At 55.4% G+C, this 57,671-nt stretch carries 48 protein-coding genes and 1 pseudogene (1 of these 49 running past the window's edge); 37 read left to right on the top strand and 12 right to left on the bottom strand.

Annotated elements, in window-relative coordinates; genetic code table 11:
* From WNY61_RS13220 to WNY61_RS13200, 5 genes are all read right to left on the bottom strand, one after another.
* Positions 1 to 210, bottom strand: the 5' end (the start) of a protein-coding gene (locus tag WNY61_RS13220) for a hypothetical protein (protein ID WP_342851893.1). Its footprint begins 1,200 nt before the window's first position; the window shows 210 of its 1,410 coding nt (coding positions 1-210); its start codon is at positions 208 to 210; the stop codon falls past the left edge of the window.
* A gap of 231 nt (positions 211 to 441) precedes the next feature.
* On the bottom strand, positions 442 to 1,926 hold the full coding sequence (locus WNY61_RS13215) for a hypothetical protein (RefSeq protein ID WP_342851892.1): 1,485 nt from the start codon (positions 1,924 to 1,926) through the stop codon (positions 442 to 444).
* A complete protein-coding gene (locus tag WNY61_RS13210; protein WP_342851891.1) occupies positions 1,923 to 3,668 on the bottom strand; it encodes a restriction endonuclease subunit S in 1,746 nt (581 codons plus the stop codon). The genes WNY61_RS13215 and WNY61_RS13210 overlap by 4 nt, the downstream gene beginning before the upstream one ends.
* Positions 3,665 to 5,113 (bottom strand): class I SAM-dependent DNA methyltransferase, encoded by a 1,449-nt coding sequence (locus WNY61_RS13205; protein WP_342851890.1) that lies wholly within the window; start codon positions 5,111 to 5,113, stop codon positions 3,665 to 3,667. Before WNY61_RS13205 ends, WNY61_RS13210 begins: the two co-directional genes overlap by 4 nt.
* A gap of 3 nt (positions 5,114 to 5,116) precedes the next feature.
* On the bottom strand, positions 5,117 to 7,579 hold the full coding sequence (locus WNY61_RS13200) for a DEAD/DEAH box helicase family protein (RefSeq protein ID WP_342851889.1): 2,463 nt from the start codon (positions 7,577 to 7,579) through the stop codon (positions 5,117 to 5,119).
* A gap of 520 nt (positions 7,580 to 8,099) precedes the next feature.
* Between WNY61_RS13200 and WNY61_RS13195 the strand changes: the two genes are divergently transcribed.
* Positions 8,100 to 9,485 (top strand): IS1182 family transposase, encoded by a 1,386-nt coding sequence (locus WNY61_RS13195; protein WP_342851888.1) that lies wholly within the window; start codon positions 8,100 to 8,102, stop codon positions 9,483 to 9,485.
* A 232-nt stretch (positions 9,486 to 9,717) separates the two neighbouring features.
* Here the strand turns inward: WNY61_RS13195 and WNY61_RS13190 are convergent, their stop codons facing one another.
* The gene (locus WNY61_RS13190; RefSeq protein WP_342851887.1) at positions 9,718 to 10,611 is read right to left on the bottom strand and encodes a LysR family transcriptional regulator; all 894 of its coding nucleotides are present in this window, start codon (positions 10,609 to 10,611) and stop codon (positions 9,718 to 9,720) included.
* Between the two features lie 115 nt (positions 10,612 to 10,726).
* Here WNY61_RS13190 and WNY61_RS13185 point away from each other — a divergent pair, with 115 nt between their 5' ends.
* From WNY61_RS13185 to WNY61_RS13140, 10 genes are all read left to right on the top strand, one after another.
* Positions 10,727 to 11,521, top strand: a complete 795-nt coding sequence (locus WNY61_RS13185; RefSeq protein WP_342851886.1) for an ATP-binding cassette domain-containing protein — start codon at positions 10,727 to 10,729, stop codon at positions 11,519 to 11,521.
* Between the two features lie 57 nt (positions 11,522 to 11,578).
* Positions 11,579 to 12,349 (top strand): transporter substrate-binding domain-containing protein, encoded by a 771-nt coding sequence (locus WNY61_RS13180; protein WP_323804486.1) that lies wholly within the window; start codon positions 11,579 to 11,581, stop codon positions 12,347 to 12,349.
* A gap of 75 nt (positions 12,350 to 12,424) precedes the next feature.
* Positions 12,425 to 13,114, top strand: coding sequence for an ABC transporter permease subunit (locus WNY61_RS13175; protein WP_323804487.1), 690 nt, complete (start codon positions 12,425 to 12,427; stop codon positions 13,112 to 13,114).
* A gap of 4 nt (positions 13,115 to 13,118) precedes the next feature.
* Positions 13,119 to 13,904, top strand: coding sequence for an ABC transporter permease (locus tag WNY61_RS13170; protein WP_342851885.1), 786 nt, complete (start codon positions 13,119 to 13,121; stop codon positions 13,902 to 13,904).
* Between the two features lie 60 nt (positions 13,905 to 13,964).
* The gene (locus tag WNY61_RS13165; protein WP_342851884.1) at positions 13,965 to 14,600 is read left to right on the top strand and encodes a cysteine hydrolase; all 636 of its coding nucleotides are present in this window, start codon (positions 13,965 to 13,967) and stop codon (positions 14,598 to 14,600) included.
* Positions 14,590 to 15,498 (top strand): DMT family transporter, encoded by a 909-nt coding sequence (locus WNY61_RS13160; protein WP_342851883.1) that lies wholly within the window; start codon positions 14,590 to 14,592, stop codon positions 15,496 to 15,498. The genes WNY61_RS13165 and WNY61_RS13160 overlap by 11 nt, the downstream gene beginning before the upstream one ends.
* Positions 15,479 to 16,528, top strand: coding sequence for an ornithine cyclodeaminase (locus WNY61_RS13155; RefSeq protein WP_342851882.1), 1,050 nt, complete (start codon positions 15,479 to 15,481; stop codon positions 16,526 to 16,528). Before WNY61_RS13160 ends, WNY61_RS13155 begins: the two co-directional genes overlap by 20 nt.
* Before the next feature lie 283 nt (positions 16,529 to 16,811).
* Positions 16,812 to 17,126, top strand: coding sequence for a RidA family protein (locus WNY61_RS13150; RefSeq protein WP_342852016.1), 315 nt, complete (start codon positions 16,812 to 16,814; stop codon positions 17,124 to 17,126).
* 146 nt (positions 17,127 to 17,272) lie between these two features.
* Positions 17,273 to 18,061, top strand: coding sequence for an ornithine cyclodeaminase (locus tag WNY61_RS13145; RefSeq protein ID WP_342851881.1), 789 nt, complete (start codon positions 17,273 to 17,275; stop codon positions 18,059 to 18,061).
* 168 nt (positions 18,062 to 18,229) lie between these two features.
* A complete protein-coding gene (locus WNY61_RS13140; RefSeq protein ID WP_342851880.1) occupies positions 18,230 to 19,117 on the top strand; it encodes a DMT family transporter in 888 nt (295 codons plus the stop codon).
* A 273-nt stretch (positions 19,118 to 19,390) separates the two neighbouring features.
* Here the strand turns inward: WNY61_RS13140 and WNY61_RS13135 are convergent, their stop codons facing one another.
* Positions 19,391 to 20,329, bottom strand: coding sequence for an arginine deiminase-related protein (locus WNY61_RS13135; protein ID WP_342851879.1), 939 nt, complete (start codon positions 20,327 to 20,329; stop codon positions 19,391 to 19,393).
* Positions 20,330 to 20,457: 128 nt separating this feature from the next.
* Here WNY61_RS13135 and WNY61_RS13130 point away from each other — a divergent pair, with 128 nt between their 5' ends.
* Together WNY61_RS13130 and WNY61_RS13125 are read left to right on the top strand one after the other, a co-directional pair.
* Complete coding sequence (locus WNY61_RS13130) at positions 20,458 to 20,883, top strand: Lrp/AsnC family transcriptional regulator (RefSeq protein WP_300058234.1); 426 nt, start codon at positions 20,458 to 20,460, stop codon at positions 20,881 to 20,883.
* A 423-nt stretch (positions 20,884 to 21,306) separates the two neighbouring features.
* Complete coding sequence (locus tag WNY61_RS13125; RefSeq protein ID WP_342851878.1) at positions 21,307 to 22,053, top strand: hypothetical protein; 747 nt, start codon at positions 21,307 to 21,309, stop codon at positions 22,051 to 22,053.
* Between the two features lie 111 nt (positions 22,054 to 22,164).
* On the opposite strand, the gene WNY61_RS13120 is transcribed toward WNY61_RS13125, so the two are convergent.
* Positions 22,165 to 23,439, bottom strand: coding sequence for a tetratricopeptide repeat protein (locus WNY61_RS13120; RefSeq protein WP_342851877.1), 1,275 nt, complete (start codon positions 23,437 to 23,439; stop codon positions 22,165 to 22,167).
* A gap of 188 nt (positions 23,440 to 23,627) precedes the next feature.
* Entirely contained in the window at positions 23,628 to 23,921 is a 294-nt protein-coding gene (locus tag WNY61_RS13115) for a hypothetical protein (RefSeq protein ID WP_342851876.1), read from the bottom strand.
* A gap of 415 nt (positions 23,922 to 24,336) precedes the next feature.
* On the opposite strand from WNY61_RS13115, the gene WNY61_RS13110 reads away from it, so the two are divergent.
* From WNY61_RS13110 to WNY61_RS13055, 12 genes and pseudogenes are all read left to right on the top strand, one after another.
* Entirely contained in the window at positions 24,337 to 25,584 is a 1,248-nt protein-coding gene (locus WNY61_RS13110) for a flavin-dependent oxidoreductase (protein ID WP_342851875.1), read from the top strand.
* Positions 25,585 to 26,625: 1,041 nt separating this feature from the next.
* Positions 26,626 to 27,300: a hypothetical protein gene (locus tag WNY61_RS13105; RefSeq protein WP_342851874.1), complete on the top strand. Its 675-nt coding sequence runs from the start codon at positions 26,626 to 26,628 to the stop codon at positions 27,298 to 27,300.
* Positions 27,297 to 29,516: a Mu transposase C-terminal domain-containing protein gene (locus WNY61_RS13100; RefSeq protein WP_342851873.1), complete on the top strand. Its 2,220-nt coding sequence runs from the start codon at positions 27,297 to 27,299 to the stop codon at positions 29,514 to 29,516. Before WNY61_RS13105 ends, WNY61_RS13100 begins: the two co-directional genes overlap by 4 nt.
* A gap of 2 nt (positions 29,517 to 29,518) precedes the next feature.
* A complete protein-coding gene (locus WNY61_RS13095; RefSeq protein WP_342851872.1) occupies positions 29,519 to 30,487 on the top strand; it encodes a TniB family NTP-binding protein in 969 nt (322 codons plus the stop codon).
* A pseudogene (locus WNY61_RS13090) lies at positions 30,487 to 30,876 on the top strand (TniQ family protein); the annotation flags it as partial. The gene WNY61_RS13095 and the pseudogene WNY61_RS13090, both read left to right, overlap by 1 nt.
* Positions 30,877 to 30,888: 12 nt before the next feature.
* Positions 30,889 to 32,313 (top strand): hypothetical protein, encoded by a 1,425-nt coding sequence (locus WNY61_RS13085; RefSeq protein WP_342852019.1) that lies wholly within the window; start codon positions 30,889 to 30,891, stop codon positions 32,311 to 32,313.
* An 80-nt stretch (positions 32,314 to 32,393) separates the two neighbouring features.
* A complete protein-coding gene (locus tag WNY61_RS13080) occupies positions 32,394 to 33,215 on the top strand; it encodes a hypothetical protein (RefSeq protein ID WP_342851871.1) in 822 nt (273 codons plus the stop codon).
* A gap of 542 nt (positions 33,216 to 33,757) precedes the next feature.
* A complete protein-coding gene (locus WNY61_RS13075; RefSeq protein ID WP_342851870.1) occupies positions 33,758 to 34,807 on the top strand; it encodes an AAA family ATPase in 1,050 nt (349 codons plus the stop codon).
* 933 nt (positions 34,808 to 35,740) lie between these two features.
* On the top strand, positions 35,741 to 36,922 hold the full coding sequence (locus tag WNY61_RS13070; RefSeq protein WP_342851869.1) for a GAF domain-containing sensor histidine kinase: 1,182 nt from the start codon (positions 35,741 to 35,743) through the stop codon (positions 36,920 to 36,922).
* A 510-nt stretch (positions 36,923 to 37,432) separates the two neighbouring features.
* Positions 37,433 to 38,074: a PEBP family protein gene (locus WNY61_RS13065; protein WP_342851868.1), complete on the top strand. Its 642-nt coding sequence runs from the start codon at positions 37,433 to 37,435 to the stop codon at positions 38,072 to 38,074.
* Positions 38,075 to 38,097: 23 nt separating this feature from the next.
* Positions 38,098 to 39,060 (top strand): YHYH protein, encoded by a 963-nt coding sequence (locus WNY61_RS13060; protein WP_342851867.1) that lies wholly within the window; start codon positions 38,098 to 38,100, stop codon positions 39,058 to 39,060.
* Entirely contained in the window at positions 39,057 to 39,608 is a 552-nt protein-coding gene (locus WNY61_RS13055; RefSeq protein ID WP_342851866.1) for a YbhB/YbcL family Raf kinase inhibitor-like protein, read from the top strand. The genes WNY61_RS13060 and WNY61_RS13055 overlap by 4 nt, the downstream gene beginning before the upstream one ends.
* A gap of 287 nt (positions 39,609 to 39,895) precedes the next feature.
* Here the strand turns inward: WNY61_RS13055 and WNY61_RS13050 are convergent, their stop codons facing one another.
* Complete coding sequence (locus WNY61_RS13050; protein WP_342851865.1) at positions 39,896 to 40,669, bottom strand: amidohydrolase family protein; 774 nt, start codon at positions 40,667 to 40,669, stop codon at positions 39,896 to 39,898.
* A gap of 83 nt (positions 40,670 to 40,752) precedes the next feature.
* On the opposite strand from WNY61_RS13050, the gene WNY61_RS13045 reads away from it, so the two are divergent.
* From WNY61_RS13045 to WNY61_RS13005, 9 genes are all read left to right on the top strand, one after another.
* The gene (locus WNY61_RS13045; RefSeq protein ID WP_342851864.1) at positions 40,753 to 41,484 is read left to right on the top strand and encodes a GntR family transcriptional regulator; all 732 of its coding nucleotides are present in this window, start codon (positions 40,753 to 40,755) and stop codon (positions 41,482 to 41,484) included.
* A gap of 27 nt (positions 41,485 to 41,511) precedes the next feature.
* On the top strand, positions 41,512 to 42,462 hold the full coding sequence (locus tag WNY61_RS13040; RefSeq protein WP_342851863.1) for a tripartite tricarboxylate transporter substrate binding protein: 951 nt from the start codon (positions 41,512 to 41,514) through the stop codon (positions 42,460 to 42,462).
* Between the two features lie 3 nt (positions 42,463 to 42,465).
* Positions 42,466 to 42,915 (top strand): tripartite tricarboxylate transporter TctB family protein, encoded by a 450-nt coding sequence (locus tag WNY61_RS13035; RefSeq protein WP_342851862.1) that lies wholly within the window; start codon positions 42,466 to 42,468, stop codon positions 42,913 to 42,915.
* 1 nt (position 42,916) lies between these two features.
* Positions 42,917 to 44,413: a tripartite tricarboxylate transporter permease gene (locus tag WNY61_RS13030; protein WP_342851861.1), complete on the top strand. Its 1,497-nt coding sequence runs from the start codon at positions 42,917 to 42,919 to the stop codon at positions 44,411 to 44,413.
* A gap of 1,058 nt (positions 44,414 to 45,471) precedes the next feature.
* On the top strand, positions 45,472 to 46,161 hold the full coding sequence (locus tag WNY61_RS13025) for a hypothetical protein (RefSeq protein WP_342851860.1): 690 nt from the start codon (positions 45,472 to 45,474) through the stop codon (positions 46,159 to 46,161).
* On the top strand, positions 46,148 to 48,304 hold the full coding sequence (locus tag WNY61_RS13020; protein ID WP_342851859.1) for a hypothetical protein: 2,157 nt from the start codon (positions 46,148 to 46,150) through the stop codon (positions 48,302 to 48,304). The genes WNY61_RS13025 and WNY61_RS13020 overlap by 14 nt, the downstream gene beginning before the upstream one ends.
* A 3-nt stretch (positions 48,305 to 48,307) precedes the next feature.
* Positions 48,308 to 49,291 (top strand): TniB family NTP-binding protein, encoded by a 984-nt coding sequence (locus WNY61_RS13015; protein WP_342851858.1) that lies wholly within the window; start codon positions 48,308 to 48,310, stop codon positions 49,289 to 49,291.
* Positions 49,288 to 50,535: a TniQ family protein gene (locus tag WNY61_RS13010; RefSeq protein ID WP_342851857.1), complete on the top strand. Its 1,248-nt coding sequence runs from the start codon at positions 49,288 to 49,290 to the stop codon at positions 50,533 to 50,535. Before WNY61_RS13015 ends, WNY61_RS13010 begins: the two co-directional genes overlap by 4 nt.
* Before the next feature lie 144 nt (positions 50,536 to 50,679).
* Positions 50,680 to 51,132 (top strand): hypothetical protein, encoded by a 453-nt coding sequence (locus WNY61_RS13005; protein ID WP_342851856.1) that lies wholly within the window; start codon positions 50,680 to 50,682, stop codon positions 51,130 to 51,132.
* Positions 51,133 to 51,841: 709 nt separating this feature from the next.
* Here the strand turns inward: WNY61_RS13005 and WNY61_RS13000 are convergent.
* Entirely contained in the window at positions 51,842 to 53,683 is a 1,842-nt protein-coding gene (locus tag WNY61_RS13000) for a TniQ family protein (RefSeq protein WP_342851855.1), read from the bottom strand.
* Between the two features lie 571 nt (positions 53,684 to 54,254).
* On the opposite strand from WNY61_RS13000, the gene WNY61_RS12995 reads away from it, so the two are divergent.
* Positions 54,255 to 54,902, top strand: a complete 648-nt coding sequence (locus WNY61_RS12995) for a glutathione S-transferase family protein (protein ID WP_342851854.1) — start codon at positions 54,255 to 54,257, stop codon at positions 54,900 to 54,902.
* Positions 54,903 to 55,075: 173 nt separating this feature from the next.
* On the opposite strand, the gene WNY61_RS12990 is transcribed toward WNY61_RS12995, so the two are convergent.
* On the bottom strand, positions 55,076 to 55,702 hold the full coding sequence (locus WNY61_RS12990; RefSeq protein WP_342851853.1) for a LysE family translocator: 627 nt from the start codon (positions 55,700 to 55,702) through the stop codon (positions 55,076 to 55,078).
* A 364-nt stretch (positions 55,703 to 56,066) separates the two neighbouring features.
* Here WNY61_RS12990 and WNY61_RS12985 point away from each other — a divergent pair, with 364 nt between their 5' ends.
* Together WNY61_RS12985 and WNY61_RS12980 are read left to right on the top strand one after the other, a co-directional pair.
* Positions 56,067 to 56,471 carry a MerR family transcriptional regulator gene (locus WNY61_RS12985; protein WP_342851852.1) on the top strand — a complete coding sequence of 135 codons (405 nt, stop codon included), beginning with the start codon at positions 56,067 to 56,069 and terminating at the stop codon, positions 56,469 to 56,471.
* A gap of 64 nt (positions 56,472 to 56,535) precedes the next feature.
* The coding region (locus WNY61_RS12980) for an MFS transporter (RefSeq protein WP_342851851.1) at positions 56,536 to 57,671 on the top strand (1,136 nt) is incomplete at its 3' end.

Genomic DNA, 57,671 nt, shown 5'->3' with positions numbered 1-57,671 from the left:
AAGGCCTTTTGGGGGCAGAAGATTTTCCCCCAGGTTGCCGAGAAGTAACTCTCTTAGAAACGATCCGCGAACGACAAGCTGGCGTATTTCAGTTGGATGCTCCAAGTGATCGCTTTCGGTCGTTCCATCGCACAAGGTATCCAGAAACTTAATTTCAGATGGTAAGAGAGTATCTATTTTCTTGTTCCTAAGCTTATAGTCGACGCACATCCGTCATGCTGCCTTAAGTAGCCTACTTTATCGATTCCAGTCGAAGCAAACTGCGTGGTCGACTTTAGTTGGAGTGTGTCTGTATTTGCGTGGCTTGATGCTGGTTATGTCAGCGCAGAAAATGTCTTCTATCCTCCCTTCGAGTTGGGAATGCTGCTGCCTGGGGCACGCCGAAATTGTGTTTGCGAGGCCATTCACATTGTGCATCCGATGACCAGAATTATCCTTTCCTCATCGCGCTTCAGGTTCTCCCACTTCTCGGACCAATTCGACAAGCCGTCGAAACTCAGTGTCGTCAGATGCCTGCTTCCAGAAATTGATGAAGCGGCACACGATCTGCAGATTATCTCGGGCGTAGTGGCCGTTGCTGTCGATCCGGTCGAGGGAGGGCAGCATGTTGTCGTCTGTTTGGGTGCCTCGAAACTGGAAGAGTAGCCCGGTGATGGCGCAGCGGTCTTCCTGGATCTTAAGCAGGTCTCGGATCAGCTTGTCCAACTCGGCGTCGGTCATCTGAAGTTCCTTGTTCTTTACCGTCGTAGGAACAACCTGGCCGTTCGAATTGAAGACCGTACGGCCGACCGAGTACTTGATGTCGGCGATTGATTTTTCACGTGCACCAAGATGTCTTTCGCTGGCCTTGGCGCCATTGGCGAGTTCGCCCTTTGCCTCCTTGCGCAGCAAGGTAGAAAACACCCAAAGCAGGGAATGCGCGTCGATCAGGCGGACCTCGTCCAGGCCAGCCAGGTTGGCGATCGGGGTGCGAAGATCATCCAAGATCGCGTTGAACTGCAAATAGTTGTCCGAAGTGCAGTGACGCAGTGTGCGGAACTCCAAACCGATTTCCCCGAATACCCTATCAAATCCTGTTGGCTGGATCGGCATGAAACGATCCATGTCCTTCAAGAAGAACAGGTAGGCGATTAGGGGGTATTTCGTGCCAACGGCCTTGCTCAGTTCCTCAAAGATAGCCCCCTCGTCGCGGTCCGTGCGGTAAAGTTGAAACAGCAGGCGTTCGAGAGTTTGCAGCCCGGTTCCGGTCGCCGCAGCTTCGATCAGGGCGCGGTGCTCGCGGTTGGCGTGACCGAAACGGTTCTGCCAGAACACCATGTTGTTGGTCAGATCGCCGTGGGTGGCCTGGATCTCGATGGCGTCGATTGCCTTGGCGACGATCTCACCGGAGCCGATCTGATCTTCTGTCCAGCTGTCTGCGTTGAGACGGCTCAGCGCAACGTCGCGCACGCGGGGTTTGTAGCTTTCCCAAGCGGCGATGAGGCCTTCGTCGAACCGGGTGAAGGGCTGGTCATAGCCTGTGATCAGGGACTGGAAACGGGCGAAGGCGCTGGCGAAGTCGATGCCTTCCAGCAGGTCCGGAGCAGGCGCGGCTGCGACGGAGCCGCCGTCATACCAATCAACGAAGCGCTGCAACGCGGTGGGGCTGTCGATTAAGGCGCGCTGTGTGTCTGCGGACCGCAATGGGGCGAGCGGGCCGTTGATGTTGGAATTGCCGTTGTTTGGCTCGGCCTGCAGCTCGACGCCATCAATTCGGGGCGGCGCGGGTGGTTGAAACCAGATGCTGGTTTCCTGAGTGGTACGATGGATCGCCAGCACACGCCCCACGGGATTTCGGAAGCCGACTACGTATTTCGAGGCGGGTTTCGCGGGATCACCGTAGCGGGCAAAAAGGAGGCGTTCAGCCTCGGCAGGGGCAAGTGTCATTCAGCGGCTTCCATGGTCTCGGATACAGGCTCCAGCGCTTCCTGGAGGAGCGCTTCGAGGAGGCGGGTGCGGGTGGTGTCGGCGGTGATCAGGGCGGCCTCCAGCCGGTCGCAGAGGGCCTTGAGGGCGTCGACCTTGGCCACGATGCGGTGTTGTTCGGCGAGAGGCGGAATTGGAATTGGGAGCGCTCTTAATGTCCCGAGATTCACACCTTTATACGCGATACCCCTCAGGTTGCCCTGAATATGATCCCAGAAGAACGGTGAAAGCATCAAGTAGACAATATACTGAGCCAAAATGTTATCAGACACCGGGATGACTGCTACCTCGCGCGCAATATTGTAGCCGGCCAAAGACTTCGGAACTTCGGCTACGCCACCTAAGGTGCCACGGATGTTGATCAACACCTCGCCGCCTTCCAGTCGAGTTCGGATATATTGCTCTTCTATGGATTCTTGCACAGTTCGGACTGTTCTTGTTTCGATATAGCCGGGTCGCACATCGCTACAGCGCAGCGTGGGAATGCCGCCGGTCTTTGGTTCGTTTCCAAGCTTAATGACGCCGTAAGATATTTCTCGGTTTGGCAGGAGAGTGTCCTGTACAGATGCACGCGCCCAGCCCAAAGGTACTGGGAATGGAAGGTCATAGCCTACTGAGTTCCCTGTTTTCTTAGGTTCCCTGACAGAGTTGATCTTTGCCAATAGTGCTGACGCCGGTTCATCCGCCGGGTCCTGTTCCACCAGTTTGCCGCGGACGGCGAGGTTGAGGATGGTTTGGCGGAGGATCTTGATCTGGTTGGGGCGCGTGGTGAGGGCGGGGAGCGCCTCGAGGGCGAAGGCGGCGTGGGTGGGGAAGTCGTCTTCGCTGGTCGCGGAGCCGGACGCAAAACCGGTGCCCACTTTTGCTGGCTCCGCTTGTGCCGTGGTATCCGGTGCGGTCAGGCGGGCGAGGCTGGCGGCGGTGAGCTTGTCGCGCAGCTCCTCCCGCGTCTTGCGGGCCTTCTCAAGCCGATCACAAAGCGCCATGAGCTCATCGACCTTGGCGACGATCCGGTGCTGCTCGGCGAGAGGGGGGAGTGGGATAGGGATTGTCAACGCTCGAGCTTGGTTCAGCTTTGCTCGAGTAGCCCCAACGACGCGGCCAGAATAGTCAAAGACGTTCAAATAATGGGCAACGAAATCAATCGAAGTAAGGATACACTTAAAAACGTGGGCGTGGTTGTTCACCCACGTCTTGCCACTGATTTTGTAAGCCTTGTTGCGCAAGGGATCATGGAACGGCACCCCGTCCTCTCCCAGCAGGACCAAGTCATCGTCGAAGATGAAATCGTCTATCCATCCTTGCTGCTGTGTTGCGCCAAAGTATGGATACAGCTTGTCTTGCGGCAAACCATCAATTCTCTTGTCACGCTCTGTGCCGTTAATCGGCTTTCGCATGAAGTCCAGACACGCAGCCACCGTTCCCAGGCTCGTCCAAACCCAACCCGATGGAATGGCAAACTCGGCTTCGATAGCTGACTTGGTCTTTTGAGGTTTAGGTGCTTTTATATGGCCACTGCTGACCAGCTTGGCTTTTTCTACCGCGATCTGCTCCAGCAGTTGCGATGCAGGCTCATCCGCCGCATCCTGCTCCACCAGCTTCCCACGCACCGCCAAATCCAGCACAAACCGCCGCAACCTTGCGATGGCATCCGGCGCTTCGCTGATCTGCTCGTAAACCTCCAGCAACCGTTCCGCGTTCATCGCGCCAGCGCCTCGGTCAGGATGGCTTTCAGCTCGGCCCGCAGGCTGTCGACCGAGGCCTCGGCCTTGGTCAGGTCGTTCAACAGGGTCTCGGGGTCGCCCCAGTCCTCTTCGACGACATGCGGGTTCTTGATGTCGAGGTTGAAGCCGCGCTCGCGGATCTCGTCGATCGACACTTTCCAGGCGCGCTCGCTTTCCTGCCGCCCCTCGCGGTTCGGCCCGCCCCACCATGCGGCGCAGTCGTCCAGATGCTCCAGCCGGATCGGCTTGGTCATGGAATAGGCCTTCTGCGTCTCGGGGACGCGGTGTTCCCAATACCAGATATCCTGCGTGGGCTGGCCCTTTTCAAAGAACAGCAGGTTGGTGCCGATGGAGGCGTAGGGTTTGAAGACCGAGTTCGGCAGCCGCACGATGGTGTGCAGGTTGCATTCCTCAAGCAGGTGTTCCTTCAGCCGGGTTTTGATGCCTTCGCCAAAGAGCGAGCCATCGGGCAGAACCACGGCGGCGCGGCCGGTGTCTTTGAGCAGGCGGATGATGAGGGCGAGGAACAGATCAGCCGTTTCGCGGGTGCGGAAGGTGGGGAAGTTGTTCTCGATCCCGTCCTCTTCCTTGCCGCCGAAGGGCGGGTTGGACAGGACGATGTCGACCTTGTCCGCCTGTCCCCAGCTGACCAGCGGGCGGGCGAGCGTGTTGTCGTGGCGCACCCAGGACGGCTCCTCCACCCCATGCAGCAGCATGTTGGTGACGCAGAGCATGTGGGGCAGGGGCTTTTTCTCGACTGCGCGCAGGGAGGTCTGCATCAGCGTCTCGTCCTCGGGGCGCTTGATGTGCTTGTCGCGCATGTGGCGCATGGCGCAGGTCAGGAAGCCGCCGGTGCCGCAGGCGGGGTCAAACAGCACCTCGCCCGGCGTCGGGTCGATCTGCTGTACCATGAAGGCGGTGACGGCGCGGGGCGTGTAGTATTCGCCGGCGTTGCCCGCGTTCTGAAGGTCGTTCAACAGCTGTTCGTAGATGTCGCCAAAGTGCTGGCGCTCGGTGAGGTTGTTAAAATCGACTTCGTTGATCTTGTTGATCACCTGCCGCAGAAGCTGGCCGGATTTCATGTAGTTGTAGGCGTCCTCAAAGACATCGCGCACAACCTTGGCACGGGGGCCTTTTTGCGGGGAGAGTTGTTTGAGGCGCGGGAACAGCTCGTCATTGAGAAAATCCAGCAGCGTGTCGCCGGTAATCCCCTCGGGATCCGCCGCCCAGGTCCGCCATTGCAGATCTTCGGGGATGGGCGATGTGTAGTCATCTTGCGTGATTTCCAGTGCCTCGTCCTGGTCGTCCATGATCTTGAGGAAGAACATCCAGACCAGCTGGGACATTCGCTGCGCGTCACCGTCGACGCCGGTGTCCTTGCGCATGATGTCTTGGATGGATTTGACGAGATTACGGACGGACATGGGTTAAGCACTTTCTTCGTAGAGCGCTGTTTGCATCTCATGCACGGCGCGAATGTAGTCGTTCTTTTTGCCGAAGGCGCGGATCAGTTCGACCTCGGTGCCCATGCCGGAGAATGGATTGATCTTAAGGATCTTTGGGTCGTCGATACTGATTACGCCGTCGTCGGAGTATTTCTCAAGCAAAGCTTCAAGAACAGCGCGAGCCTGCGGGCCGTATTTGGTGAATACATCTCGCTTGAGCACATTGTCGGCACGCTCTTTTCGGGTCAGCGGCTTGGCGTCAAATGCGATATGGCAGATCAGGTCAAACGGGTCGAGGTCAAACCCCAGTTCGTCGGCGATCACGTCGAGGGGCAAACCCTCTTCGGCCAGCTCTTCGACAAGCGCGTGTTTCCGCTCTGTCTGTTTCCAACTTCTCAGGAAGTCATCAAGGCTGGTGAAGCGTTGGCGCATGGCCTTCCGAGTGTAGTCGCGGAGTGACTCGGTCACGAGCTTGCCGTTCTCATCAAGGTATTCGACGCGCTCAGCGACGATGTCAGCGCCTACGCCATCGATATAGACCTTGGGGCGCGGTCCGGTCTTGGTATTGCTGGTGAGGTTCTGGTTGTTCGGATCGATTAGTACGGTCTCGTTCTCCGCAGGACTCTCACTGCCCGATACGCCACCGCCATGCGCCGTCTCGGCTGGCGTTTCGTCCGGCGGGGTAACAGGGTCATCCGGACCGGGCTGATAGATTTGGACGGGTTCACCATCGAAGTCTGGATCAGCAAAATGGCTTGAGGCGCCGCGGAAATCCATCAGTGTGAAGAACAGCTTGCGCGTATCTTCATGCACCCGTGTGCCGCGCCCAACGATCTGCTTGAACTCCGTCATGGACCCGACTTCGCGGTCAAGCACGATCAGGCGGCAGGTCTGAGCGTCGACACCGGTAGAGAGAAGTTTGGATGTGGTCACGATCACGGGGTATGCAGCCTCCGGATCGATGAAATTCCCCAGCTGATCAATCCCGTCTTTGTCATTCCCAGTGATCCGCATCACGTATCGCGCATTCTTTGCGACCAGGTCAGCATTTTCGTTGATAAGCGCTTGGCGCATACGCGCTGCATGCTCTTGATCCACGCAGAACACGATGGTCTTGGCCATCGGGTCGCCGCTTTCGTGTAGGAACTCGGTTATCTTCCGCGCGACGAGCTTGGTGCGGTCGTCCAGAACCAGCGTGCGGTCGAAATCCTTCGCATTGTAGATGCGGTCCTCGACCTCTTCGCCATCCCGATCCAGCTGGCCTTTTTCCGGGCGATACCCCTGGACGTCACGGTCGACGTGAACTTTGATGACTTTGTAGGGCGCAAGGAAACCGTCGCGGATGCCTTGCTTTAGGGTGTAGCTGAAGACCGGAGGCCCGAAGTAGTCGATGTTCGACGCGTATTCCGTTTCCTTGGGCGTCGCCGTTAGGCCGATCTGCACCGCCGAAGAGAAGTGGTCGAGGATTTCCCGCCAAGCTGAGTCCGCCGATGCGCTACCCCGGTGACATTCGTCGATGATGATCAGATCGAAGAAGTCTTTGGAGAACTCACGGAAGATTTTCTGGCTTTCGTTCGGCCCGGTGATCGCTTGGTAGAGCCCAAGGTAAATTTCATAGGAGGAGTCGATGCGACGCTTCTTGTCCATCGCAAGCGTGACGCTCTCCTTGGTTCCGTCTGGCCGCTCGATGGTCTTTGACTGGGTCGACAGTTTCGCCATCTTGCCACTGAAGGGACGGAAATCGTTGACCATGGTTTGGTCGATAAGGACATTTCGATCTGCCAAGAACAGAACGCGTTTTCCGGGAAACGCCTGCCGAAAGCGCCAGATGATCTGAAAAGCCGTATAAGTTTTGCCGGTGCCCGTCGCCATGACCAGAAGGACGCGATCCTGCCCCTTGGCTATCGCCTCCATGGTTTTGTTAATGGCATTCACCTGATAGTAGCGCGGTTCCTTGCCCGACCCGTCATCGTGGTAGTCCTCAAGAGCGATCTTTTCCTCAGTATCGGACAGCCCTTTCCATGTTTTGTAGCGTTGCCAAAGATCTTGGGGGCTGGGAAATTCATCTAAGCTCAACGACTGTTCGATATCAGATGATGATCCAGTCCGATCGTGAAAGACGAAGCCATCGCCGTTCGATGAAAACACGAACGGGATATCCAGCGTTTCCGCATAGCCGAGTGCCTGCTGCATGCCCCCGCCGACGGGCTGCTTGTTGTCTTTCGCTTCGATAATGGCGATGGGGATGTTGGGCTTTGCTGAAAGGATGTAATCAGCACGCTTGCCTTCTCCGCGGCTGACCATCTTCCCGCGGACGATGATCCGTCCTTTGGTAAAACTCACCTCTTCGCGGATCTGGCTATTTACATCCCAGCCTGCTTTAACAAGGGATGGTGTAATGAACTTAGTGCAAATATCGCGCTCGCTTAGGCCCCGCTTGTTCATATTATCCTGCCAAAATCAAAAACGAAAAAACTATCTTCTGACGCTACTTCGGAAAACGCGAACATGACAAGCGTGCGCTATCGCAAAGATTGAAACGCACTCCTGCGCTTTTAACCTGACACGCCGAGCCACGCCGATTAACTTCGCCCTATGACAACGGCAGATTGGTCAGATACTGAGAACGATACTATTGTTCGGGGTATTTTTCGATGCTCAGCGACGAGCTATCGGGCCGTCGATACAACAAGGTCGCCCAGAACCCAGCCCTTTGCAGTAAGTGGTGCAAATCGCGTGGTGCGGTCATGTTGCAAGGGTTACAGACAACGTGAAGCTCCCGAAGCAATTTTCGTGAGCTTGTCTATGTCAGCTATGCGGACCTTCCTGCCGTTCGCTGCAATCGCTCGATCTGTTCCGCAGGAGCGAGAGGTCTTGTTGTAAGGGCGAATTCTGTTGAAAAACTCTTCTTGATTTGGGGGTCTGCCACTGATTCAATTTGCTTGTGAATGCAAGGGGATTGACGATGTTGGGACCAAAGCAAGAGGCGCAAGGCGCGCTTTTTTATGAGTTTTCCATCGACGATCATGTGCCTCAAGACCACTTGCTGCGGTCGATTGACCGGTTTGTGGATCTAAGTGGCATCCGTCCACATCTTGCAGAATCTTACAGCCACACTGGCCGTCCCTCAATCGATCCAGAGCTGCTGATCCGTATGCTGTTGGTTGGATATTGCCTTGGTATCCGTTCTGAACGCAGGCTCTGCGAGGAGGTTCATCTGAACCTCGCTTATCGCTGGTTCTGCCGCCTTGATCTTGCGGACCCAGTGCCGAACCATTCGACCTTTTCGAAGAACCGACATGGGCGTTTCCGCGACAGTGATCTGTTGCGCCACTTGTTCGAGACGACCGTGGCGCGCTGTATCGCAGACGGTCTCGTGAGTGGCCAAAGATTTGCGGCAGACGCCAGTTTGATTGAGGCCGACGCCAACAAACAGAACTCAACACCGAAGAAAGATTGGGACTTATCAGCAATTACGCCACAGGATGCTCCGCGTGCGGTGCGAGAGTATCTCGACGTTCTTGATGATGCCGCCTTCGGCGCAGCATCCGAGGTGGAACCTAAGTTCACATCCCACTCTGACCCTGCAAGCCAGTGGACTGCTGCGCGCAAAGGCCCAGCGTTCTTTGCCTATTCGACGAATTACCTGATCGATACCGACCACGCCGTGATCGTAGATGTGGAGGCGACACGGTCAATCCGGCAAGCAGAAGTTGGGTCTGTGCGTTCAATGCTGGATCGGGTTAAAGACAGGTTCGACTTGCACCCCGAACGGATCATCGCGGACACCGCCTATGGATCGGGCCCGATGCTCGGCTGGCTTGTCGACCGCAAGATCGCACCGCACATCCCGGTGATTGATAAAGCGGGTCGCACCGACGGCACGTGGAGCCGCGCTGACTTCGAATGGGACGCCGAGAACAACCAATACATTTGCCCAGAGGGTGAGCCACTGAAGCAGTTCCGACGGAATTATTCCGATCCAAACCGAGGCCCCAGCGGCAAGGGCGTCGCCAAGTATCAGGCGCTAAAACACACCTGCCAAGCCTGTCCATCAAAAATGAAATGCTGCCCCAAAGCCGATGCGCGCAAAATTACCCGCGAAGAACATGAAGACGCTCGCCAGGTTGCACGCGACATTTCCAAGACCAAACAATATGCAATCTCAATGCGGTTGCGAAAGAAGGTTGAGATGCTCTTTGCGCACCTCAAACGCATTCTTGGTCTGGGGCGGCTCCGATTACGTGGACCATGCGGTGCAAATGACGAATTCCTGCTCGCTGCAACCGCCCAAAACCTCCGTAAACTGGCCAAGATCTTTCCTGCACCGCAGCAAATGAGCAAAGCCTGATGAGAAAGGCGCTCGCGCTTGGTTTGAAGCCCGGCTTTCTGCGCCTGCAACACGCTGTTTTTCCACAGAATCGGCGGGTTCCGGACTTTAGCTGCAACCGCACGGTGCTGCTGTTTGAACCGGCCATCAAAAGGTTTTGGTCACTATTGTGGATGGGACCGCCCCTACCTTCGCGCGTGATCGAGGTCAGGTAGACGTTAAAAATTTGTAACCGAGGGCGGCCGGCTCTAAATCAGGTCCGCAGCTGTTTGGTCTGTTCCAACAGCCAATTCTTGAAGAATGCCGGAGCGGATGATCCAGATGTGTTTTTGTCCAGACAAATTTCATACCAGATACATCTTATCGTCCGCTGATCCATAGCGACAAGTTGGCCTGAAGATAGTTCACGCTCGCATAGGATATTATCGGCGAGTATAACGCCCTCACCATCTATCGCGGCATCAATTGCGAGCGAGAGGTCCGAATATACCTTGCCGGATTTCCAGCCAAGGCTTTGCGGTTCATGGGTCGCATACCATTTGTGCCACGTCTCTTTGCCGTTGTCGTGAATAAGAATTGGTCTGTTCCAGTCCACACTGGCATTTTGGGGCCTAAGTTGGGCATTAAGTTGTGGGGACGTTGCGGGATAACCATCTATTGGAAATAGACGGTCTTTGGTGATTCCGCTTCCAGGCATTCTGGTTTCGAAGTGAATAGCAATATCTGCATGTCCTTCGCCAATCTTTGAAGGGCTCCACGCTGGTCTCAGGTCCACTTCGATCCGCGGAAACAGGCTGCAAAACTCAGTAATACGTTTGCGCAGCCACAGGGACGCAATCGCAGGCTCTGCGCTGACTACGACGGCACCTGAGCGGGTCTTGCGCAAAAGTGCTTCACTGGCGTCGGTAAGCGTTTGAAGTCCGCTCGCAATTTGCGGCAATAAGTCTCGCCCGTTTTCGCTAAGCTCGACGCGGTTGCGATGCCTGATGAAAAGATCGGTCCCGAACCAGGCCTCAAGATTCTTGATATGTTGGCTGACGACGCTGTGGCTGACATTCAACTCACTTGCCGCCTTAGCAAAGTTGCAATGTCTTGCAGCAGCTTCAAAAACCCTGAGCGCGTTGAGATGACGGAGCGTGTTCTTCATTGAGCCACCGTAGTTAAAACCTTCGCTGAGGGCAAGTTAATCGCGCTTTAGGTTTGGAGATGATGACGGATAGGCTTCCTTAACGAATTGCTCCCTAACGCAGAACGGAAATCCTATGGTCGCTGTCTCGTCCGCAAATAATACAAGTGTTTCGTTAAGCGTGACAGATCTGCACAAGTCATTCGGGGCGCATGAAGTCCTCAAAGGAGTTTCCGTAAAGGCTTGTGAAGGCGATGTGATTTCGCTGTTGGGCTCATCCGGTTCTGGCAAAAGTACCTTCCTACGCTGCATCAATCTGTTGGAGACACCTACATCCGGTTTGATCACGGTCCATGGTGAAGAAATCAAGATGTCACAGGATCGCCAGGGCGCGTCTCAGGCTACTGATCCAAGACAAGTTGAACGTATTCGCGCTCGCCTGGCGATGGTGTTTCAATCCTTCAATCTGTGGTCGCATATGACTGTCTTGGAGAATGTCATTGCAGGACCGATCCATGTTCTAAAACAGCCGCGGGCCGAAGCGATTGAACACGCCAAAGAGGTGCTGGAACGCGTTGGCATGTATGAACGCCGAGACTACTACCCCGCCCACATTTCGGGCGGTCAGCAACAACGCGCAGCCATCGCCCGAGCGTTGGCCATGAAACCCGAAGTGATGTTGTTTGATGAGCCGACCTCCGCACTTGATCCGGAGCTTGTGGGTGAGGTGCTGAGGGTGATCCGGTCGCTGGCCGAGGAAGGCCGCACGATGATTGTTGTCACTCATGAAATGGCCTTTGCGCGGGATGTCTCGTCACAGGTTGTTTTTCTGCACCAAGGCCTGATCGAGGAGCAGGGTGCCCCCGCACAGATGTTCAATGACCCTGAAACTGCGCGTTTCAAAGAATTTCTGTCGACAACGCGGCAGTAATCTACGGGGCGCTCCAAGTGCCTGAACAAACATAAATGAAACCAAGGGAGTACGAATATGACATTGAAGAACACATTGCTTGCCACCACCGTTGGCGCCGTCGCACTGGCGGCTGGAATGGTCGCGGCAGATCCGCTGCGAATTGGGGTTGAAGGCGCTTATCCACCGTTCTCGCAAAAAGGGGCTGATGGCACGCTGTCGGGCTTTGACATTGATATGGCAATGGCCCTGTGCGCAGAATTGGAGCGCGAATGTGAGCTGGTCGAGCAGGAGTGGGACGGCATGATCCCGGCCTTAATCGCTGGAAAATACGACGCCATTGTCGCTTCTCTGTCGATCACCGAGGACCGCAAGAAGCGGGTAGATTTTTCGGAGAAATACTATTTCACCCCGTCGCGGTTTATCGCCAAAGAGGGAGCCTCCTTTGAGATGACTGAAGAAGGCACAGAAGGCGTCAAGATTGGCGTTCTGCGCGGAACGACCCTGCAATGCCACGTCGAGAAGGCTTTCCCGAAGGCTGATCTGCGCCTCTACAATACACAAGAGGATGTGTTTGCTGACCTCGCAACTGGGCGGCTGGACCTTCAACTGAACAACACGTTGGGTGCAATAGACGGCTTTCTGAACACACCGCAGGGGGATGGGTTTGCCTTTTATGGCGAGGACGTGGATGACCCTGAGTGTCTTGGCGAAGGCACAGGCATTGCGGTGCGCAAAGGCGACCCGCTGGCCGCCGAGTTGAGTGAGGCGATCGCCGCTATCCGGGCCGATGGCACCTACGCGACTATTAACGATAAATATTTCGACGTTGATATTTACGGCAAGTGATCAATCAATCTCAAAAGTCAGGGAGACCATCTGGTTTCCCTGACCTCCCCTTCATTTATCTAACGGGTTCAGCGCATGGACGTGATCTTTGAATACAGACAGATCCTGATCGAGGGCACCCTGGTCACAGTCTCCCTCGCGGTCCTGTCGCTGCTTTTGTCCATCATCATGGGCCTTATCGGCGCCTTTGCCAAACTGTCTGCCAAACCAAGCATCCGCCGTGCGGGAAGTGTCTATACCCTTTTCGTACGTAGCGTGCCTGACCTTGTGTTAATGATGCTCATATTTTTTGGCGGTCAGACACTGGTGAACCAGATCGGCAACTCAACAGGGCTTTGGGGCTACGTTGAAATTAACCAGTTCCTCGCTGGGGTGTTAACCCTCGGGTTCATTTTCGGAGCCTATATGTCGGAAACCTTTCGGGGGGCAATTCTTGCCATTCCGCGCGGCCAAATCGAAGCGGCAATGGCTGTGGGCATGAAACCGGGCCAGATTTTCCGCATCGTCACATGGCCTCAAATGGTTCGCTTCGCACTGCCCAGTTTTACCAATAACTGGTTAGTCTTGGTCAAATCCACAGCACTTGTTTCGGTGATCGGCCTTCATGATCTGGTTTGGAATGCCTTTTCAGCAGGTCGCTCCACACACCAGCTTTTCAGCTTCATGATCGCGGTCATGGTTGTCTATCTGATCATCACCGGCATCTCGGACCTTGCTCTGCGAGCGATTGACCGGAAATATGCCGCCGGCGTGAGAAAGGCGTAAGACGATGGAATCCGAACGCAGCTTCTACGAATATCTCCAAAGCTTTAGCGAAACGCGATCACCGATTGATTTCGTGTTGATCTACGACAACCTGCCGCGGTTCTTTGATGGTGCATTGGTCACGCTTCAATTGACATTCCTCGCTCTGCTTGTGGGCGGATCGATCGCTGTACCACTGGCCATCGCGCGCGCCTATCGCAAGCCGTTCCTGAGCCCAGCTATCCGCGTCTATACCTATATCTTTTGTGGCACGCCGCTCTTGGTACAGGTCTATCTGTTCTATTTCGGTCTTGGACAATTCACCGCCGTTCAGGAAAGCTTCCTATGGGATCCGATCCTCAGCAATCCGTGGTGGTGCGTGATTATCGCCTTCACGCTGAACACCGCCGCCTATACTACCGAGTTTCTGCGCGGTGCGATTGAAGCGACACCCCATGGTGAAGTCGAAGCAGCCAAGGCTTGTGGCATGTCGCCGTTCACCAGGATGCGGTTGGTGGTTTTGCCCAATGCGTTCCGCCGCGCCCTGCCGGCCTATTCCAATGAGGTCATCTTCACGCTGCACGGATCCGTCATCGCCAGCACTGTCACCTTGCAGGATCTGTTGGGCGTGGGTCGTTGGCTGAACGGCCGCTACTATCTGGCCTACGAGGGATTTCTGACGGCGATGGTGTTCTACATGGCAATCGTCTTCCTGATCACCTTTGCTTTCCGGATGGCCGAAAAACGCTTCCTTGGGCATTTGCGGCCGCGCGAAACGCCTGCGCCAGGCAGCGCCAGAGTGGCGGCATGACCGGCGGAGCCCCCTCCTTGATCCACAAAATCTCATCTCACTCCAAGTAAGAGGCAAGAAATGACAACTTCAAAAAAACGAGACTTGATCGAAGGGCGCGCAGCGCTGATCGTCATCGACATCCAGAAATCCACCTTTGCGCCAATTCCCGACGACAAACGTGCCATCGCTCATATGCCGGACTATGCAGAGCGCATGTCGCGTTCCAAAGTGGCGATCGACAAGGCGCGAGAGGTCGGTATTCCGGTGGTATTCATTCAGGAAATTCACCGCGCCAACCTGATCGATATGGGCCGCGAAACCGATGGCGACGAGGACGTGCATTGCCTTGATAGCAACCCGCTGACTGCCTTTGCAGAAGAAGAATTGGGTATGCGTCCGGATGATTATCGCATTTCCAAACGCCGCTATTCCGCATTCTACGGAACCGATCTGGAAATCCTGTTAAAGGGTCTCAAGGCGGAGACCCTGATCCTTGTCGGTGGCTTGACCGATGTATGCGTACACTACACCTTTGTTGATGCGCATCAGGGTGACTACTTCTGCCGCGTGATCGAAGATTGCGTTGCAGGCTCAAGTCATGAGGCGCACGATGCCTCGCTCAAAGCGGTAGAGTACCTGCAACACGGCGCAGTGCGGTCGTTGGATGAAGTGCTTGACGCGATGCAAACCAGCGCGGCAACCGATGCTGCCTGATAAAACGCTCATGGCGGTCGGCCTCGCGCTGGCCGCCTCAGCGGTCCTTAGCTTCATAGACAACTTCGTTGCCCCGGTTAGCCAAGAGGCAGGCCTGTGGCAGTTTCAGGTGTTTCGCACCATGTTTGCCGTGCCGTTGTTGCTGGTGGCAGCGTGGATGTCGGGGCGTAAGATACGCCCGGTCAACCTGCCACGCCTGGCGGGGCGCAGCCTTGCGGTGTCGGTCGGTTTATTGATCTACTTTGCCGCACTGGGAACCTTGCCCGTGTCACAAGCGGGGGCTGGTCTGTTCAGCGCGCCGCTTTGGGTGGTATTGTTGTCCGCCCTTTTGTTCCGTCACAGGATCGGCGCAATCGGGGCCTTCGCCGTCGTCATCGGTTTCGCTGGCGCTTTGATGCTGCTGCAGCCCGACTTTGCGAACCTGACCCTACTGTCTGTGATGCCTCTGGCCGCCGGGTTATTCTATGGTTTGGGCATGATGTTGACGCGTCACTGGTGCAGCGATGAAAGCGCAATTGCCTTGGCAATCGGGATATTTGCCACCATCGGCGCGGCTGGGCTGATCATGTTGGCAGTCGTAACGATCTGGCCCGGCGATGCCTTCATCACCGCGCCTTGGACTGCGCCGAGCGCTCGCTTCTTGTGGCTGACCCTGTTCCAAGCCGTGGGCGCTGTAATCGCGGTAACTCTGATTGCCCAAGCCTACCGTATCGGGAACCCCGCCGTGGTCGCCGTATTCGAATATTCGTTCCTGATTTTTGCCAGTCTCTGGGCGTTTCTGCTCTGGGGCACGGCAACCAATCCACTCGCCTGGGCGGGGATCGCTGTGATCCTGCTCTCTGCCATCGTGATGGCCCTCAGCCAGAAAGAAAAAGCAAATGCCCCCATTGCTGTCTGAACTCGCCTATGTGCCCTTTGTGTCCGTCGAAAACATGATGGGCCTCGTCCACCAGATCGGAATCGAAAAGGTCCTGTGCGATCTTGCCGATGCTATTGAGGCCGACTTCAAACGCTGGGAGCTATTCGACAAGACACCACGCGTTGCCAGCCATTCCTCAGTCGGGGTTATCGAATTGATGCCGACATCAGATGGAGAGATGTACGGTTTCAAATACGTGAACGGGCACCCCAAAAACACCAAGGAAGGGTTGCAGACCGTCACAGCGTTTGGCCTACTGGCGGATGTAGACACGGGCTATCCGAAACTGCTGTCGGAAATGACTTTGCTGACCGCATTGCGCACGGCCGCGTCTTCGGCGTTGGCAGCACGTCACCTCGCCCCCAAAAATGCACGCATCATGGCGATGATCGGCAATGGTGCGCAGTCAGAATTCCAGTGCCTCGCGTTCAAGGCAATCTGCGGGATCGACACCGTGCGCCTGTATGACATTGATCCATCTGCAACGGCGCGTTGCGCGGCCAACCTGAAACGGCACGGGTTGAGCGTGGTGGCTTGCACCTCGGGCCAAGAGGCGATGGAGGGCGCAGAGATCATCACGACCTGCACAGCAGACAAACAGAACGCCACAATCTTGACGGATAACATGGTCGGCAGCGGCGTGCACATCAACGCGATTGGTGGCGATTGTCCGGGCAAAACTGAATTGCACCGCGATATCCTGTTGCGCTCCGAAATCTTCGTGGAATATCCGCCACAAACCCGGATTGAAGGCGAAATCCAGCAGCTGGAGGATGATCATCCTGTGACCGAATTGTGGGAGGTGATTTCTGGAAAGGCCAAGGGCCGCACTGACGCAAAACAGATCACGCTGTTCGACAGCGTCGGCTTTGCGATCGAGGATTTCAGCGCATTGCGTTACGTGCTGACGGCGATCAAGGGCACGCCTTGGTTTTCCAACCTTGATATGGTCGCGGACCCCGACGACCCCCGCGACCTATTCGGCATGTTCGAACGCGCAAACCAATAAGCTTTGGCAGCAAAGGATCGGTAGTCAGCCTTGTCCTTTTGGGCCTCACGTTGCGCACCATCCCTCTTGTGACAGGCTATGTGATCAGGACCGACATCTGCACCATCGGCACAGTGATTTTCGGAATCGTCTATTTTGCTGAACCAGCGACCGCTGCGCGGATGTTCTGCGTGTTGCTCATCCTTTCGGGGAGCGTCGGCCTGAAACTCGTTTCAACCAACTGACTAATAAAAAGGATTACAAATTGACAACTTCGATTTCCCGAAAACACACCGGCACGCGCATGTCTCAGATCGTCACGCACGGCGATACGATTTATCTGGCCGGACAGGTCGGAAGCCCCGGCGACAGCGTAGAACAGCAAACACGGGATTGCCTTGGGTCGGTTGAACAACTGCTGGCAGAGGCCGGATCCGATAAAGATCACATGCTTCAGGCAACAATCTGGCTGGCAGACATGGCAGATTTTGCTGAGATGAACGCGGTCTGGGATGCGTGGGTGCCCGAGGGTCATGCCCCGACCCGTGCTTGCGGCGAGGCCCGGCTTGCCACGCCGGAATACAAGGTCGAGGTCATTTTGATTGCTGCGCGCAAGTGATGCCCGCCGGTATCCCCTACATTGACGCGGCATCCCTGCCGCCCGGCTTTGGCTGGACAGATGCCGTCGACGCGATTGCAGAGGGGCACATCCGTGCCCCCGCGCAAATAACGGATCAATTCCTGAACCGCGGAGAAGACAGCTTTGTGAACCGCGCCGCATGGATTGAAGGGTTTGGCGTGGGGGTGAAATCCTTCACCGTTTTTCCCGACAATGTGCAGCATCAGAGGCCATCGGTGCAGGGCGCGATGCTGATCTTTGACGATCAAACTGGCGCACCGCTGGCCGTCGTCGACAGTGGCTTAGTGACCTATTGGAAAACGGCCGCGGATTCCGTTTATGGCGCATCTCTTTTGGCTCGTTCTGACAGTAAGACACTCTTGATTGTGGGGTCGGGCATCGTGGCGGACAGTTTGGTCGGCGCATATTCTGCATTATTCCCGGGATTGGAGCGCATTCTGATTTGGGGGCGAAACCCGGAAAAAAGCCGCGTATTGGCAGAGCGACACGTCAGTAAGAGAGCCACCGTTAAGGCAATTAACGAACTTGAAGACGGCGTAAAACAGGCCGATATCATTTCAACAGCGACAATGAGCGAACAGCCCATTCTGGACGGAAAGTGGGTCGCACCCGGCACTCATGTCGATCTGATCGGCGCTTTTAAGGCAGACATGCGCGAGACCAATGACGCATTGCTGACGCGTGCAGAGATTTTTGTGGACAGTTTCGATACCACGCTTGGGCACATTGGTGAATTACTGATCCCACTGAAAGAAGGCACTATCAGTAGGTCCGATGTGCACGGCGATCTTTATGATCTGACACAACGCGCGACCGGCCGGAGCAGACAAGACTCCATCACCGTTTTCAAGAACGGCGGCGGTGCGCATCTTGATCTGATGATTGCCAAAGCACTGTCCGGCTGGGGTTCGTAAACCAGAAGCGCTTAGCGCGTTTTTTAGATCATCGCGGCGTATGCGTATTCAGTTGGGTTTCCCTTGTCCAAATTGACCGTTTAGGGCGTTTACGAGATTGGAATCTGAATAATCTGCGGTGTAGGTAGCGAAACACCAGTGGTTGCTGATGCTGGCATAGGAACAATTATGACCTCAAACATTCTAACGCGTCGCAAGGCAAACATGCTGGGTAGCATCTGGATGACCGCGTCGATGGCTGTTTTTGCCATCGAGGATGCATTTGTCAAAGCCGCGTCTATCGCGCTGCCCGTTGGTCAAATCCTGATTATCTTTGGCTTGGGTGGTGCGGTGCTGTTCGCCAGTATGGCGCGCCTAAATAACGAACCTTTGTTTATCAAAGATGTCGTATCGCGGCCAATGCGCATCCGCGTGCTATTTGAGATCGTTGGCCGCCTGTTTTATGTTCTTGCCATTGCAGTGACGCCGTTGTCATCAGCAACTGTAATTTTACAAGCAACGCCCTTGGTTGTCGTGGCAGGTGCAGCGATGATTTTTGACGAAAAGGTTGGGTGGCGCAGATGGTCTGCAATCTTCATCGGTTTGGTTGGTGTCATCATTATTATTCAGCCCGGAACAGATAGTTTTTCAGTGCTATCGGTTTTGGCTATTGTCGGCATGATAGGTTTCGCGGGGCGTGATTTGGCCAGCAGAGCAGCGCCAGTCACGCTCAGCACATCAATTCTCGGACTCTATGGATTCTTGTCGATTGTGGTTGCTGGGACGATATTCTCGATCTGGCAAGGTGCTTCATATGTCCTTCCTGATATATACACATCCTTAAACTTAGTCGGGGCCATTTTGGCCGGCGTCGCTGCGTATTCTTGCCTTATGAAAGCTATGCGCACTGGCGAAGTATCTGCCGTGACCCCCTTCCGGTACACAAGGATGCTTTTTGGGATCACACTTGGTGTTGTGCTATTTGGCGAAAGCCTAAGTTATACGATGCTGCTTGGATCTGGTTTGATCGTCTTTGCTGGCTTGTTTATTATGTGGCGGCGCAACTCGGTCGATTAACCACAGTTTGTGGCACAGTCGACCAAGCAAACCTCGGACGAGCCGAGATGCTGCGCTGCGCATGATGCCTGCTTAGCCTTTGCATTTACTGTGGTCAGTATGACCACCTCATCGAGACGAAACGCTGGCCTCACCAGGCAAGAACTCTGCAACCAATGCGTCGATAAAGCATCGGTCGCGCGGTTCGAGAAATCTTTTGTTCAGAAAACACCTGGCGTCCTGAACGGACCGGATTTGTTGCTTTTGGAAGGGATAGGAAACATCGGAACCCCCTCAGGTGTTTTGAGGGGAACGGGCGCTCAGATGCAGCCCGGCAATCATGCAGCGGACCGAGCCGCCGGCGTGTTCGATGGTGGGGATGTCCAGCGGGAGCAGCGCGACATGGCGTTCCAAAATTTTGATCTGCGCAGGCTCCAACGACCGCAAAGCCCTTGAAGATAAGGCCAGAACCAGGCCATCACGTCCCTGCAGCTCGATAGCATTGCCCGCGAAATCAGCGATTTGCGCGTGGGTCAGGTCCACAATATCCCGTTCGCCCCGGCGTAGCCGCGCGGCTACATCACGGCGACGGGCGGTATCGGAAAGCGCGCTTAGCCCGACCATTGCAAAATCGGTTCCGATGCACATCAAAACATTGGTGTGATAAATTGGCTGGCCGTGGGCATCCACAGCGTCGAACACCACGGGCTCATAGTTGAAATGGGTGCAAAAGCGTTCCAGCAGTATTTCACTGGTGCGTTTGGAGCGTGCTGCATAGGCGACCCGTTCCAGGTGGTCTATCACCATGGCTCCGGTCCCTTCGAGGAACAGGTCGTCCTGCTCGAGGCCAGAATAATCGATAATATCCTGGACACGGTAGGTGTGTTTCAACATCTCCAGCACATCTTGCCGCCGTTCAGCGCGGCGGTTAGGCGCATACATTGGATAGACGGCCACATGCCCGCCGGAATGGGTCGAAAACCAATTGTTCGGAAAGACAGAATCCGGTGTCGCGGTGCCTTCGTCCTCGAACAGATGCACTCGGACACCTGCATTCCTTAGTGAATCGGCGGCGCGGTTCACTTCATCAAGCGCGGTTCGGGCGACACTTGCGACGTCTGCGCCAACGACGGTTTGAAAGTAGTTGTCCCGTGCCGTCAACGTGTTGGGCGTGAAATGATGTGGGCGGATCATGACAACCGACGACGGTGCCTGAACAGAGGAACGGGGCATTGAGATGAGCCTTATGCTGCGGGTTGCACAGAAAACATAGACTGCCGAGATGGCAATTTATATACTCAATACATACGATATTTATAACAATATTGTACATTTTGATATGTTCTGCTACAAATATTACTATGCATGTGTACGATAACCTTGACCGCAAACTGATCGTGATCCTGCGCGAAGATGGCCGGGCACCGATCTCGAAACTCGCAACGCAGCTGCAAGTGTCGCGTGCTACCGTGCAAACACGTTTGGACAGATTGTTGGACAGTGGCGCGGTGTTGGGATTTACCATTCGCGCCCGCGAAGACAGTGGGCCGAACGGGGTTCAGGCGATCATGATGATCGAGGTGTCAGGTCAATCCACAACCCAAGTCATCCGTAGTTTGCGTGGTATAGCAGCTCTTCATCAATTGCATTCAACCAACGGAAATTGGGATTTGGTTGCGCAGCTCAGCGCAGAAAGCCTTAGTGATTTCGATCGTGTGTTGCGCGAAGTTCGGGGCATTCCAGGGATCACAAACAGTGAGACTTCGATACTTCTTAGCTCGGTATGACAATCAGCGCCTTTGAATGTGATTTTTGTTCAGTTCTTCCACAGATTAGAGCGTCATTGACGCAGCTGCAGCAAAGTGGCGCTTTGCCCGCACTGCCGCCCCTCGCATTTAAGAAATGCCGCACGGCGTGTTGAACGTCCGGTTTGGTGGAATTGCACTGCGGCATTCTCTGGTTCTATTAAGGTCGGCTTTAGGCCGATCACGACAAGCGGGCCCATGCTGCCACTGCGAAGCCTCCTACGACCAACGCGGTCAGTTTGGGCTCACTGCGGACGCTTGCCGCACGTCACGTCAAGGTTCGCACAGCGGACAAAGTGCGCTTTCAGGTTTCATAAAACCTGGTGATCTAAAGCCGCGCCGGTTTGCGCCCTTGGAAGATAGCAAACCATCTGCCATTGAGGGACCTACAGAGAGGTGCCACGGATGCAGGCAATCAGGAAAGTTCTTTCTACGGCAGCATTTGTTATGGTCGCTGGCGGCGTCGCGGCGGACCCCTACGCAGCAGCACCACCATACGATCCGTCGGCTGACTGGTGTGTTGAAAGCCTGCCTTACTCCAGCGGTAAGGAAATCTATTCGCCGGATGGCGCTATCACACAGGTCGGCTCGTACTTTCTCCATGTGTGCCAAGGCGGGTCCAGAGGTTCAACGCCTGGCAGAAGAGCCATGCGTTTTTTCTACAACCCAGAACGTGTCGAAGGATTGTCGAGCGTGAAGGTCATGTCCGGCTTGAGGATCAACAGTTTGGGAACATGGGAAGATCGGCAAAAGCGGTTTCTCGACACCCATCGCCTTATGGGGGAGCAACAGATTGGCTCTGCTATCTATGGTGTCTACCGCTATGTTCGCTTCAGTGATGGGGGCCTTGGACGTCCAAAATATCTTTATATTGGCGATACAGCAGGCCGGGAAACTGCGATGCCGCCTCATACCATCGAATGTACGGAGCAGGTGATAGCCCCTTACATGCTCGGGGGGCAGTGCTACTTGGAAGTCGGGTATGATAAGATGTTTGCCCATCTTCTTTTCCTAAGCTTTCGATCGGAAAGCCCAAAGATTCCTTTGGCACGTTTCCCGGACTTTGCGCTCGACATGAAGCGAGTGTTAGAGGCTGCGGACGTGACAAACAGCTACAAAAGCATGCTGTCTGATTTGCCTCTGCTTGAGTAAGCGTAGGTCAATATGGGCTCAATCCTGCCGTTTGCGGTCCAACACGCCAAGGTTCGCACTGCGGACAAAGCTGCCATTAGCTGCACCTGCGCCAACGTCTGCATTAGAAATTTACCAGATGCCCTTTACGGCATTTTCGATAATTGCCTTGGGGCGATGCATGGCAAGTTGCCTACGCGCTTCGTCATGACGCCCCAACCGTAGCAGAACGCCGACTGACGCATATTCGATCAAATCACGCTGCGCACGACTGCCACCAAGCCGCGCGTGATCCCAAAGCGCTTTTGTCAAAAGGTCATTCGCGTCCGACCAGTTCTGATCAGCGATGGCCCCGAATGCCTCTGCCAGATATCGCACAAGGTCGGCCGCTGGTCCCTTGGCACCTACAATGATCCGTTGAAGTGCCTCGGATCTTCCTGCCATCGCATATCCGAGTGCTGCATGTGCGTCCGCAAAGCCCAAGCCGGGGTTCGGAAACTTCTCTGCGGCGTAGTCGCAAACGATCTGCCACCGTTCTTGGGAAACCTCTACACCTGAAAGCTCCGCCCGATATAGAACCGCCGCCAGATCAACCATTACATTTAACGGAGGTCCCCATGCGCCGCGCGGATCGATATCCCGGTCAACAATGCGCCACATCTCGTCCGTATCACCCCGTGCCAATGCCCAAAGCGCAATATGCCAAGCGATATGGCAATGCATTTGCCCCTCTTTATGATAGGAGCGTTGCCAGTCCGTGATGAACGCATAGCCCGCTTCTGTCTGGCCGGTTTCATAATAGAGATGGGATCGAAAATGCGCACCATGGGCATTGCGCGGATTGGCCGCCAGTGATTTTTCGATGCTCTTCTCGGCGCGGTGGAATTGGCCGACTTCGACTTGTGCGAAGCCCAACAAACCTTGGAGCCACCAGTCATCGCCGTAATGGGGTTCAAGAATCTCAGCCAGCGCAAGGTTCTCAGCTTCGCGTCCCGGCTCGCCACTGAATCCGATGAGACTCAGGACGCCCAAGCAGGCTTGCGCAATAAGCACATCACGGGGATATTCTTGCAATTGATCACGCGCGGCCTGATATCCGGCGGCGCTTTTGCCGTCGATCAATAGGCCGATGATCTTGATCTGCCGCGCTTCACGTTCCGTCAGCGGCCCGTTGCATTGTTTGGCAAGATGAAGTGATTGTTGCGCACCAGCCCTATCTCCGACGAGCTGGCGGTAACGCGCCAATACGACGTGTGGAAGGGCGAAGCCTTCGTCCTCTTGGGTCGCCAGTTTGAGCGCGGCTTCAACGCCAATCTCGGCCCCAAGAAACCGATCAAGGCCAAGAACATACGCATCTCTGGCCTTTTGCGAGTTCGTAGAAAGCGAATATCCGTATCTGTCTCTCATACTCAGCACCATGTCTGAGCCGATGCTACAACAAACCGCACAAAAAGTCTGTGGCTTCGCCAACGCGGTCGCTGATTAGTTTCGCAGCATTTCAGAAATGAGGGCTCAAACCGGGCTTCTACTGCGTGCGCGAGCATCGTCGGTAGTGAAGGGTGCAGCTGGTGTGCGGTCTGCGGACAAAGCGGACTCTAATCGACCAAGTCGTAGTGCTTTATGGTGCGAGCCTCGACCAGTTCAGCCTCTGCCGGGTCTATGTGCGGGGTCTGATAGTCCTCACCAACGAAAGCTTTGAGCGACGCCAGGCTGTCCCAGACCATAACAAAGCTGAATTCTCTTGGACTATCTGACCGTGGGGCGCCTGGTAGAACTTGAACAATACCGTCAGTCCCCTTCATCAATGGAATTGCCTTATTATGAAAGAATTCGCCGAACTCCTTCTCCTTACCTTCTCGCACAAGAACCTGGAAAATGCGCATAATCATGGTGTGTCCCCCTATGAGCGGGTTTCACCTGCATGAATGCCTCGAATGGATTTATAGCACAACGATTGAGGAATGTCGTGGATGGGCTCGGATCGGACGTTAGATGCGCATCGCATGATTGTAGTCTTTGCGGGACAAAGTGAGCTTTCGCCGCAACTGCGCCTACGATTGCATTCGAGAGGTCGGTGAGAGACATCCAAGAATTGGGGCGGATGCTACTTCAAACATACAATACGACTCGAAAATCTCGAACAGCCTGTTTCTTGTCTTAGAGGCTGCTGTAAACTGCTTGCCAAGAGCGGTGCTGGCGTGCGTGAAATCCACGGTAGCTGCGCGCTAAGAATAGGATTGAACCATGATCCCCCACACCGTCCGCGAAGACGAGGGCGAGACATATGAATAGGCGCTAAATCCAATGACTGTCATTATCGCAGGAGGTGGCATTGCAGGTTTGGCGATGGGCTTAACCCTCCACCAGATTGGCGTGCCGTTTCATATTCTCGAGAGTGTCGCTGAACCGAAGCCGCTGGGCGTGGGCATCAACCTTCAGCCGGTTGCTGTTCGTGAGCTTTTTGATCTGGGTCTGGAAACGCAGCTCAATCAAATCGGTATCGCAACACAGGATTACGGGTTTTACACCAAAACTGGCGTTGAGATATGGACCGAGCCTCGTGGGCGTCACGCCGGTTATAAATGGCCCCAATATTCGGTTCATCGGGGTCGGTTGCAGATGGCCCTTTTGAAGGCTGTGATTGCGCGGTGCGGGCCTTCCTGCATTACATTTGCCGCGTACGTATCCAGCTACGAGGCGCACGGCACTGGTGTCGTGGTTGATTATGTCGGCCCTAATGGGCCGCATTGCATCACGGCCGATCTCTTGATTGGTGCAGACGGCATCCATTCGAAGGTTCGCGCCCAGATGCATCCTGATGAGGGCCCACCTGTGTGGGGCGGTGCCATCATGTGGAGAGGTACGACAAACGCAGCACCTTTCCTCGGCGGCAGATCGATGATCCTTGCTGGCAACGACACACAGCGGTTCGTGGCTTATCCCATATCCGAGCCTGATCAGGAAACCGGTAAATCCGTCATCAACTGGATCGCAGAGCGGACAATTGATCCCAAAACTCAACTCCAAAAAGAGGACTGGAACCGCCAGGTTGAGACCGCTGTCTTTTCTGATGAGTTTTCCGACTGGAATTTCGGTTGGATTGATGTGCCGGGCCTGATCGACAACGCAACAGCCGTGTTTGAATACCCGATGATTGATCGTGAACCGGTTGCGTCTTGGACCGACGGCGCCACGACGTTGATTGGGGATGCCGCGCATGCGACTTATCCAGTGGGATCCAGCGGCGCCAGTCAGGCCATTTTAGATGCCCGCATCTTGGGTGCCGCGATTGTAGCCAAAGGTGCCACACGAGCCGCTGCATTGGACTACGAAAACAGAGTGCGCCCCATGGCCAACAGGGTCACCTTGGCAAATAGGGGCAACGGCGGTCCGGACGCAATTATGCAGATGGCCGAGGATCGCTGTGGCGGCGATTATAGCAAGCTTGATGAAATGCTGCCGATGAGCGAGCGGCAACACCATGCGGATACATTCAAGAAATTGGCGCGGACGAGCGTCAAGGACACGAATGTTCAAGCGTCCATCATCTGAGCAGACCCTTTGACAAGTATCTGCGGGCAAATGAGCAGGCGTGCAAACTGTTTGCAGCATAGGTCGATTTGGGATCGAGCCGGACCCTCGCAGCGCTTGCACCATTTAATGTGAAGGGCTGGGCCCAGAACCGCTCTTTGCAAAATAAGATCGATCGCAGTCGCGGTTCTATCGAGCTCAAGATGTGCAACATCTCCGCCGCATTGCGTGGCCTTGGACTACCAACAATCAAATTATCTCTGTCATTTGATCTCGAAAGACCGGAATGCCGTGGTTGGACCGAGAGTTGGTGATGGCTTTTAAGGGCTCGCTGGCCTTGCGCATCGACGAAGAGTTTCCGGCGCGAGAGCGTCATTCGGTATCTAAATGTTAGTGTTTGCCGCAGGCTGGCTCGACTCCGGACGAATCGCTTTGCAGCCGTATCTGTCCCTTAGTCTTCTCACCGCATCCAATATTTAGGATGAGGTGTTGCGGATTTATCTCGCGGATGACGAGTGATTGACGCCATTTCAACCGGCTTCATTAGCGATCAACTTTTTTCGTGTGGTCTCCTCTCTAACGTTACTCGTGACATTTTGATAATTGTTGATTTTATTCAGGTACTTGCGTTGGATCGCAGAGCCCCTTGGGATCATTTTACTTTGGACGGAAATGATTTCAGCAAATTTATTTTGAGCAAAATCAGCTGTTGTTGGGGGGCGCGCAATGGGTAGTTTCTCGTCCTCAAGCGAAGGCTGAACGGCAGATCACACCGACCGGGATGCAAATTTTTCTTCGTGAAACAGGCGGTCAGCCAACCTTTCAGTCAACAGCGCCGAAGCTCGGCGACGATTGAGAGGTCACCACCAAGAGATGAGGAACGACAATGGTCAAGGGAACAGAATAGGCCACAAAATATCGCAAGCCCAAAGCTGAGGCCTGCACCCAGGGCCACCTGACATCAGGTGGGCAAGAAACAAAATCAGAAATCAGTATCGCCGCCTTCGGGCAGCGTCGGAGCGTATTCCGGCGAGCGATACCCTCATGCCAAAAGGAAAAAGCATGAATTATTTGTCGGATGGCGGCCTCATGATGCCGCAGCGGATTCAAACATCCCGGAAGGTCGCCAAAGGTCGCCGCACACATTTCACCGGCCAGTTCACCTTTGGGTCTGACGAAGGTCAAACCATGGATATCGAGAGCCACACCGAACTGTGCACGGCTCTTGTGACCATCGCTCGACCTGATGTGGTGGGCTTGGAGAACCAAGTGCCGTTCAAATGGGTGAAGCCGAATGGCGAAACCGCGACGCATCACTTCGATTTCCGCGTTTTGATGGCCGATGGCTCACGTCGGGCGATCATGGTGAAATCCGAGTACCGCCGGCGCCAGCCCAAGGTTCAACAGGAGTTGGCACAGATCGCAGCACAAGTGACGCCGGATTTTGCAGATGAAGTGATCATTATGACCGAGCGGGATCTCGATCCGGTCGAGCTCTTCAACGCCGAGATGTTGCACGAAATGCGCCGCCCTGACCCTGAGGCCGATGCGACTGCACGCAGGATCGTGAATGAAATGGTCGCCTCGGTGCAAATCCAGGATTTGGTCGACGCTATCGATCTCGGCGCTCGTGGCTTCCGGGCCATCGTTCGTCTGATCCGCTCTCACGAACTCAAACTCGTCATCAAGGTCCGTATCGCCCACGAGGCTTACGTCTGCCGGAGGATTTTCAAATGATCGCCACCAAGCCAAGCCCCGTTCAGCCCAAATTCTCGTTTTCCGAATACGATGGCATCATCATCGGGGGCCAGCCGCACCGATATTTTCAGACCCGAGAGGAGGGGCACATTTTCGTCGCTGCGAAAGGTGCGGGCGTGCCCCAGGTCATGACCAATGCCGAGATCAGCCGCTATCTTTCGGTCGGCAGTTTCGCGTGCACGCCGAACGAGCATCAGCCTGAGCATCTGCGACAGCGAACTCTGCCGGATGGTGACCTCCTCTCGTTGAGACCCACTAAGGCGCAGAAAAAAGCAGGGATGCGTTTGGCGGTGGTGAACGCTTTCCGTGAACTTCTGAATGACGAGACCATCAAGGTTACCCGGAACGCTACATCTATCAAACCCGTCTTAGGGGCCATCAAACTGCGCGCGGGGGAAATTCTGCTGGAAGGCACGCCAGAAGAATGGGGGGATATGCTGCCAGTGCCGGGCAAGCTGGGTGCGAAAACTGTGCTCGAATGGGAGCGCAACGAGCGGCGTTTTGGCCTGACAGGCCTCTACGACAGAAAGTCGGACCGCGGAAATCGGGACCGTCGTCTTACGGCTGACGAATTGATGATCATGGGGCAGGTCGTGAGCCGGTATCTGAACGACCAGCGTCCCTCCCAGGCAATCATCTTTGAAGAAGTGCAAACAGCCTTCGTTGAAGAGAACGAGCGACGTCGGACTGTGGGTAAGCCAGAAATCGTCTGCCCATCACGCGAGACCGTGCGCCAAGCGATACGCAAGCTCAATCCGTTCGACATGACACTGACGCGGCATGGTCGCCAAGCTGCGAACCGGCAGTTCGCGCCGGTAGGCAGGGGGCTGCAGGTAGAGCGGCCAATGCAAAGAGTCGAGTTCGATGAGTGGGAGGCCGACGCCGTAACCCTCACGGCGGAAGGGGGGCTGTTTCACTATCTGACCGAAGAGGAAAAGAAGAAACTCGGTCTCGACAAGAAGAAAGCACGCTGGTGGATCACCGTCGCCATCTGTTGCGCAACCCGCTGTATTGTCGGGATGGTCATCTCGCGCACGCCGAACTCGCAAAGCGCATTGCGCGTAATCGAGATGATGATGCGGGACAAGGGTGTCTGGGGAGATGCCTGCGGTGGCCTCACGCCCTGGAACCAATTCGGTTGGCCTTCGGTCATTGTAACGGATTGTGCCAGCTACAATATCTCGAGCTTGATCCAGGCCCGGACCTCAGATCTCGGGATAACGGTGGAGTACTGCCCGGCCGGCGATCCGCATCTAAAAGGTCGCATCGAACGAGTATTCGGAACATTCGCAACTCAACTAATGCCGAGGTTAAGCGGGCGGACTTTCAGCAACAGCGTCGAGCGCGGTGACTATGACTCAGTAAAACGTGCCGCCCTCAATCCGGAAGAGTTCTGCACAGTCTTGGTTCGCTACATCGTCGATGTCTATCATCGTACGCCGCATAGTGGATTGAACGGTGAGACTCCTCTGGATTGCTGGAACCGGCTGGTAGAAAAATTTGGCGTCCAGCCCCCGCCTGATCTTGGACGTCGACGCCTGATTTTTGGCCACGAGCGGCAACGCACCGTAACCAAGCAGGGGATCACCATTCTGGGGGTCCGCTATCACTCGGAAGTCCTGGCCCATTTCATGACCAAGTCGGCAGATCGAAAGGTCGCCATCCGGTGGTATCCCGAGGATATCGGCGGCATCTGGGTCGAGTTAAGTGGACGGTGGTATGAGGTCCCAGCAGTCTTTGATAGGTATCAGGGGGTCTCTGCACAGGAATGGGTCAACGCCGCTGCGGAAATTCGAGCGCAGAACGCTCAGGGCGCTGAGGTCAACTTTGCGGTCGTCCGTCAGGCGATCGACTACATCAAGGAAACCAACAGCGCCGCCATGACGCGGGTCGGTCTAATCATGGAGGATTGGCCCGACAGGCGCGTAGATTATGAGGAAGACCGCCTGTTCATCGGTTTCAAGACCTCCGAGATGGAGCCAAAGAGCCCCTATGATGAGGACCGAGGCAGCTGGGGAACAAGCCTTCCAACGGCCGTATCAGCAACTTCGGAAACCTTAGATAGCAATAATCGGGATGACGTAGGGGAAACTTCTTCCGGCGATCACCGAGCGTTCCAATTTTCAGATCATGAGCCTGGCGATGCCGATCATGCGGCTGACGATGGCGACGAATGGGTCTTGGAGGACGAATGACCATGAATGCACCAAACATCAACATTAACCAAAAACTCGCAGTCGTGGAACGGCTGCGAGATGGGTATCTCTCGACGTCGCGGGACACACAGTTCAGGAGCTATCTCGACCGGCTGCTGCAGCGAAATGAACAGGGAGAACCAGTCCCAAAGCCCCGCCTTTATAACAAGGCCGGCGATGCGCGCGGTATCGCCGTGGTGGAGCCCGCCGGTGGCGGGAAAACTTCGATGGTCCTTCATGGGCTCAAGACCCATCCCGCGTTGCAGCCACGCGATGCTGCCCATCAACCGTGGGTCGGAGTTCGGGTGCCAAGCCCGGCGACTGCGAAGAGCCTCGGGATCGAAATTCTTAAGGCCAGTGGGTATCCCTCGGTCCCGCGCCGGTCTGAGACCGAATACGACATTATGCGGAAAGTTCGGCACCATTTTCAACTACGCGGCACCGCTGTCTTATGGATCGACGAGGCGCATGATCTGTTCGGTGCCGGGAGCAAGTACAAGGTCGACGTATCCCTAAAGATCCTTCGCAACCTGATGCAGGGCGAGGGGGCGGTCAGTGTAGTGCTGAGCGGCATCGAAAGCCTGTGGCAGATTGCATCCTGCGATGCGCAAGTCACGCGTCGCTATTGGCGGTTGCCGCTTGCTGATGTCTCACCGATTACCGATCGGAAAGCGCTCACGAAGGTCATCGCCAATTTCTGCAACGCAGCCGGCATGCAGCCACCCTCTGAGGAAGATCTCGTGGATCGGCTGATCCACGCCAGCCGCAACCGTTTTGGGCGTTGCATCGAGAACATTCTTGCGGCGCTCGAAGCGGCAGCTCTGGACGATGCGAATGAATTGGCGATCAGGCATTTCGCCGAGAGCTGGGGAATGCAGGAAGGCTGTGGCATGGGGCAGAACGTTTTCCTTGCTCGCCATTGGGCCAAAATCAATTTGGTTGAGGCGCAGCTGAATTGGGGAGGGGCGTGATGATGCTCGCGCCCCACGTCCCATTCGACCCCGAGGAGAGTCCGCTGTCTTATGCGGCACGTCTGGCTGGGATACACACTGGCGGCCGAATAATTCCGTTTCTCCGCGATCTCGAATTTGAGCCTGAAGATATGGCTGCTAATAAGGAAGAGGCACTTAGCCGTTTGGCTGGGCTCTCTGGTGTTCCCATTGGCGATTTGCGCGCCAACGCTCCGGTACCGCTCGGGGGGCGGACCTATGTTCTCCGTGGTGAGCTGGTCACTGCGGAGTTCTTAGCGAACCCTCACACTATGTTTTGTCCAGCCTGTCTTGCAGAGGATGACCGTGGGGCCGGGCGTCGCGGTCGCTGGCATTGGACTTTGTCAGTTGTAAGAACGTGCCCCCGCCACAAAATTGCCCTGATGCGTCGGACCAAAAAAAGATGGGACGATCCGTTTCACGAACTTGACCGCCGTGTACCCGAGCGGGGTGAGCAACTTGAGGCGCTGATTGCTCAAGGCACAAAACGCTCGATATCCCCTCTTCAGAAATACGTCATCAACCGCCTTAACGGGAAAGCTGGTCCCGATTGGTTGGATGCGCAGTCACTGGAGCAGTCCGTCCGAGCGTCCGAGCTTCTGGGGGCACTAATCGCGTACGGACCAGGGCAAAGGTTGCCGGAGCTGACCTTTAATGACTGGGATCACGCTGGTCGCCTCGGCTTCGCATTCACTTCCGGTGGAGAGGTTCGGATCCGGGAGGCGTTGGACATGCAGCTCAGACAATTCGACAATGCCAACGGTACCCCTGGCGCTCAAAGGATCTTCGGATGCCTCTACAAGGCTCTCGCATATCCAAATTCAAATAAAGAGCCGGGCGACATTGCGCGCATCTTACGCGCTTTTATTCTCGAAAATATCGCTCTGTCGGCTGGAACCAACGTGCTCGGGGAGAAACTCTGCGAGCGTCAGCTTCATACGGTCGCTTCATTGGCCCACGAGCAAGATCTGGACTCTCGGACCCTAAATGACGTGTTGGTTGCAGCAGGGATGATACCTGAGAACGCGCCTGCCCACTATCCGATCCCTGCACAAGAAGGGCGTGACGTCGCTGGTCGCGTGACGCGGATGGTGCATGTAATTTCTCTGCCTCATGCGCTGGGCTGTGCTCGCCCCCTGGTGGATCAGCTCTTTTCCGACCGACTGCTCACTCCCATCTACTACGGGAGGCCGGGAACAAGGGGGCGGACCCAGAAGGCCGTAGATAGCGAAGAGATCACCAAGCTGGTTGGCGAACTCCACGCGAAAGCGGTTGAACTGGATGTTGAGGTCGACGGGTTCGCGCCGATCTCGAAGGTCGCGGAGAAAGCCAAGGTGCCGGCAGTTACCGTGGTGCACATGATACTCGGCGGTTTTCTCGAACGTGTTTTCCGCCAGGCTGGTCAGAACGGGATGGCCGCACTTCGCGTAGATCCGGTTGAGGTCAACCGGCACGTAGCAGTCTGTACGGAAGGCTTTTCACCAATGGCTGCCTTCGGGGCACTTAAGATTCCAAGGGACGTCGGGTGGCTCCTGACGGATCGCTGTGGGGAGGAGGTAAGCTTGCCCGTTCATTGGATCGCCGGACCCAGCGGTGACCGCAAAATTCCAAGGTTCGACCCTGAGATCCTCGCTGACTTCAAGGACCGGTACATTCATCCGGCGCAGATCGCAGAGCGCTATGGCCTTCGGGTAGGGGAGGTTGTTGGGCGACTAAAGCGGCGAGGAATTCGTCCCGTATTACCCAGGGCCGAGATTGGTGTGGACTTCTACCGAGCCAGCATTCTCGAACTGGATCTCTTCACTTAACATAGGGGGCCCTTCTCGGCGCTTTGAACTCCAAATAAAAGGAAGTGAAATTTCAATCATACGAATTAGGAGACGGAATATTGACAGAAAATCGTAGTGCAGGAAAAACCGCTCGAGACATATCAGCAGCGCTTGCGGACTTATCAGGAGCGTGGACCAAGCAGGCCCGTGAGCTTACCGTGGCGTTGCAGGGCGTGCAAAAAAGAATAGAGGCGGATGCTAAAAAGATCCAAAAGGCATTCGAAAACGTGCGCGTTTCTTGGCAACCTATTTTCGCCGAGCATCAAAAGCACCAGAAAGCAAAGGACTCTCTCCGACAGGCACCAGGTCTCTTGCCTCATGCTACCACTCCTTGGGATCTCTTTGACGAAGACAAGCCTGACAAGTTCGGCCCCCTGGTTGCTGAGTTCTACGAAACAAACTGGGACACTGTCGAAGAGCAGTTTCAGCGCGACCTCCAAGATTACAATGTTGGTGAGGAGGCCAAGCGCGCCATGCACGACGCACTTAAGTGCCACCGGCATGGACTGTTTCGTTCAGTAGTTCTCACATTGCTTCCCTACGTTGAAATGGAGTTCAGAAAAGCTTTCGAAATTGAGGTCGGGGGGAATGCTGCAAGCCTGCAGGAGCTTCGAAACATAGTATGGAAGATGCCTGCAGGGATTGTTTTGAGCCATACGGCTCCCTTGGATTTACTCGAGATTTTGGACGCTCATCTATACGACAAGGTTAAGACGGCTGAGGCTCTGGCGCGGTTTGAAGCTGATGAAATTCCGAACCGGCACGCCGCGATACATGGCTTAATAGAATACAGCACGCATCAGAATAGTATAAACACTCTGATAGTCGCAGACTATGTTTTCTTTCTAATAAGCCAACTGAGAAAACATTCCGCAGAGTAGTTCTCAAGTCAGTAACGTTGTCAGGATATTGAGATCGACAGTTCACACGCCTTGGCCACCCTTCGGGGTGGCTTTTTATTTTTCGAAAAGTAAACTGGTTTCAATTCAAACAAATGCCTGTAAGCTTATGGCCGCTTTATGCTCGCATAATGGACAAGTCACTCGCCCGGTTTCACTTTCGGGTCTTATAAATCAATGGCTTAGTTTGTCTTGATGGCTAAGTTATGGTTGTTAGAACAGAGGCAGTTTGAAACGGCGGGCAATTCAGCGCCATTTCGGCTGATTTGTCTTCCACTTTCCAGGTCTATTTCTTCCACTGTGCGTTAAGTGATTGAAATTGATTACTTTGTAAAATGCCGATCCGAAAGGGTCGGCATCTTTCGTTGATGGCCTGGGAGCGAGGCACGGTGGTTGACGGAAGCTGTTAGATGTTCTCATAACGTTCTCATGGATCCGGATCCTCTCGATTAACCCAAGGCAGCCCCGCGCTGTCGCATGCTGGTCGCCAAGTTGTTGGTGAACCGGCTATGAGAGGACATCAAATGCCACGCATCAAATTCGCCGACGTGAGTTTCCCGGACCCGAATTCCCCGTCGGTCTTTGACATTGAACATCGGTTGAAACAGCACCTGATCAATTTCCGAGAGCAGATGGGCAAATGCAAACCAGACAATCAAATCTCTGACCGAGATCGGCGCAACATCCAGCGCAAAATAGCAGCCTACAAGGATGCGGTGTCTCGTAGGTCGGGCATGGGCCATCTTGCTGACAAAGACCGCCAAAGGCTGGAAGTGTTCCGCCACGGCGCAGAACTAATTTCTGTCGAATCCGAACACCGCGCCGATGAGATTGCTTCCTCCATCCATTCCGAGATGCCCTGGATGGCAGAAGCAACGGCGAGGATCTGGCAGGACATGCGCGCCTCTGTGCGCAACGGTGATCTGGCACCACGGTTGAAACCTCTGCTCTTGGTCGGGCCACCTGGCATCGGGAAAACTTTTTGGGCCCGCGCCTTGGCGCAGCATTTGATGGTGCCGACGTCAGTGATTGAAGCTACCGGCGAACCCGCGTCATTCTCCGTGACTGGTTCGCAACGTGGTTGGGGATCTGCAGGGCCAGGCAAGCCCTTGGAATCCATCATGGCCAGCGGTGTCGCGAACCCGGTTATCGTGGTTGATGAGATTGAGAAAGCTGGCACGGTCGAGTCCCTTAGAGGGCAACGGTTTAATTTGTCCGAAGGTCTCTTGCCATTTCTCGAGCGCTCTACGGCCGCGCAGTGGTCTTGCCCCTATTTCCGCGTATCTTTTGATATGTCTTGGATAACATGGGTCATGACCGCAAACAGCGTGGACGGGTTGCCAGCACCGTTTCTTAGCCGCTGCCCGCCCTTAAAACTCTCGCCTCTTTCGATGGAGCACCTGCTTGGATTTGCGGATCGGTCGGGCACTGAGCGGAACCTCCCTCCCGAAGCAGTTGGTGCGGTTAAGGATGTCATCGAGGCCATCAAGGCTCCGCAGCTCATAAGCCTACGATCAGTCGCGAGAATGCTGGATTCTGTCGAGCAGGTGATCAACCGACCGCCATTACATTGAGTAAGAGAAGCCGGGCGAGAACAAAGAGAACTCGGCTCCCAAATAACCAGCTTGTATCGCTCTTTCCCAAAGGAGGCACTTCATGCCTTATAACGTTCGACGGTTACGTTCGCGAACCCAAGTTTCAACTCTCAACCGCTCCGGCGCCGGCTCATGTCCATACGATATGGTCGGGACATTTTTACTTCATCATGGTTGGGTTCCAAGAACCTCAGAAGGCACGTCCGCCTATTCAGAAATTTACTCAATCACCCGCTTGGGGGCGGTAGGACGATCAGCATCTCGCAGGTGGATGCGATTGGTTTCGGACGGGTTCAAGAGTGCTTTAGGACCTGTGGGTATTGGTTCGAAAAATCGCAGGCCAGCGAAGTTTGAACACAGTGTCCGCGGTCAGGCTAGTGGCGGACTGCCGGCGCGGCTGAAGCTCCATGCTAGGCATTCGGTTCTGCGAAAGGTATCCAATGCCCTTCGGGTGCGCATCAATCCGAGCATGGATGAGCTTGGACCGTATGTCGTCATCGACGATGTGACATCAGCGGACGTTTTGATCATTGCGCAGATATTGGAGGATTGAAGAGCAACAAACTCCGACAGAGGGGGCGGGAAGCAGTCGTTCGCTACGGTCTGGGCCAAAGTCCGCTATGCGGACTAAACGGACCTTCGTGGGAAGTGGACCAATGTCCGGTCCAGCGAACCGTTCCAAAAAGGGTTGCCCTTTTTTAAGTTGACCTCACCCGAGAAGGCATAATCGCTTGGACGCAAGCTAAGCAGAGCGCTGCTGCGGTCTGGTGTGCGAGAAACGTGGTAATTGTAAGTCTCGTCGAACAGATTTTAAGTGGGCAATTTCTATGCTAAATGCTTGAGAGGCCGCCATGAGTGTGGATAGTTGAGTAGCGCAGAGCCGTGCGCATGCGTTTGGAAATTAGATCATCTATGATGAAGCAGCACGACTTTCAAAATGATATCGATGCGATTGCGCGCAGCAAAGCCGTCCCTACTTTGCTTGAAACAGTTCAGCTGGCGACCGGGATGGGGTTTACAGCCATCGCTCGGGTCACAACATCGCGTTGGGTGACTTGCCGGGCAGTAGATAATATATCTTTCGGGCTTACACCGGGCGATGAACTGGACGTGGAAAGCACGCTTTGCCACGAGGTCAGGCAATATGACCGCGAGATTGTCATCGACGACGTTCACGATGATCCGAACTACGCCAACCACCACTGCCCTGCCCGATATGGATTCCGCAGCTATATATCGGTCCCGATACGCCGCGCTGATGGGTCGTTTTTCGGCACACTTTGCGCCATCGATCCAGAGCCTCACAAATTGAATGACGACCGCATACTTTCGATGTTTCGGCTCTTTGCAAAGTTGGTCGGCGAAAGCCTCGATGCTGATGAAGCACTCTCGCAGAGCCAAACTGAACTGACACACGAACGCGAGCTTGCTGGCGTGCAGGAACAGTTCATCGCCATTTTGGCACATGATCTGCGTAACCCGATCAATGCACTGAAATCTGGTTTGCGGTTGATCGAGCAAGGCAACATCGACGGCCGCGGTAAGGATCTTGTTGGCTTGATGCGGGCATCGGTAAATCGCATGGGCCTGCTGATCGAGAACCTACTGGATCAGGCTCGCAATCGAAGTGGTGCCGGGATCGTCATTGAGCGCGTTCGGACCGATGACCTTGGCGCATCTCTGAACCAGATCATAGCTGAACTCCAGGCTGTCGCGCCTAACCAACCAATCGAGGTTGACGTCGACCTGCCTGTCCCGGTTTACTGCGACCCGCCGCGCGTGTCGCAACTCTTTTCAAACCTACTCGCAAACGCAATAACTCATGGTGCGCAAGGGTCGCCTATTAAGGTCAAAGCCCGTGCTACCAAGGATAGTTTCACGCTCTCCGTCGCTAACGGGGGTGAGAGGATCACCGACGACAAGATGCCGACCCTTTTCATGCCGTTCGAGCGGGGTGATGATCGCCCAAGCCGCGAGGGGCTGGGCTTGGGGCTCTTCATCGCCTCCGAGATCGCAAAAGGCCACGATGGCACATTGAAGGTCCAATCTGACCACGTGGAAACGGTATTCACTTTCAAGATGCCGAACACTTAGGCTCATTCAACTGCGGATGTTCTACAAACCCTCCTCGGCATACCCGCATAAAGCCCAGTTATCTGCTGCCACGAACTTCGTTCATAACTGAATCGGTCATCAATAGACTTTGCCTTCACCTCAATGGCAGAAATTAACTGCGCTGCAGGAATTCGGTAGAGGGCTCACTCTGGAAGTTTGCCGCACCACACCCCAAAATTCGCACTGCGGACAAAGCCGCCTTTAGGATTCGCGATACCAATGGCGGCTTTAGTTCGGCTTTAACCCCCGAAAAAAGTTTAAAGCGGTGGAAAACCGAATTTCCGTTGCAGGAGATCGACCGATGGTTCCAACACTCCTGTTTGTTATTTAGCATCGTCCTCCTGTCCACCAAGGCGACAAGTGGGGTGACGCATCATCTGACGATGGGACTCTGTTGCGAAAAGATCGCCTTAATGCGTCGGAAATTCACACCTGCTGCGTATAATCTACCAAAACGTGTAACCGCGTTAATTGTAAGAGGATCACCCCATGAAACGTCATCTCGCAGCACTCCTGATGTGCTCCACGATCGCCACCACCGCCACTGCTGAAACATTTTCCGCCGATGTATGGGCCGACAACTGGTTCGAGATGCGCGTGGATGGCGTGCAGGTGGCCGAGGACAGCGTGCCGATCACAACCGAACGCTCCTTTAACGCCGAAAGCTTCGAATTTGAGGCAGAGCGCCCCTTCACCATCGGCGTTGTCGCCAAGGATTTTAAAGAAAACAACACAGGTCTGGAATATATCGGCACCAACCGTCAGCAGATGGGCGACGGCGGGATCATCTTCCAGATCCGCAATGCCGCTGGCGAAACCGTCGCTGTCAGCGATGCGGGCTGGGCGTGTGAGGTGATCCATACCGCACCGTTCGACAAATCCTGCGAAAGCGAGAGTAATCCCGTCGTCGGTGAGGGTGCCTGTGGGTTTGAAGCATCCGACGAGCCAGAGGGTTGGGACACCGCAGAATTCGACGCCTCTGATTGGCTCGCCGCCAGCGTATTTTCTGCACAGGATGTCAGCCCGAAAGATGGTTACGACGACATCACATGGGACGACACCGCAAAGCTGATCTGGGGCCCCGATCTTGAACAAAGCAACACGGTTTTGTGCCGCCTGACCGTCAATTAATTGCCAGACTGAAAGACATCCCCATGAACAGACTTATCAAATGCACCGCAGCACCACTGTTGCTGGTTGTCGCGACGCCTGTGTTTGCCCACGAAGACCACTGCGCCGCTGTGACGGCCTCCGTTGAAGATGCCGGATTTTCCGACAGCGTCACGGTAACCTGCACAGACGATCACGCGACGCTGACGTCTGACACCTTCCCCGATCATGAATTGATGACAGGGATCGTTGGTACTAATGAACAAATCCCAGTGCCGGCTGAATACGGCGCGCCGATCATCCTGGCCCCGGAATTTAGCGGCACGCCCCTGACGCGGGATGCCGCCCTTGGCGTGGCGGTGAACGGTGTGCCAATCTATGACTACACTGGCGGCGGCGAGATGAGCGAGGCCGATCTGGCCCACCACCAAGCACAACATGACACGTTGCAAACCGGCCAGCTGGACGTCTGCGGTGGCCATGCAGGGCGCGGGGATGATTACCATTACCACGTCGCGCCGACCTGCATGATGGATGCGATGAACAACGCGGGCGAAGACGATGCCATCATCGGCTGGGCTTTTGACGGCTTCCCGATTTACGGCGACAACAATCCCGACGGAACCATCATCGCAGAGGGCGCGCTTGACGTGTGTAACGGGCAGCCAGGCGATGATTTTGGCTATCGCTATCACACATCCAAAGACGCGCCCTATATCGTGCAGTGCCTCATGGGTGTGGTCACCGATTTTGAAAAATTGCCGCGCGTTCGCCCGATGACGGCGGTGTCCGGCGACGGAGCAGAACCGGGTCGCCCCCCACAGGGCGGCGTTGACGATCTGGTCATGACGCGAAACGAGGATGGCTCCGCGAGCATGGATTACAGCTATCAAGGGCAGGACTATTACATCCGCTACGCGCCGTCCGGCACTGAAAATTGCTATGACTACACCACCAGCACAGTCACCAACGGTGGCGATGTCATGGCAGGTGAGTTCTGCCGATGACCTCTAATATCCGCACTCTTGCGATCACGCTTGCCTGTTTCGCCATTGGCGGCATTGCCAACGCGCAAGGCGACTTTACGCTCACCAGCCCCACCATCAATGATGGTGGGGACCTGCCATTGGATTTTAAATGCACCCGTGACGGGGGCGCGGCCCTCACGCCAGGATTGCAGTGGTCCGATGCACCCATCGGCACCGAAAGTTTCGCCGTGATCATGCACCATTATCCCCAGAACACGACCGAAGGCGTTGATGACCCAAGCCAATACTGGCTGCTGTGGGATATTCCGGCCACGACGACCGATCTGCCCGCGGGTAACCCGAACTCCGTTGGCCATGAAGGAGCGGATAAAGACCGCAACATAACGGGCTACACCCCCCCATGCTCCCCACCCGGCGCGCGCCATGAATATATGATCACGGTCTTTGCGCTCGATGCGGTGCCCGAACTGCCAAAACAAGACGACATTTCGATCAACTGGGCCGAAATGTCCGACGCAATCGACGAACACATCATCGCTTCGTCGTCGATTTCATTCTGGAATTGACCCATCATTTTGCAGGGTCGGCTTTAGCCCGAAATTTCGAGTTCCTGTTTGAAGTTCGCGCCAGACCGGACATTGATGCGCGCCGCAGCATTGTTCACTCTGGGCTTCAAGCGGACCTTTGCCGCGCTCACCACGAAGGGCCGCTAAGGGCCGATAGCGAATACATGCATCGCGGTGGGGGCCCCCGAGTTGGCTCGCGCCGGCCGCTGTAATCTCCGGGCTGCATTTTAACTGGGCGCATATAGATTCCGGCGCAGCAGATGGGTTGGGCCGATCCCGCTTAGAATTCAGCGTATTCCATACAGCCTTCTCGCTGCGGTTCTGCTCGATAGGTTGCGCCACTCTTTGTTGCGGGACCAGACGTCGGCATAGCCAGTGTGGTCCTCGTGCTGGGTATGCGGCCAATCACTGCCCCAGACAACGTGACTGTCGGGCAGTACACCCAGTAGTTCGCTGGCATGGAACGTGATGTCGAATGGGATGCGGTAGTGCGCGGCGAACTTGAAATACAGCGCGCTTCGGTCATACATCTCGGCAACCGCTCGGATCATCGGATCGTTGTGCGGGTCCGGGTCAGACGGTAGACCGAAATGGTCGATCACCAGGTTTACCCCCTGGTCTGCGAGCGCAGGAAGGACCGGTGCGAGGCGCGGGCCTTCAAGGTGAAGCTCGAGGTGCAGGTTCCGGTCTCTCAATTTTGCCAAAAATCGCTGTGTTGGGGGCGCGTTTAGGTGGGGGATTACCGCGCCACGGACGAGATTCCAGCGAACCCCGCGCATTCCAGCGTGCGCGAGGCGGTCCAGTTCCTCGTCGGATACGTCCATGGGGACAACACCAACTCCCGCGAAGCGCGAACGGTCCAATTTTGAAAGTGCTGCGCACATCTCCGAATTGTCGGTTCCAAGGAAGCTGACCTGCACGATGACGCCGCCTTGTAGCTTATGTGTTTCCTGATGGCCCAGCCAATCCGCCAATGGCGCCGGTCGGGCAGGGACGTACCGCGCCCCGTCGACGGCAGTGGTCGTTTCATACACATGCGCATGGCAGTCGAACTGGATCATAATGTGCTCCTTGGCTAATTCATATATATGACCAGTTGACTGAATGGGTCAATATCCATTAAGCTATTCTTGGGAGGACGACAATGAGCACCAGATTCGCTATAGCTGACGCACGGTTGCCAGCCTATGCGCGGTTGCGCGACACCTTGACGGCGCGCATTGCTGCGGGCGACTGGACGCCCGACCAGCCGATCCCTTCGGAGGCGCGTCTGGCGCGAGAATTCGACGTCTCTGTAGGCACGGTGCGCAAGGCGGTAGACGGACTGGTGGGAGAGGGCCTTCTGGAGCGGCGCCAAGGGTCGGGTACCTACGTGCGTGCGCCGTCCTTTAATGCCACCCTGTTCCGCTTCTTCCCAATGCGTGAGGGCAACGGTGAGCCGATGACAATCCCGCAGAGCAAAATGATCAAGCGCAGCTTAGCAGAAGCGTCCGCAGAGGCTGCCGGGGCGCTTGGCACAAAGGATGTGATAAAGATTGTGCGTCTGCGCAGCTTGGCCGATCAGCCGGTACTGTTCGAAGAGATCTACATTCCCAAAGCGCGGTTTTCTGGCTTCGAAGCCCTGCCGGACACCGCTTTCGGACCGCTGCTTTATCCTACCTATTTCGAGCATTTCGGCGTGCTGGTGAAACGCGCGACAGACGAAGTGTCGTTCGGGCGTGCCTCCGACGCAGTGGCGCAACAACTGCGCATCCGTACGAATGATCCTCTGGCAATAATATGTCGCACAGCCTTCGACATCGAGGGCAAGCCCGTCGAATGGCGCATCGCCAGCGGAAATGCCGAGGGCTTCCGCTATCGCAGCGAAATCAATTGACGACTTCAATTTCAAGGGAGAGAGACCATGATGATTAAGACAACTTTGCTCGGACTGTCCGCCGCCGCGGCGCTGGCCGCCCCCGCACTGGCAGAATACCCAGAACGTGCCATTGAACTGACCATACCAGCCGGCGCCGGCGGGGGCACCGACACCAGCGCCCGTAAATTGGCGATCCTTTTGGAGGAAAAGCTCGGTACCTCGATCGCGATCCTGAACGTGGGCGGCGGCGGCGGATCGGTCGGGGCCTCGCAGTTCATGCAGGCCAAGCCGGACGGCTATTCGCTGTTTGCCACTTGGAACAGCCCCCTGACCACCGTGCCGCAGGTTCAGAACGTGGCCTATTCGCTCGACAGCTTCACGCCCATCGCCTCGACCTCGGAGACCGCCTATACGCTCTGCGTGAAGTCCGATTTCCCGGCCACCACGGGCGAGGAATTCCTCGCCGAACTGGAGGCCAACCCGGGCAAGTACACCTATGGCAATGACGGCATCGGCGGCACCATGCAGCTGGCGGCCGAGCGGATTTTCCAGGCAAAGGGGATCGACGCCATCGCCATCCCCTTCGGCGGCGCAGGCGAGACGTTGCAGAACTTCCTCGGCGGTCACGTGGACATCTACGGCGGCTCGATCTCAACCGTTCTTCCTTACGTCGAGAACGGTGAGGCCAAATGTCCGCTGGTGACGTCCGCCGCCGACGTGCCGGCCCTGACGGGTGCCTCTGGGCTCGAGGCGCTGGGGCTTGGCGACAAGGAAACGCTTCTGTGGCGTACCATTCTCGGGCCGAAAGGTCTCGATCAGGCCATCATCGACAAGCTGGCCAACGTGATTGACGAGGCGGTCAACGACCCGTCCTATGTCGAGTTCCTGGCCACAAAGGGCGAAGTGCCCAACGTGGTCAAGGGCGAAGAGCTGAGCGCACGGCTGCAGGCCGAATACGACGCGCTGGCCGAAGTCTCCAAGAACCTCGGGCTCTGAGCCATGGAGAAGCGTCAGGATATCGTGCTCGGTCTGCTCTTTGCCGGCCTCGGCATTGCCGCGGCCTGGAAGGCGACCGATTACACCGGGGCCAGCGGGAATTACCCGATGGTGCTCGGCCTGATCCTGGCGCTTCTTGGCGGAGCCGTGACGGTCAAGGCCCTCCGCTCAGGCCGTAACGAGCCGCGGGCGCTGATAAGCGCGCCCACGCAAATGTTCATCGCGGCGGTACTCTCGACGATCTACGTGGCGTTGGTTGTGCCATTGGGCTTTTACACCGCGTCCTTTCTTTTAATGCTGGCCCTGCCGGTGGCACTTGGTTTTCGGCAGGGGATCTATGCGCTGATCGTGGCGCTGGTGTTCATGATCCTGATTTACCTCGTCTTCTCATTGCTGTTGGAAAAGCCGCTACCGCGTGAAGCCCTCCTATTCATCTTCGCACCCGGAGCCTGATATGGAATTTTACACCAATGCATTGGCCCAAGTTCTGACCTTCGGACCGCTGACAGCAATGATCGGTGCCACGCTGCTGGGCGTATTTATCGGCGCTCTGCCGGGGCTTAACCCGGTGATGGCTATCGCGCTCCTGTTGCCCCTGACCTATTCGATGGATCCGCTGGTGGCACTGGCCATGGTAGCAGGCATCTACAACGGCTCGATGTACGGCGGCGCAATCCCGGCGATCCTGCTGCGCATTCCCGGCACTCCGGCCTCAATCGCCACCACCTTTGACGGCTTCCCGATGGCCGACAAAGGCGAGGCCGCGAAAGCGCTGAAGATTGCTTGTTGGTCCTCCGCTGTTGGGGGCATCGCCAGCGCGATCGCTTTGATGACCGTCGGACCACTATTGGCAAGAGTAACCTTATACTTCGGCCCCGCCGAATATTTCTGGATCGCGATCTTCGGCATGGCATCAGTCGGCGTCATGGTCGGTTCCGACCCGGTCAAGGGGATCATGGCTGCCGTGCTCGGTCTGCTGATCGGCACGATGGGGATCGACAACCTTTCAGGCCAAGCGCGGTTTACCTTCGGCCAAACCTGGCTTTTGGGTGGGCTCGACCTGATCGTGGTGCTGGTGGGGCTTTATGCTCTGCCGCCGGTCCTGCAATTGGCTGAAAAGGCCGACCTCAAGGGGCTATCTGCCGCGCAACTTAAGCTGACCGATGTGCCTTTCAAACCCGGCGAACGCCGTGCATTGATCCCGACTTGGCTGCGCTCCTCGGGCATCGGCATAGGTGTCGGCATCCTGCCAGGCGCGGGCGGCAACATCGCGGCCTTTCTCAGCTACAACGCCGCCAAGAACGCCTCGGACAATCCGTCGAGTTTCGGCAAAGGTAACCCGCAGGGCGTAGCCGCGGCGGAATGTGGCAACAACGCCGACAACGCCGCGTCGATGATCCCGGCGCTGGCGCTCGGCATCCCCGGCAACGTTGTCGCGGCGCTGGTGCTGAGCGCGTTGACCATCCATGGGCTGCAACCCGGCCCGCAACTGTTCCACCAGAACCCGGTGCTGGTCGGCGGTTTCATGATGGAGATGCTCCTAACTTCGGTCTTGATCTTCGCTCTCGGAGGGGCCGTCGCCACTCGCGTCTTTGCCCAGTTCCAGCGGCTGCCTGGGGTGCTTCTGGTACCGTCAATCCTCATCCTGATGTGCGTGGGCGTCTATGTTATCAACGGCCGCCCTGTCGACCTCTGGGTGATGCTCGCCGCAGGCCTCGTGGGGTATTTCCTGGAGAAGGTGAACGTTCCGCTGGCACCGATTATCCTTGGTATGATCTTAGGCCCGATGGCCGAACAAAGCGTCCGGCGCGCCCTGCTGATCAGCCGTGGCGACGTCACCGACCTGCTGACTCGCCCGATCTCTGCGACGCTCGCCATCGCCACTCTCCTCGTGATCGTCTGGCCCATCGCTAAAGTCATGCGGCGTCGGCGTGACGCGCGAGAGGCTTGAGTCGCGGGATTTTTGCTCTGATAAATCGAACGCACTGATCTTCGGCCGCGTGATACCGGAAGGAGCCACGCGGGTTCATAACCCTGCAGATGACTGCAGAGCCGCACTGCACCTATCCACCTCGGCGCCAATTGTCTTTTTAAGGTGGCTTGTTCTGCGCGTTCTCGCTGAGAAATGTTGCGGCTGCGTTGTGCGGCAAAAAAGACTCGGAAGCTGACTTTCGCCGCGCAAGTCACGAACGGCAGGTGTGGGCCGTGAGTGGCGGTCTTCACTGCGAGCCGAAAGTACCCCTTGCTGCATTTGGACCAGAGTCCACCCACGCAGATATTTCTCTCCTCCGCACCGGCGGCCGGTCTGACCAAAATTCAAAGTATCGACGGGCGAGCTACCTTCGTATCACTTTGGACGGCTCGGCCGAGACCATTCGAATCTTGTGATCAGTTCGAGCCTCCGTTCGAATCATTGTGATGCAAGTTTGTAGAGCGCCCCTAAAGCGAGAACACCACACAGGCCTTGAAGAATTGAAATAAAATGTGATCGAAAGGCCAGAATAATGGCATGTTTTTTTCGAGGTTCGTCAGAATGAATCGGATTTACAAAAAAAATTTCTTGTATTTAACCGCCCATTCTGGGGAACGTTTGAACAAACGGACACGCTAATATTCCCCAGAGAAAATTCTAACGAATCCATCGGTTTGCCTAACCCGTTTGGTCTAATGCATTTATACGAATCTGCTCGTTTTGGTGATTCGAATGGGGGTCTCAAAAAATGCTGTCAAGGGGGTTTGACCTGCCGAGAACTGATAACTTGTCAAACCTCACTTATTCTGGGATTCTCTCCGCCATTATTGAAAACAATACGGGACAAACAAAAAAACGCGTGAACTGCAGCAACAGTCCACGCGCTTATCCGAACCGCCGAAGGCGACTCTCTTGAACCGCCAGTGTGCCATTTTACACTGTCTCCCACAAGTTCCTTCGGCAACTCTATTGAATCAAAGGGCCCGAACGCCGCACTTAACCTGCGGCGAACGATCCCTCATGCCGAAAGAAAACCTATGGATACTCCAAACACGGTTGGCGACTTGAAGTTACCAGCCTTCTCAATTGCGGAGCGGCAACCCCCTGTTTCGTCACGAGGGCACGCGAATGGCCAACTCGCCGTTGGACGCCACGGTGAGCGACGCGGCCTCCACGTTGAATCCGATCTCGAGTTTAAATGGGCGAGCGTCTTAGATGCGGACCCTGTTGTTGTTTGCTTAAGAGAACAGGTGAGGGTCGAATGGGGCGACGGCTCTAAAACTCGAACGCATTTCTTTGATTTCGTCGCGACATTCATTTCGGGAAAATCGATTGCGATGATCGTGAAGCCATTGCGCCGAGCGACAAAGCCCAAATTCCAATCGGAAGTTCAGCTTATTGCGCGGTGCGCAGTGCAGTCTGGCTTCGTCGATGAAGTCCGCGTTTTGACTGAGGACGGCTTAGATGATACTCGCGTTCGAAATGCTCGTTTCTTGAGGAGTGTCCGCGAAGTTGATGTCGTTGCAGACACAAATGCTCGAGCAGTTGCCGCGCAGCTCTTGGGCTGTGTGAGCCTTGCTGATTTGACGGCGAAGATTGGATTGGGATGCCGTGGCTTTCGGGCTCTTGTTAGGCTTATCGGCGAAGGAGTGCTGAGCTGCAATACACATGAGTTGATCTGCCCTTCCACACTCGTTCAGAGAGGTAAAGGGTATGGGAAAGCATGAAAATTTTGCCCCGCGTGGAAAGGTTTACTTTGGAACATTCGACCGTGTCACCATTGGAGGAGTTGCATTTAATGTGTCGATGTCGAACTCAGAAGGCTACCTGCTCAAAACTGAAGACGCCGACGGTCTGACACAATTGTTTCCCTACCGCGATCTGTCAGCGCATAGCGAAGCGGGGAACATTAAAGTGGAAAGAGACTTCTACGCTCCTGCCGCGGCTGCGCTCAAAGGCCGACATACTGAGTTCGATTTAAGGCGGCTTCAAAAGAAACACCTTGAAAAAGTAGGGGTTCGGCTGAGCTACTCTTTTGCGGTGGAGGAACTCTACGGAAACGGTGAGCTCCAACTTACTTATGAATCGATCGGCAAGGCATTTCCTCAGCTTAAATCGAAAGCGAACGTGGCATTTCGAGACTTCATTCTGACGCATGTTAGCAATAAGAAGACTTACGGCGGAGGGACTTGCATCGGAATTGCTGATGCGAGTTCGACTTCTGTCTTAAAGTGGTTCAAAGCGTATCGTGATGGTGGAATTGCAGGCTTAGTCGACGGCAGGTGGAAATCTGGCCGAAAGGGGGGCCGGTTATGCCCTGAGACCGAAGCACTGCTGCAAAAGTGTGTAGCGGGTTACCTCCATCCAGACTCTCCGACTAAGCGTGCCGTGGTTGCCGATACTATTGAGATTTTCAGGCGCGAAAACCGCGTCCGAGAAAGAGCGAGGCAGTCGCAGCTACCTATTCCGTCAGGGAATACTATTCGTGCACGCCTCCGGGAGTTCACACCATTCGAAGTGACCTTGCATCGAAAAGGTGAGGACGCTGCGAGGAAGGAATTCTTTCCTGTCGGCAACGGGCTTCAACTCGGGCGTCTTCTCGAGCGGGTGGAAATGGACGGCTGGACCGTTGATTTGATGACAATCGCCAAGTCCACACGGCTATTGGAAAAATTGGCTCCAGAGCTTGTCCGGGAGATGGAGCTCGACGGTGGGAAGAAGCGCTGGCACTTGATCGGTGCAATCTGCTGCACGACCCGATGTTTGGTGGGTGTCACGTTGTCGAAGTCCGAAAACGTTTCGGCCGCGATCGACTGCTTGCAAATGATCATGCGCGATAAAGGGCATCATGCTGACGCGGTGGGCGCACTGTCGCCATGGCACATGCATGGCATTCCTGACGTGCTGGTAACTGACAATGGAAGCGCTTTCGCAAACTATCGATTTATTGCCGCTGCTAAATTTACTGCTCTTGACCTGATGCGCGCCCCGGCAGGATTGCCACAGCTCAGAGGCACGATGGAGCGCGTGCTTGAAACAACCTCGACTAATCTGGTGGGCCGGCTTTCAGGTCGCACGTTTTCCGACGTTGTCCAGCGTGGGGATTATCCTTCCGAAGCGAGAGCGGTGAATACCGTGGAAGACTTTGCAACAATGCTGGTGCGCTGGGTTGTGGATGTTTACCACAATACTCCGCATGAGGGATTGGGCGGCGAAACACCCTTTGAATGTTGGGAACGGCTTTCCAATCTTTATGGGGTTCGACCGCGACCTGACTTGCGAACCCAACGTATCGCGTTTGGCGTCGAACTCGAACGGAAGATCAATAAATCCGGCCTCACTGTCTTAGGCGTTTCTTACAGAAGCGAGCGGCTGGGAAGTCATTTCCGGCAAATGGGTTCGTGTTCTCTGCAAGTGCGTTGGTTGCCGGAAAACATCGGTGCGATCGAAGTGTCGCTCAATGATGAATGGGTGGCTGTGGAGGCGGTCTTGCCTGAGTTCCAGGGGCGGACTGCACGCGACTGGACCCTTTGCAGAAACCTGATCCGTCGGGGAGATCCAAATGCTCGCGAAATCGCCAGATCAGTCGTTGCCGCCGCTTTCGAGGAAATCGATCGCATGAACGCGGCGGCCGGCCAAAAAGCGGGCATCCTTTCGGAGCAGTGGACCAAGGATGGGATAGCGCGCTTCGAACAAGACCTGGGGATTGGTTTTTTTGCGGGAACGAGGAATGCCTCGCAGAAGACCGCTTCTCAATATGGAACCCTCATCGATGTCGGACCTCCAAGCGATCCAGGAATTGGGCGTCATAAGGCTGAACAGCTCGATGCCCTCTCCTCGGAGCCTAAAAAGAACGATTGGAAGTTTTGACCAATGACAACGCAAGCAAGCATCGTCACGTTGGCGTCAATTGAGCGAGCTATACAGCAGCTATCCGCAATTCATGTCGAGACGCAGCGCGATGACCAAACTCGAACAGCGTTCAACCGGTTGTTTTTCGGCGAAGGAACCGGTTTTGCCCCTCGGTTCTTTGCCGAAGGGCAAGAAACTCGGGGTGTCGCAATCGTAGGCGCGCCAGGCAGCGGTAAAACCGCACTCGTTAGTCATATTCTGTCCGGGCACCCTAACCTGCACTTTAAGGGTGAGCTCGGTGTCACGAAATGTCTTCAGGTTACTGTCCCCAGCCCAGCAACATTGAAAAGCGTTGGCCTGGAACTGCTCAAAGCACTGGGCTATCCGCAGGTATCCGAAAGAAGAGAACGGTGGGCGATTTGGGAAATGGTCAAGCACCGTCTCAGTGTTCTCGGAATAAAGGTGCTTTGGATCGACGAGGCGCACGATATTTATAACGCAGGAAATGTGCGAGAGAAGGAGGATCTGCTCAAGACACTCAAGTCTCTCATGCAAGGCCCCCAAGCGATCGTGGTGGTCCTGTGCGGCACAGAGCCTGTCGCCGAACTGTTGAGATCTGATCATCAAGTTGCGAGGCGTTTCTCACAAGTCCGGCTGCCGCCGATCTCGTTTGCAAGCGATGGCGACGGGTTAATGAATCTGATCAGGTCCTATGCCGACCGCGTTGAGCTTGGAGTCGAGATCGATCCAGACCTCACTCAATGCCTTCTGCATGCTGCCCGCGATCAGTTTGGCATGGCTATCGAGATCGCAATTGGCGCTATTGAAACGGCGCTAAGGTCTCATCGACCTTCGCTCACTCGGCAAGACTTCATCGACTATTGGTTTATGCAAGAGAGCTGTCCACTCGACGAGAATGTGTTCGCAACGGGAAACTATTCAGCGTGGGAAGATCGGGAGGTCCGTGGCAATAGAGACGCCTCAGGCAATGGGAGGCGGCGTTGAGTGGTATCCTTGTGCCGCAGGTTTCTCTGCAAGAAGATGAGAGCGCTGTTTCCTGGGCAATTCGCACTGCGCGACACCATGTCGACCTCAACCTTCCGGAGTTCCTCCACGATCTGCAGCTTCCGCTGCCAGATTTGCTCTCAGGTAAGCGGTCAGCAATGTCGACCCTTTCAGCTGTTACCGGGATTAATTGCGAAACACTGATCGCCCACCAACCTGAACGCTTGCAGGCCCGCCAATATGGGTTTCGTGGGCATAAGTTCTCAAGCAGTTTCTTGGGCGGAACTCGAACGGCCTATTGTCCTCGCTGTCTTCTTGAAGATGAGGGGCGGGGGGATGGACAGCGAATTGCGCGTTGGCTTTGGCTTTTTAAGGTGGTGAAGACGTGTGAAGTTCACGGCTGTGCCCTCCAATTCGCCGCTAAGACCGCGTGGTCTGATCAAATGCGCAATCTGCAGACCCTGGCTCCTGAAGCCCGAGATCTGCATCGGCTCGCGGATCAAAGTGAACAGCGATCGCCGTCCCCATTGCAGAACTACGTGCTTTGCCGGTTGCGAGGCAAACACACAGCGGAGCCATGGCTCAACAGTCAAGATATAGAGCAAGCGTTCCGAGTGTCGGAAATGGTCGGCGTTCTCGCGGGGTGGGGCTCAAAGCAGAAACTGGGCGGTTTCAATGACCGAGATTGGGAAGATGCGGGACGGTCGGGTTTTGCTGTTACCGCAGAAGGCGAACCAGGAATTCGGGCGGCCTTCTTCGACGTTCTTCGCAATATGGAACTTCGCCATGGGAGGGTTGGAGCTCACACCGTATTTGGGTTCTTCTACGAGTGGCTACAGTTCAACAAAACAGGGCGCGACCCGGGGCCGATCCGGACCATCTTGCGAGATTTCATTCTTGAGAACATGGCCGTATCGCCAGGAATGGATCTCCTTGGCGAGGAGGTCGTTAAAACGCGTCGTCACCATGCGCATTCCGTCGCGGTGAAATTCAATCTTCACCCCAAAACAGTTCATCGCGCGTTCGTCTCTCGAGGGCTGATCTCTTCCGAGGATCCCGATCGGATGACTGGTATGGACACCTGCGAGGCTGATGTAGCTGAAGAGTTGGCAGGAGAGCTTCAACGGGCGGTTCCTGTAGCGAAGTTGCCAGCTCGCATGAACGCTACACGACCCCAAGTAGACATGTTGCTTCGAGAGGGCTTCTTGAAGCCACTTGATGACGGCTCCCGCATCCTCACTTAGGTATTACGAGGCGTAGATGCCCGCGAGGTAGACCGGCTACTGGCACGCCTCACCAAGCGAGCAGTGTATGTCTCAAGAGCGACAGCGGGGCAGGTTCCAATACCCCAAGCGGCTCAAGAAGCGAAGAGATACTCAGGGGAGATCATGTGTTCCTTGCTTGCGGGTAACTTGCACAATGTTGAGATTGTCGAAGGCACGAAGGGCTATCTTGCGCTCCTGTTGGATCCCTCCGAAGTTCAATCGGTTCTGCCGCGTGATACTTCGCATTTGCCTCTGACCAAAAAGGCTGCGGCCGAGCAGCTGGGGGTGTCTCTGACCGCATTGGATCTTCTGCTCGGACTTAAAGGCAATACACCGTTAATCGAGTGGGTGGAGGATCGGCTCCCAGGGCCAATCAAGGTCCGAATTGAGCAGGCAGAAGTGAATAGTTTTAAGCGACAGTATGTGACACTTGGCGAACTGATCCAACGCGACGGAACCAACCATTGGGTTGTTACTGGCAAGCTCAGAGCTGCCGGGATCGACCCTGTTCAAGATCCAAAAGAGATAGGTGTCTATTTGTATGATCGATTGCGGGCCATCCCAGTTCCGCCTTAATAAATACCATAGGATCCAAAAGAAAAGCCGCGCTGATGCGCGGCTTTTTTCGTTCTTTCATCAGGGTGAGTTGCAACTTTATAGTGGTTGCAGTTGCAAGGTGCGTTCGCCTTTTATGGTAATGTCTTGCGTAAGTAATTGATACTACTTTGTCCGTCTTCGGGCGATTGCAGACTTTTGTTGGTTCTGACAGCAGTCCAAGGAGAAGCGTGCGCAGAGAAAACTTAAAAGCGTGCGCAAAACCTTGGAGGTGCTTGGGTTTCTACATCGCCTCAGTCACAAGCCGCTGAAAAAAATGGGAAAAAAGAGCCGCCTTCGCTCTTTTTCTTTTTTTCCGATGCAGTGAAGAGCGCTTAAAGGTCCGTCGGTATGTCTGAGCGCAGGTAGACATTCCCATACTCTTCCCCAAAGGGGGGAGAACGGGTTGACCGATTGGTGCCCTCACTTTGGAGGACAGCTTTTGCCAGCTCATGCCTAAGTACAGGGACATCGTGCGCGGAGTGAAATACCGTTCGTGGAAATACGCGGCATACTCATCGGTGATTTAGTACTGCAGGCAGTGAAACGAGAAGCGGGCGCACGATCCTCTAATAACGGTCCTGCTCGGCATCATACTTCGCAATTCAGCTGTACTGCCGAACCGGAATGGTTCGCTACGAAACTGTAAACAAGGAAGGCGGAGCATTCAGCCCCGCCCACCTCTTGGAGTTTATCCGCAGTCGTAACCGACTGCTGAGTCCACCTCCGCCCGGAGAAAGAGCTTTCCATAATCAATGCCATCAGGGCTGAACGGGTAAACGCCAGCGGCAGCAAGTAAGACGGACATCTGTTGCCAGGATCTTCCATGCGCTCTGGACATGGTCCGGTATGTGTAGAACTTCTCGTGGAACTGAACCGAGTCCAGCTCTGCGAAATACCGTTGCATGGCGCGGGTTCGGGGGTTCAGGATGGAGGTCGCCGTGGTATGTCCATTCGAGATAAGCCGGTTCAGAAATACCGGCTGCCCGATGCCCACGGTCTTTGCAAAAATCTCCAAAGACATGGCGGCCGGCCCATCATCTGAGAGAGCCGCCGAAACTTCGTCGTGATAGACGTAGATAGCCTTGTACCCATCGAAATCGGAATGATTCCCAACCCGTCGGACCCGGCCTTGCTGGATTGCCCTTACGATATCGCCAGTTCGGATCTTCAATCGTGCTGCAGATTTTGAGATGTGTTCCCAGCCGTGTTGAGCCTGTCGGAGAGGCTCGGCTCCGGCAAGCAGGCTGTCAATAAAGGCCTGCCCTTCCCGGGGATCCCAGATATTTTTCGTGGTGGTGTCTGCCAACTTCGGAGCAAGGACACCATCCTCTGAGAGCCGGTCGAACTGAGATCGTGACATGCCGAGACCTTCGGCAAAGGCCTTTGCTGGCAGCAGGGTCGTCAGTGAATCGAGCAGGGGCGCGGCAGCGTCCGCGTCGAACACTGCCCAAGCGTCGGGACGGGCGTCAATCAGGATCCCAGCGCTCTCGAGCATCTTCCGCATACGGCGTGGGTCGATCCCCGTTTCCCGGGAGGCCGAACGCACCGAATGTAACCGTCGCCTTTCCACCGGTTCCCCGAGCAGATCATCTCCGGCGTTGAGAGGCCAAGTTTCAAGCAGGTGATCCCGCAGGATGGCACGGAAGGGAGCATATTCAGGGACATCAGCGTAGTCTCGGGACAAACGGTCATATAGAACCGGATAAATTGCCTTTGGCCCCTGATGTGGATCTCCGGGTCGGTCCTGCAAGCGTTGCAAGGCGGTCGTGATAGACTTTGGACCATGCCGGGAGATCTCATATCCCATTTGTAGTAGCGCCCAGCGATCCTCCGGGTTGACGTCCGATGGCGCTGTGGTCTCATGACGCATGCGGGCACTTCCCAGTAAAAAACAGAAGGTGGAGGCTGCGTGCAGAGGATGCAGATCTAACCAGCCGTTTCCTGGCCCATTAACAAGCCTGGCTTCCAGCCACTTGTCGAAGTCCGTCAGTTCACGAATCTCGCGGTCAAACTCACCGGCAACAATGGCTGGCGCGATAGACCGGAATTGCGTCACGGTGTCATATCGCGCGAAGGGCTGGGTCTCCCGCCAGAGCGGGACAAGAGGGTGCTCATGCGCAAGGCAGATAGTCACGTGCGGAACCAGCCAGTGCCCGCGGATTGCCATCGAATGCTCTGGTGAACGTTCCGATGCACTGGCGTCCTGTTTCAGACAGATGGGACATCCCCGGATTTCAGGGCTGCGGATGGTTTTTGCAGGATAGATTTCGCCGCAAAGTTCATGGCGACGACCTTCAAGTTTTGTTCCCGACCAGTGTTGCAGGCACTCGTGATCAGTCCCGCCCAACAAGGCTAGTATCCTGATCATATCTTGTTCACCGTTCAGAATGCGCTGGAAGGGAATACCCAGTTCAAAGCCGAATTCCCGTAAGTCCACTTTATTTGCTGCCGCCAGCCTAGACATGTGGGAGAACGCGGTTTCCCGCGGGACGGAGGCTGTCCTGAGAGGAAGGGGCGCGACATTGATCATGAGTTGCTCTTATTGTTCGTTTCATCACCCAGTTATGCCACGTTTAGTCAACTGCAAGCTAATACCCTGTTTCAACGGCCGTCTTTCGTACAGCCGGATCCATAGCATCAACAATCAAGCTTCATTGGGGCTTTGTCAGTCGCATCCGAATGAGATCAAACCTCTCTACGTGAGATGGCCCAGGAACGGAGCGCAACGCGATGTCAACGTAGTCTCTGCCTCAAGTGACCAACACGAACGGCCCTCAGCGGACCTTCATGCTCGGCGCGGCGAATGACCGGTCAGAGCCCACTTTGACTCATGCTGCACGCTGCACGAATGTCCGCTGTTGTGAGGCTTTCAAAAACCTCCAATAACCACTTAGGTTTTGAACGGGGTTTTTGGCAGCGTCATATCGGATGATTATCACACGCTCCAAAAAGGAGCGTTTTTGGAAGGCCCTAAGGTCAGCTGTGCGGGACTTTACTGCCGCAGAAACCTTCGCTCCGGACGTCTGTTTTGAAAAGTGGATCTGTATGAAGCATCTATGGATACAGCCTTCCTGATTGACGAAAATATGGTAATTTAAGCTATGGCCAAATCAGTTCTGCTTCGCGGTTATCGCTATAGTGTCTACAATCGCATTGCGCGCGTGGCGCTGCACGAGAAGGATGTTGCCTACGATATTGAGGAGGTCGATCCCGTCGCGTCCAGTATCCCCAATGACTTTCTGGAACGGCAACCGTTTGGCCATGTGCCAGTCCTGAGCCACGGCACGTTCGATGTCTACGAGACGTCTGCGATCATTCGCTATGTAGACGTGGCTTTTGATGGGCCGTGCCTCGTGCCAAGCGCACCAGGACCTTTGGCCCGTGCCGCACAGGTCGTTTCTATCCTCGACAGCTATGGCTATCGCCCGATGGTCAGGCAGGTCTTTGCCCACAGAGTCTTTCGACCCGCATTAGGCGAGCGGGTCGATGAAGCCGAGGTGCTGGCAGGACTTGAAGCATCCGGGACGGTCTTGGCCGCGTTAAATACGATTGCGGCAGAGCGGCTGGTCCTTGATGGTCGCACCCTAACCATCGCAGATTGCCATCTCGCGCCGATGATTGCGTATTTCGCCCAAGCGCCGGAAGGCGCAGAAGCATTAAGCAATCAATCAGCTCTTTTCGAATGGTGGGAAAACGTATCGCAGCAACCAAGCATTCAGATGACCGATCCCGGTCTTCCATCAAGTTGAAATGTTTTTTCCGAAACCAATTGCTGCCCTTCAGGAACGCCTGATTTGCGGAACTATATCGGCAAAACCGGAGCAATTTTTTCCGAAGTCGCATCCAAGAATGAGAAGATCGAGTATCAACCGTTTGTTGAACGGCCCTGAAGGTCCTATGTGCGGGACCGAGCAAACAGTGATCAGCGCTGTTGGAATGCAAGTCGGATACCAAGTGCGCAATACAGGGTGCCCACCACTTTTCCTTGCCATCGCTGGATGGCCGGGTTGCTGTGCAAGGTTGCTCCAACAATGCCTGCGCCGACCGCTACTAAGAGCGTGGCAGCAGTCCCCACCACCACGAACAGCAGGCCAAGCACCAAGAGCTGCAGGGCTACATTTCCCTGAACGGGGGCAACAAACTGCGGCAGGAACGCTAAAAAGAACATGGCTGATTTCGGGTTCAGCACCTCAGCAAGACATGCCTGACGAAATGCTTTGCGTGGAGTGATCAGCGGCAAATCTGGCTGGCCCTGAAGAGGAGTCCGCTCGAAGATGCTATGGAGCCCGATGTAGATCAGATATCCAGCACCCAGCAACTTCACTGCCAGAAAAGCATGGGCAGACGCCATGACGATGGCCGACACCCCTATAACGGCCAGCAGAGTGTGGATTACATCTCCCAAGCCAATGCCGAAGCTCGTAGCTATTCCCGCTCGAGTCCCCGAGGTTGAGGCACGTGCCAAAGTCAGCAGGATCGACGGCCCCGGAAAGAAGACGAAGCCGACCAGCACTGCAAGGTAAGTCAGAAGCACAGTCATTTCGGGCATCGCCATCTCCTTTTTCACGCTTTGCAGATGCTAAGGGTTGGGGCAACCGTCCGTAAAGACCCGCTCCAGACATTCGCAGCATGTGCCAAAACTCGACCGTTTTCGGAAAGGGTTACCAAACCGGACATTGACGCACGCTGCGAGTCGCGCCGATGTCTGCTATAATGAGCAGAACCAATAGACTTCAACAACCACTTAGGTTTTGAACGGGATTTTCTGGGAGCCAAAAACTGAGCCCTTTTCGACCGTTCCAAAAACGAGCGTTTAGCCAAATACGATGCAGTCCATTGCTCACGGCGCAACCCTTGATTTCCGTCAACAAAGCACATATCTACACTTGACGTAAGGTTTAGAAGGTTGTGCGATGAGCGTTGACAATATGAAAATCGGAGACCTGGCTCGTAGAGCAGGGGTGAGTCAAAGAACCATCCACTACTACGAACGGCTCGGGTTGATTTCTCCGGTTGCGCGGGAAGGCGCATCGCATCGGCTTTATGAAGAAGAAGCATTCGCGCGGCTGGAAAAAATTGCGGCACTGAAGCGCCTCGGGTTGTCTCTCGAAGAGATACAGCAGGTGATCGACATGTATTTTGCTGATGCCGACACGCATCTACAAGGCAAGCAAAAGGTCATCGACATCCTGAAAGGGCAATTGAGCAAGGTCGATGTGCAACTCGGCGAGTTGTCGGAGTTTCGCCGGGATCTGATCCAGAACATCCAGCACATGGAACATCTATACGACGACGCGGTGCCCGACAAACGAGCCTGACGACTGTCGCAAATCTGCGCCGTGGTCCGACTTAAATCTACACTTAACGTAAGAAGGAAATAATATGTTACCCCGACATGTTCCAATTACAATGCTGCTCATGTTCACCGCGCTGATCGTGGTCGGGCAGCTCTATCTCACAATCCCGCTCACCAATGAAATAGCGGCGTTGTTTGCCGTCGAGCCTACAGCCGCCACGTGGGCGGCTACGGCGTTTGGTTTCGCTTATGCCATAGGCTTCCTGATTTGGGGTCCGCTTTCAGATAGGTTTGGGCGGCGGACCATTCTGGTGGGCGGGCTGGTCGCCATGACGGCAGTGACGGCCTTGCTTGGCCTTTCAGAAAGCTTCCCGATGTTCATGGCTGGCCGTGCCGCGCAAGGGTTTGTCGCAGCGAGCTTCCCTCCTGTGGCTCTGTCCATTGTGAACGAGGCCTTGCCCCCGTCCCGGCGTCCCCTTGGCGTCTCCCTCATCAGCTTTTCTTTCCTCGCAGCCGCGCCACTGGCACAATTCGCAGCTGTCGGTGTGCCAGTCTCGCCGACAGCCTTCATGCTCGGCATCGCGCCTCTCTATCTGGTCATGGCGGCGGGGCTGTTCCTCGTTCTTCCGGCAAAAAACGCCATGCCAGTCACGTCGCCTCAAGGTAGGCCGCAGGACCGCCATGACGGCACGCTGTTCGGTAACCCGGTCGCCATCGCCGGTTGGGGTGCGGCTCTGACGGTCCTTTTCGGCTTCGTGATCTTTCAAGCCGGAACAACAATGGGAATCGGAACTGACTTTGACCCACAGATCGTTCGTCTTATAGGGCTGCCACCGCTTGCGCTAAGCCTGTTCGCTGCACCAATCTCAAAACGCTTCGGTGCGCCGGTGACGGCACGAACCGGCTTGATCCTCAGCGCCACCGGTCTCGCAATATCGGCCATTGGCGGCAACATGATCGCGCTTGGAGCCATTTGCGTCTCCGGAGGCGTCGGCCTCGCCGTGCCCGGCCTGATCGCCACCTTGTCCAGTGCGGCGTCCGATTCCAATCGCGGTCTGACACTCTCGCTCTACACATTTTCACTGTTCGTCGGGGCCAGTTTGGCCTCGCCAGTCGCTGCGGCGCTTGCTCCGGCAGGAGCGGCATTGCTTTACGGTTTGCCTGCCCTGTTGCTCTTGATCACAGCGGGTGGGCTCACCTTCTCTTTCGGTCGCGGCACGCC

The organism is Sulfitobacter sp. AS92 (genome assembly GCF_038900015.1).
Lineage (GTDB): Bacteria > Pseudomonadota > Alphaproteobacteria > Rhodobacterales > Rhodobacteraceae > Sulfitobacter.
Note: the sequence above shows the minus strand (reverse complement) of the source record. Positions and strands in the feature narration are given on the sequence as shown.

Bases quoted from the DNA above. Each gene is read 5' to 3' on its own strand.
- WNY61_RS13045 (WP_342851864.1), top strand. From the start codon at position 40,753: ATGAGCACCAGATTCGCTATAGCTGACGCACGGTTGCCAGCCTATGCG.
- WNY61_RS13020 (WP_342851859.1), top strand. From the start codon at position 46,148: ATGGGAAAGCATGAAAATTTTGCCCCGCGTGGAAAGGTTTACTTTGGA.
- WNY61_RS13210 (WP_342851891.1), bottom strand. From the start codon at position 3,668: ATGAACGCGGAACGGTTGCTGGAGGTTTACGAGCAGATCAGCGAAGCG.
- WNY61_RS13135 (WP_342851879.1), bottom strand. From the start codon at position 20,329: ATGCCCCGTTCCTCTGTTCAGGCACCGTCGTCGGTTGTCATGATCCGC.
- WNY61_RS13105 (WP_342851874.1), top strand. From the start codon at position 26,626: ATGAATTATTTGTCGGATGGCGGCCTCATGATGCCGCAGCGGATTCAA.
- WNY61_RS13170 (WP_342851885.1), top strand. From the start codon at position 13,119: ATGGAATCCGAACGCAGCTTCTACGAATATCTCCAAAGCTTTAGCGAA.
- WNY61_RS13095 (WP_342851872.1), top strand. From the start codon at position 29,519: ATGAATGCACCAAACATCAACATTAACCAAAAACTCGCAGTCGTGGAA.
- WNY61_RS13070 (WP_342851869.1), top strand. From the start codon at position 35,741: ATGATGAAGCAGCACGACTTTCAAAATGATATCGATGCGATTGCGCGC.
- WNY61_RS13140 (WP_342851880.1), top strand. From the start codon at position 18,230: ATGACCTCAAACATTCTAACGCGTCGCAAGGCAAACATGCTGGGTAGC.
- WNY61_RS13015 (WP_342851858.1), top strand. From the start codon at position 48,308: ATGACAACGCAAGCAAGCATCGTCACGTTGGCGTCAATTGAGCGAGCT.
- WNY61_RS13215 (WP_342851892.1), bottom strand. From the start codon at position 1,926: ATGACACTTGCCCCTGCCGAGGCTGAACGCCTCCTTTTTGCCCGCTAC.
- WNY61_RS13110 (WP_342851875.1), top strand. From the start codon at position 24,337: ATGACTGTCATTATCGCAGGAGGTGGCATTGCAGGTTTGGCGATGGGC.
- WNY61_RS13005 (WP_342851856.1), top strand. From the start codon at position 50,680: ATGTGTTCCTTGCTTGCGGGTAACTTGCACAATGTTGAGATTGTCGAA.
- WNY61_RS13165 (WP_342851884.1), top strand. From the start codon at position 13,965: ATGACAACTTCAAAAAAACGAGACTTGATCGAAGGGCGCGCAGCGCTG.
- WNY61_RS12990 (WP_342851853.1), bottom strand. From the start codon at position 55,702: ATGCCCGAAATGACTGTGCTTCTGACTTACCTTGCAGTGCTGGTCGGC.
- WNY61_RS13185 (WP_342851886.1), top strand. From the start codon at position 10,727: ATGGTCGCTGTCTCGTCCGCAAATAATACAAGTGTTTCGTTAAGCGTG.
- WNY61_RS13180 (WP_323804486.1), top strand. From the start codon at position 11,579: ATGACATTGAAGAACACATTGCTTGCCACCACCGTTGGCGCCGTCGCA.
- WNY61_RS12995 (WP_342851854.1), top strand. From the start codon at position 54,255: ATGGCCAAATCAGTTCTGCTTCGCGGTTATCGCTATAGTGTCTACAAT.
- WNY61_RS13075 (WP_342851870.1), top strand. From the start codon at position 33,758: ATGCCACGCATCAAATTCGCCGACGTGAGTTTCCCGGACCCGAATTCC.
- WNY61_RS13195 (WP_342851888.1), top strand. From the start codon at position 8,100: ATGTTGGGACCAAAGCAAGAGGCGCAAGGCGCGCTTTTTTATGAGTTT.
- WNY61_RS13035 (WP_342851862.1), top strand. From the start codon at position 42,466: ATGGAGAAGCGTCAGGATATCGTGCTCGGTCTGCTCTTTGCCGGCCTC.
- WNY61_RS13200 (WP_342851889.1), bottom strand. From the start codon at position 7,579: ATGAACAAGCGGGGCCTAAGCGAGCGCGATATTTGCACTAAGTTCATT.
- WNY61_RS13155 (WP_342851882.1), top strand. From the start codon at position 15,479: ATGCCCCCATTGCTGTCTGAACTCGCCTATGTGCCCTTTGTGTCCGTC.
- WNY61_RS13115 (WP_342851876.1), bottom strand. From the start codon at position 23,921: ATGATTATGCGCATTTTCCAGGTTCTTGTGCGAGAAGGTAAGGAGAAG.
- WNY61_RS13055 (WP_342851866.1), top strand. From the start codon at position 39,057: ATGACCTCTAATATCCGCACTCTTGCGATCACGCTTGCCTGTTTCGCC.
- WNY61_RS13190 (WP_342851887.1), bottom strand. From the start codon at position 10,611: ATGAAGAACACGCTCCGTCATCTCAACGCGCTCAGGGTTTTTGAAGCT.
- WNY61_RS13085 (WP_342852019.1), top strand. From the start codon at position 30,889: ATGCGTCGGACCAAAAAAAGATGGGACGATCCGTTTCACGAACTTGAC.
- WNY61_RS13205 (WP_342851890.1), bottom strand. From the start codon at position 5,113: ATGTCCGTCCGTAATCTCGTCAAATCCATCCAAGACATCATGCGCAAG.
- WNY61_RS13125 (WP_342851878.1), top strand. From the start codon at position 21,307: ATGCAGGCAATCAGGAAAGTTCTTTCTACGGCAGCATTTGTTATGGTC.
- WNY61_RS13175 (WP_323804487.1), top strand. From the start codon at position 12,425: ATGGACGTGATCTTTGAATACAGACAGATCCTGATCGAGGGCACCCTG.
- WNY61_RS12985 (WP_342851852.1), top strand. From the start codon at position 56,067: ATGAGCGTTGACAATATGAAAATCGGAGACCTGGCTCGTAGAGCAGGG.
- WNY61_RS13100 (WP_342851873.1), top strand. From the start codon at position 27,297: ATGATCGCCACCAAGCCAAGCCCCGTTCAGCCCAAATTCTCGTTTTCC.
- WNY61_RS13060 (WP_342851867.1), top strand. From the start codon at position 38,098: ATGAACAGACTTATCAAATGCACCGCAGCACCACTGTTGCTGGTTGTC.
- WNY61_RS13025 (WP_342851860.1), top strand. From the start codon at position 45,472: ATGGATACTCCAAACACGGTTGGCGACTTGAAGTTACCAGCCTTCTCA.
- WNY61_RS13000 (WP_342851855.1), bottom strand. From the start codon at position 53,683: ATGATCAATGTCGCGCCCCTTCCTCTCAGGACAGCCTCCGTCCCGCGG.
- WNY61_RS13040 (WP_342851863.1), top strand. From the start codon at position 41,512: ATGATGATTAAGACAACTTTGCTCGGACTGTCCGCCGCCGCGGCGCTG.
- WNY61_RS13065 (WP_342851868.1), top strand. From the start codon at position 37,433: ATGAAACGTCATCTCGCAGCACTCCTGATGTGCTCCACGATCGCCACC.
- WNY61_RS13030 (WP_342851861.1), top strand. From the start codon at position 42,917: ATGGAATTTTACACCAATGCATTGGCCCAAGTTCTGACCTTCGGACCG.
- WNY61_RS13150 (WP_342852016.1), top strand. From the start codon at position 16,812: ATGTCTCAGATCGTCACGCACGGCGATACGATTTATCTGGCCGGACAG.
- WNY61_RS13130 (WP_300058234.1), top strand. From the start codon at position 20,458: ATGCATGTGTACGATAACCTTGACCGCAAACTGATCGTGATCCTGCGC.
- WNY61_RS13160 (WP_342851883.1), top strand. From the start codon at position 14,590: ATGCTGCCTGATAAAACGCTCATGGCGGTCGGCCTCGCGCTGGCCGCC.
- WNY61_RS13050 (WP_342851865.1), bottom strand. From the start codon at position 40,669: ATGATCCAGTTCGACTGCCATGCGCATGTGTATGAAACGACCACTGCC.
- WNY61_RS13120 (WP_342851877.1), bottom strand. From the start codon at position 23,439: ATGAGAGACAGATACGGATATTCGCTTTCTACGAACTCGCAAAAGGCC.